The sequence below is a fragment of the Ruminococcus sp. 210702-SL.1.03 genome (assembly GCF_020559915.1).
In the GTDB taxonomy this organism is placed as follows: Bacteria; Bacillota; Clostridia; order Oscillospirales; family Ruminococcaceae; genus YE71.
Genome location: NZ_JAJCLZ010000007.1, coordinates 1 through 57671 on the forward strand (window position 1 = coordinate 1; position 57671 = coordinate 57671).

The 57671-nt window shown below is 49.4% G+C and carries 55 protein-coding genes (1 of these 55 running past the window's edge); 39 read left to right on the top strand and 16 right to left on the bottom strand.

The annotated features are described in order from the left end of the window. Positions 1–69 precede the first annotated feature (69 nt). The 4 genes from LI114_RS05265 to LI114_RS05280 are packed head-to-tail and all read left to right on the top strand — an operon-like array spanning position 70 to position 2358. Positions 70–1164: an amidoligase family protein gene (locus LI114_RS05265; protein ID WP_117958162.1), complete on the top strand. Its 1095-nt coding sequence runs from the start codon at positions 70–72 to the stop codon at positions 1162–1164. 13 nt (positions 1165–1177) lie between these two features. Then, on the top strand, positions 1178–1681 hold the full coding sequence (locus tag LI114_RS05270) for a gamma-glutamylcyclotransferase family protein (protein ID WP_227219765.1): 504 nt from the start codon (positions 1178–1180) through the stop codon (positions 1679–1681). Positions 1682–1694: 13 nt separating this feature from the next. Continuing rightward, positions 1695–1964, top strand: coding sequence for a hypothetical protein (locus LI114_RS05275; RefSeq protein WP_177443210.1), 270 nt, complete (start codon positions 1695–1697; stop codon positions 1962–1964). Positions 1965–1980: 16 nt separating this feature from the next. Continuing rightward, positions 1981–2358 carry a hypothetical protein gene (locus LI114_RS05280; protein WP_117905761.1) on the top strand — a complete coding sequence of 126 codons (378 nt, stop codon included), beginning with the start codon at positions 1981–1983 and terminating at the stop codon, positions 2356–2358. Positions 2359–2798: 440 nt separating this feature from the next. On the opposite strand, the gene LI114_RS05285 is transcribed toward LI114_RS05280, so the two are convergent. Next, positions 2799–3860 carry a glycoside hydrolase family 5 protein gene (locus LI114_RS05285; protein ID WP_227219766.1) on the bottom strand — a complete coding sequence of 354 codons (1062 nt, stop codon included), beginning with the start codon at positions 3858–3860 and terminating at the stop codon, positions 2799–2801. Positions 3861–4035: 175 nt separating this feature from the next. Here LI114_RS05285 and LI114_RS05290 point away from each other — a divergent pair, with 175 nt between their 5' ends. The 3 genes from LI114_RS05290 to LI114_RS05300 all read left to right on the top strand — a co-directional run bounded on the left by LI114_RS05290 (position 4036) and on the right by LI114_RS05300 (position 5174). Beyond that, positions 4036–4440 (top strand): DUF3237 family protein, encoded by a 405-nt coding sequence (locus LI114_RS05290; protein WP_227219767.1) that lies wholly within the window; start codon positions 4036–4038, stop codon positions 4438–4440. Between the two features lie 131 nt (positions 4441–4571). Further along, complete coding sequence (locus tag LI114_RS05295; RefSeq protein WP_227219768.1) at positions 4572–4769, top strand: helix-turn-helix transcriptional regulator; 198 nt, start codon at positions 4572–4574, stop codon at positions 4767–4769. 3 nt (positions 4770–4772) lie between these two features. Beyond that, positions 4773–5174 (top strand): hypothetical protein, encoded by a 402-nt coding sequence (locus tag LI114_RS05300; protein ID WP_227219769.1) that lies wholly within the window; start codon positions 4773–4775, stop codon positions 5172–5174. A gap of 2 nt (positions 5175–5176) precedes the next feature. Here LI114_RS05300 and LI114_RS05305 read toward each other — a convergent pair whose 3' ends face one another. Next, positions 5177–5920 (bottom strand): helix-turn-helix domain-containing protein, encoded by a 744-nt coding sequence (locus LI114_RS05305; protein WP_227219770.1) that lies wholly within the window; start codon positions 5918–5920, stop codon positions 5177–5179. A gap of 171 nt (positions 5921–6091) precedes the next feature. On the opposite strand from LI114_RS05305, the gene LI114_RS05310 reads away from it, so the two are divergent. Next, on the top strand, positions 6092–7468 hold the full coding sequence (locus tag LI114_RS05310) for an MATE family efflux transporter (RefSeq protein ID WP_227219771.1): 1377 nt from the start codon (positions 6092–6094) through the stop codon (positions 7466–7468). A gap of 35 nt (positions 7469–7503) precedes the next feature. Here LI114_RS05310 and LI114_RS05315 read toward each other — a convergent pair whose 3' ends face one another. Then, on the bottom strand, positions 7504–9411 hold the full coding sequence (locus LI114_RS05315) for a ComEC/Rec2 family competence protein (RefSeq protein ID WP_227219772.1): 1908 nt from the start codon (positions 9409–9411) through the stop codon (positions 7504–7506). A 185-nt stretch (positions 9412–9596) separates the two neighbouring features. Between LI114_RS05315 and guaA the strand changes: the two genes are divergently transcribed. Continuing rightward, positions 9597–11144, top strand: coding sequence for a glutamine-hydrolyzing GMP synthase (gene guaA, locus LI114_RS05320; RefSeq protein WP_022127995.1), 1548 nt, complete (start codon positions 9597–9599; stop codon positions 11142–11144). 165 nt (positions 11145–11309) lie between these two features. Here the strand turns inward: guaA and LI114_RS05325 are convergent, their stop codons facing one another. Beyond that, a complete protein-coding gene (locus LI114_RS05325) occupies positions 11310–12056 on the bottom strand; it encodes a phospholipase D-like domain-containing protein (RefSeq protein WP_227219773.1) in 747 nt (248 codons plus the stop codon). 28 nt (positions 12057–12084) lie between these two features. Continuing rightward, positions 12085–12570, bottom strand: a complete 486-nt coding sequence (locus LI114_RS05330) for a helix-turn-helix domain-containing protein (protein WP_227219774.1) — start codon at positions 12568–12570, stop codon at positions 12085–12087. A gap of 212 nt (positions 12571–12782) precedes the next feature. On the opposite strand from LI114_RS05330, the gene LI114_RS05335 reads away from it, so the two are divergent. The 4 genes from LI114_RS05335 to LI114_RS05350 are packed head-to-tail and all read left to right on the top strand — an operon-like array spanning position 12783 to position 15510. Beyond that, positions 12783–12986 carry a MarR family transcriptional regulator gene (locus tag LI114_RS05335; protein ID WP_178183713.1) on the top strand — a complete coding sequence of 68 codons (204 nt, stop codon included), beginning with the start codon at positions 12783–12785 and terminating at the stop codon, positions 12984–12986. A 4-nt stretch (positions 12987–12990) separates the two neighbouring features. Then, positions 12991–14085: a site-specific integrase gene (locus tag LI114_RS05340; protein WP_227219775.1), complete on the top strand. Its 1095-nt coding sequence runs from the start codon at positions 12991–12993 to the stop codon at positions 14083–14085. Further along, positions 14066–14386, top strand: a complete 321-nt coding sequence (locus LI114_RS05345) for a plasmid mobilization protein (protein ID WP_227219776.1) — start codon at positions 14066–14068, stop codon at positions 14384–14386. The genes LI114_RS05340 and LI114_RS05345 overlap by 20 nt, the downstream gene beginning before the upstream one ends. Then, positions 14386–15510, top strand: coding sequence for an AAA family ATPase (locus tag LI114_RS05350; protein ID WP_227219777.1), 1125 nt, complete (start codon positions 14386–14388; stop codon positions 15508–15510). The genes LI114_RS05345 and LI114_RS05350 overlap by 1 nt, the downstream gene beginning before the upstream one ends. Before the next feature lie 102 nt (positions 15511–15612). Here the strand turns inward: LI114_RS05350 and LI114_RS05355 are convergent, their stop codons facing one another. Next, the gene (locus LI114_RS05355; RefSeq protein WP_227219778.1) at positions 15613–15774 is read right to left on the bottom strand and encodes a hypothetical protein; all 162 of its coding nucleotides are present in this window, start codon (positions 15772–15774) and stop codon (positions 15613–15615) included. 51 nt (positions 15775–15825) lie between these two features. On the opposite strand from LI114_RS05355, the gene LI114_RS05360 reads away from it, so the two are divergent. Beyond that, complete coding sequence (locus tag LI114_RS05360; RefSeq protein ID WP_227219779.1) at positions 15826–17025, top strand: plasmid recombination protein; 1200 nt, start codon at positions 15826–15828, stop codon at positions 17023–17025. Between the two features lie 13 nt (positions 17026–17038). Beyond that, the gene (locus LI114_RS05365) at positions 17039–17443 is read left to right on the top strand and encodes a hypothetical protein (RefSeq protein WP_227219780.1); all 405 of its coding nucleotides are present in this window, start codon (positions 17039–17041) and stop codon (positions 17441–17443) included. 37 nt (positions 17444–17480) lie between these two features. On the opposite strand, the gene LI114_RS05370 is transcribed toward LI114_RS05365, so the two are convergent. Beyond that, a complete protein-coding gene (locus LI114_RS05370) occupies positions 17481–20213 on the bottom strand; it encodes a hypothetical protein (protein ID WP_227219781.1) in 2733 nt (910 codons plus the stop codon). Positions 20214–20310: 97 nt separating this feature from the next. Beyond that, on the bottom strand, positions 20311–20679 hold the full coding sequence (locus LI114_RS05375) for a helix-turn-helix domain-containing protein (protein ID WP_227219782.1): 369 nt from the start codon (positions 20677–20679) through the stop codon (positions 20311–20313). Between the two features lie 143 nt (positions 20680–20822). Between LI114_RS05375 and LI114_RS05380 the strand changes: the two genes are divergently transcribed. The 9 genes from LI114_RS05380 (at position 20823) to LI114_RS05420 (ending at position 30499) form a co-directional block, all read left to right on the top strand. Then, positions 20823–21887, top strand: coding sequence for an adenine-specific methyltransferase EcoRI family protein (locus LI114_RS05380; protein ID WP_227219783.1), 1065 nt, complete (start codon positions 20823–20825; stop codon positions 21885–21887). Beyond that, complete coding sequence (locus LI114_RS05385) at positions 21887–22981, top strand: HNH endonuclease family protein (RefSeq protein ID WP_227219784.1); 1095 nt, start codon at positions 21887–21889, stop codon at positions 22979–22981. Before LI114_RS05380 ends, LI114_RS05385 begins: the two co-directional genes overlap by 1 nt. Before the next feature lie 137 nt (positions 22982–23118). Next, positions 23119–24105: a hypothetical protein gene (locus LI114_RS05390; RefSeq protein WP_227219785.1), complete on the top strand. Its 987-nt coding sequence runs from the start codon at positions 23119–23121 to the stop codon at positions 24103–24105. 441 nt (positions 24106–24546) lie between these two features. Further along, a complete protein-coding gene (locus tag LI114_RS05395; RefSeq protein ID WP_022127994.1) occupies positions 24547–25758 on the top strand; it encodes a cofactor-independent phosphoglycerate mutase in 1212 nt (403 codons plus the stop codon). Between the two features lie 106 nt (positions 25759–25864). After that, complete coding sequence (locus tag LI114_RS05400; RefSeq protein WP_227219786.1) at positions 25865–26068, top strand: hypothetical protein; 204 nt, start codon at positions 25865–25867, stop codon at positions 26066–26068. Positions 26069–26133: 65 nt separating this feature from the next. Next, positions 26134–26829 carry an RNA polymerase sporulation sigma factor SigK gene (sigK, locus tag LI114_RS05405; protein WP_227219787.1) on the top strand — a complete coding sequence of 232 codons (696 nt, stop codon included), beginning with the start codon at positions 26134–26136 and terminating at the stop codon, positions 26827–26829. Between the two features lie 158 nt (positions 26830–26987). Continuing rightward, positions 26988–28424: an adenylosuccinate lyase gene (gene purB, locus LI114_RS05410; RefSeq protein ID WP_227219788.1), complete on the top strand. Its 1437-nt coding sequence runs from the start codon at positions 26988–26990 to the stop codon at positions 28422–28424. A gap of 84 nt (positions 28425–28508) precedes the next feature. Then, complete coding sequence (locus LI114_RS05415; protein WP_227219789.1) at positions 28509–29681, top strand: cation diffusion facilitator family transporter; 1173 nt, start codon at positions 28509–28511, stop codon at positions 29679–29681. A gap of 32 nt (positions 29682–29713) precedes the next feature. Continuing rightward, positions 29714–30499, top strand: coding sequence for a hypothetical protein (locus tag LI114_RS05420; protein ID WP_227219790.1), 786 nt, complete (start codon positions 29714–29716; stop codon positions 30497–30499). 65 nt (positions 30500–30564) lie between these two features. On the opposite strand, the gene LI114_RS05425 is transcribed toward LI114_RS05420, so the two are convergent. Together LI114_RS05425 and LI114_RS05430 are read right to left on the bottom strand one after the other, a co-directional pair. Then, positions 30565–30864: a Dabb family protein gene (locus LI114_RS05425; protein ID WP_227219791.1), complete on the bottom strand. Its 300-nt coding sequence runs from the start codon at positions 30862–30864 to the stop codon at positions 30565–30567. Positions 30865–31122: 258 nt separating this feature from the next. Then, entirely contained in the window at positions 31123–31422 is a 300-nt protein-coding gene (locus LI114_RS05430) for a hypothetical protein (protein ID WP_022127987.1), read from the bottom strand. 223 nt (positions 31423–31645) lie between these two features. On the opposite strand from LI114_RS05430, the gene galT reads away from it, so the two are divergent. The 10 genes from galT (at position 31646) to LI114_RS05480 (ending at position 45635) form a co-directional block, all read left to right on the top strand. Next, a complete protein-coding gene (gene galT / locus LI114_RS05435) occupies positions 31646–33139 on the top strand; it encodes a UDP-glucose--hexose-1-phosphate uridylyltransferase (protein WP_227219792.1) in 1494 nt (497 codons plus the stop codon). A 289-nt stretch (positions 33140–33428) separates the two neighbouring features. Then, positions 33429–34883 (top strand): C40 family peptidase, encoded by a 1455-nt coding sequence (locus LI114_RS05440; RefSeq protein WP_227219793.1) that lies wholly within the window; start codon positions 33429–33431, stop codon positions 34881–34883. 166 nt (positions 34884–35049) lie between these two features. Beyond that, on the top strand, positions 35050–35415 hold the full coding sequence (locus LI114_RS05445) for a metal-sensing transcriptional repressor (protein ID WP_227219794.1): 366 nt from the start codon (positions 35050–35052) through the stop codon (positions 35413–35415). 33 nt (positions 35416–35448) lie between these two features. Next, positions 35449–37989 carry a heavy metal translocating P-type ATPase gene (locus LI114_RS05450; protein ID WP_227219795.1) on the top strand — a complete coding sequence of 847 codons (2541 nt, stop codon included), beginning with the start codon at positions 35449–35451 and terminating at the stop codon, positions 37987–37989. A 379-nt stretch (positions 37990–38368) separates the two neighbouring features. Continuing rightward, positions 38369–41014, top strand: coding sequence for an alanine--tRNA ligase (gene alaS, locus LI114_RS05455; RefSeq protein WP_227219796.1), 2646 nt, complete (start codon positions 38369–38371; stop codon positions 41012–41014). Between the two features lie 13 nt (positions 41015–41027). Continuing rightward, positions 41028–41372, top strand: a complete 345-nt coding sequence (locus LI114_RS05460) for a histidine triad nucleotide-binding protein (protein ID WP_022127980.1) — start codon at positions 41028–41030, stop codon at positions 41370–41372. Positions 41373–41458: 86 nt separating this feature from the next. After that, entirely contained in the window at positions 41459–42508 is a 1050-nt protein-coding gene (gene holA / locus LI114_RS05465; protein WP_227219797.1) for a DNA polymerase III subunit delta, read from the top strand. 20 nt (positions 42509–42528) lie between these two features. Then, entirely contained in the window at positions 42529–43161 is a 633-nt protein-coding gene (locus LI114_RS05470) for a toprim domain-containing protein (protein WP_227219798.1), read from the top strand. Then, positions 43148–44497: an MBOAT family O-acyltransferase gene (locus LI114_RS05475; protein ID WP_227219799.1), complete on the top strand. Its 1350-nt coding sequence runs from the start codon at positions 43148–43150 to the stop codon at positions 44495–44497. Before LI114_RS05470 ends, LI114_RS05475 begins: the two co-directional genes overlap by 14 nt. A gap of 28 nt (positions 44498–44525) precedes the next feature. Then, entirely contained in the window at positions 44526–45635 is a 1110-nt protein-coding gene (locus LI114_RS05480) for a DHHW family protein (RefSeq protein WP_227219800.1), read from the top strand. A gap of 133 nt (positions 45636–45768) precedes the next feature. Here the strand turns inward: LI114_RS05480 and fucO are convergent, their stop codons facing one another. Next, positions 45769–46917, bottom strand: a complete 1149-nt coding sequence (fucO, locus tag LI114_RS05485) for a lactaldehyde reductase (RefSeq protein WP_227219801.1) — start codon at positions 46915–46917, stop codon at positions 45769–45771. A gap of 246 nt (positions 46918–47163) precedes the next feature. Here fucO and bsh point away from each other — a divergent pair, with 246 nt between their 5' ends. The 4 genes from bsh to LI114_RS14285 all read left to right on the top strand — a co-directional run bounded on the left by bsh (position 47164) and on the right by LI114_RS14285 (position 49979). After that, entirely contained in the window at positions 47164–48138 is a 975-nt protein-coding gene (bsh, locus tag LI114_RS05490) for a choloylglycine hydrolase (RefSeq protein ID WP_227219802.1), read from the top strand. Positions 48139–48265: 127 nt separating this feature from the next. After that, entirely contained in the window at positions 48266–48892 is a 627-nt protein-coding gene (locus tag LI114_RS05495) for a formate/nitrite transporter family protein (protein ID WP_227219803.1), read from the top strand. 60 nt (positions 48893–48952) lie between these two features. Then, positions 48953–49867 carry a hypothetical protein gene (locus LI114_RS05500; RefSeq protein ID WP_227219804.1) on the top strand — a complete coding sequence of 305 codons (915 nt, stop codon included), beginning with the start codon at positions 48953–48955 and terminating at the stop codon, positions 49865–49867. Between the two features lie 16 nt (positions 49868–49883). Further along, entirely contained in the window at positions 49884–49979 is a 96-nt protein-coding gene (locus LI114_RS14285) for a rubredoxin-like domain-containing protein (protein ID WP_413770899.1), read from the top strand. 58 nt (positions 49980–50037) lie between these two features. Here LI114_RS14285 and LI114_RS05505 read toward each other — a convergent pair whose 3' ends face one another. From LI114_RS05505 to LI114_RS05525, 5 genes are all read right to left on the bottom strand, one after another. Further along, complete coding sequence (locus LI114_RS05505) at positions 50038–52995, bottom strand: L-fucokinase (RefSeq protein WP_227219805.1); 2958 nt, start codon at positions 52993–52995, stop codon at positions 50038–50040. A 15-nt stretch (positions 52996–53010) separates the two neighbouring features. Beyond that, a complete protein-coding gene (locus LI114_RS05510; RefSeq protein WP_227219806.1) occupies positions 53011–54321 on the bottom strand; it encodes a sugar phosphate nucleotidyltransferase in 1311 nt (436 codons plus the stop codon). Between the two features lie 69 nt (positions 54322–54390). Further along, the gene (locus LI114_RS05515) at positions 54391–55335 is read right to left on the bottom strand and encodes a GDP-L-fucose synthase family protein (RefSeq protein WP_227219807.1); all 945 of its coding nucleotides are present in this window, start codon (positions 55333–55335) and stop codon (positions 54391–54393) included. Between the two features lie 17 nt (positions 55336–55352). Next, complete coding sequence (gene gmd, locus LI114_RS05520; protein ID WP_227219808.1) at positions 55353–56399, bottom strand: GDP-mannose 4,6-dehydratase; 1047 nt, start codon at positions 56397–56399, stop codon at positions 55353–55355. A 152-nt stretch (positions 56400–56551) separates the two neighbouring features. Beyond that, entirely contained in the window at positions 56552–57454 is a 903-nt protein-coding gene (locus tag LI114_RS05525; protein ID WP_227219809.1) for an AraC family transcriptional regulator, read from the bottom strand. A gap of 123 nt (positions 57455–57577) precedes the next feature. Between LI114_RS05525 and LI114_RS05530 the strand changes: the two genes are divergently transcribed. Next, positions 57578–57671, top strand: the 5' portion of a protein-coding gene (locus LI114_RS05530) for a hypothetical protein (protein ID WP_227219810.1). Its footprint extends 47 nt past the window's final position; 94 of the gene's 141 nt are visible here — the first part of the coding sequence; the start codon lies at positions 57578–57580; its stop codon lies off the right edge, out of view.

Below are 57671 nucleotides of genomic sequence, written 5' to 3' on the forward strand. Positions count from 1 at the left end.
TAACGATTAAAATTTACGGCTTGCGGAGAAATCTGCAAGCTGTTTTTGTTGGGAGCGAGGTGAGATAAAATGTCAAAGAATTTTGACGGTATCAAAACGCAAAAGTTCGGTGTGGAAATAGAGTGTACAGGCTTAACAAGATCGGCAGCGGCAAAGGCGGTCGCAAAGGTCATAGGCGGTTCACCGGAGCATTTCGGTGGCAGTTACGACAGATACGACGTTTATGACAGTCAGGGAAGGCGTTGGAAAATTATGTCCGACGCAAGTATCAGATGTACGAATAAGAACGGAAATCCGGCTTCTAAACTTCACTCTGTCGAACTTGTAACTCCGATTCTGGAATATGAGGATATGGCGACGCTTCAGGAAGTGGTTCGTTCTATTCGGCGAAGCGGAGGCATTTGCAACGAGTCAACGGGAATCCATATTCACATTGATTTTGAGCCATATGATGCACGAACGCTTCGTAATCTTGTAAATATTTTTGCAAGCAAAGAAGATATGCTCTATCAGGCTTTACAGGTAAAGTCAGAGCGTGAGCAGCATTATTGCAGAAAGGTTGACAAGCGTTTTCTTGAAGAACTCAACCGAAGAAAGCCGACGGATTTGCAGACTATAAAAAGACTGTGGTACGGCGATGACCGTGAATACCACCCACATTATGATTCGTCACGGTATCGATGCCTAAACTTACACCCTGTGTTTACCGACAACAATATCGAGGTGAGAGCCTTCAATAGTTGTCTGAACGCAGGCGTACTCAGGGCATATATTTCTCTTGTTCTTGCAGTCAGCAATCAGGCTCTGACTCAGAAATCTGCAAGTCCTCGTGTGACTCAGAGTGAGAATCCTCGCTACACTTTCAGAACGTGGCTTATTCGAATAGGTCTGAATGGGCAAGAATTCAAAAACTGTAGAAAGCACTTGCTTTCTCATCTTGAGGGCAATATAGCGTGGCTTCATCAAGAGGACGCCATTACTCAGCGAGAACGATTAAAACAAGAGCGTATCGCCGCCCGTGAGCAGCGTGTCGAGCCTGTAAGCGAGGTTCAGGAGTTAAACGAAAATGTACCCGATGAAAATTCAGAGCCGACAGAAAGCGAATGCGGCGATTTTGTGGAGTACGAGGAAGATGAAGAAATGGGCATGGAAATGTCAATGTGATTGGAGGTAGAGAATGAAAAATAAACAGTTATATATTGCTTACGGCAGTAACATAAATTTGGAGCAGATGAAATATCGGTGTCCCCATTCAAAGGTTGTCGGGATATCGGAGATCAAAGATTATGAATTGGAGTTCAGAGGCGTTGCAACGATCGTTCCGAATAAGGGGGCAAGCGTTCCAGTTCTGATATGGGAGCTTGACAACAGAGATTTGCCAACTTTAAACCGCTATGAGGGCTATCCGAGACTTTACAGGCAGGAAAAAATGTCCTTCGAACTGGATGGAAAAGCTTGTACGGGTATGGCTTATCTGATGAATTATGGGGAGCTTTCTCCTCCAAGTCAGATGTATTACAATACGATTTTGCAAGGGTACAGAGAAAACGGTCTGGACGAGAAATATCTTCAAACTGCTCTTGAAAATTCTCAGCAGCTTGAGTATTACGTGAATGATGAATTCGATGAGGATTTTGATGAAGATTACGATCTTGACGACGATATGCAGATGAAATTTTAGGAGGTTCAGCGTAATGAGATACAAAGGATTTTATGTGAAAATAACCCCCGATACTGATTTGCATCGGGAGGATAAGGACGGAAATGATATTTGCTGTAACGGCTTTACTATAGAAGTTTTTGCAGATGAGGCCGAAAAGCTTGAAATTGATGTTTTTTCGGCGGCGGTAGATTTTGAGATTTTTGAAAACAGCTTATCTGAGGCTGAACAGTTCGCAAAAGACTATATTGACAGCGAAGAAAAAGAATACCGTAGAATGATAAATGAGTTCAATGAATATTGATCGGGAGGAATAATTTGTGATTTCTAAAAATACTTTTGTTACAATGATAGACACTATCAGCGAGGTAATTGAAGAAAGCAAGGCGATGTGCAGATGTCCGATATCGGGCATCTTTTTTGATGAAAATTCAAAATCAGAATTGCTTGCAGGCTGTGATTATCAGCAGGATTTAATAAAAATGTTGGAGGTCGTTATGCTCGACCGTTACAGCATTATTCGTGATTTTCTTTACAAGCGTGATGAGAACGGAGAACTTTTCTTTGGAATTCCACGGGCTGACGGTGTAATCGAGTTTTTTCTTATTTCAACCACTGAAGAATTATATGATTATCTGTTGGAACAAACGGTTGATATATTATTGAATTTTGTGTCAGCTTTATATGATGACTTTTAAGATGTTGGCTGTACAACTGAGTACAGCCTTTTACATATTTATTTTTCATAATTTCTCTATGTGATAAAATGAACTTGAAAAGAGACCAATATATATATGAAACTGATATGGCAAAGAGCTTAAAATAATACTTTTGAAGTATGCATCCATTTGGTCTCAGCAAGACATATCGATCCAAACTCGTACTCTAAAATGGGTGCGAGTTTTTTGTTTTACTATTGAAAACTTGGCTTTTTATGATATAATAAATGCGATAGATCGGGGTGGCTGGGTCATAGGTGACAAGCAGCGGTCATAAAAATTTCCCGTTGTTAAAACCAAACAAAATAAGCCGTTCCCCCATGCGAATAACCCGCACCAAGGAACGGCTGTCTTTTTGTTATAGAATTTTTATGTGCGGGTAAGCCTGTAACTCAACTTGTCCTCCACACAACGCATTTTTACCCAAACACACTGCACTTCTTAGCGGTCTTTTTAATGCCGTTCTCGCCGTTCACCAGCACCTCGCCCCAGTCGGGAGAGAGCACCGAGCCGTCCCATTCGTTCGCTATGTCGAGGTACTCTACCCCGCCGCTGTTGCCTTTCCAGCTCCAACCCATGTAGCCGATGCCGTTTTTCTCGCAGTATTCCATTATGTACGCTTCGTCAACGTCGCCGTCCGTGTGCGTGTAGCCAAATTCTCCCACGCATACGCATAGCCCCTGATCGGTCGCGTTCGTCAGATTTTTCTCGATGGTCTCCGCGTTCTTGCCCGCCGTGCCGTACATATGCACCGAAAACATCGTGTTGCCTTCGGGGTCTGAGTCGAAAACGGCTTTTCCGCTCTGCGCTATGCAGTCGCCAAACTGTCCCCAGCCCGCCGAATCGACCATTATTGTGTTCTTGATACCCGCTTCCCTCAGCTTCGGTATCACCGTGGTGTAGCCCTCTTCCCATACGTCCGCGTTCCAGCTTCCTACCCACTCGTTCGCGATGTTTAGGATAACGTACTGCTCGTTGCCGATGAGCGCGTCCTTCATCTCAACCCAGTAGTCCGCCGCCGCGCTGATGTCGCTAACGTTGTCGCTGCCCGTCGCGTCGTGTACTTCCAGCACCGCGATCATGTCGTTGTCGATGCTGAGCTGTATCAGCTTTTCCAGCGTTTCAAGGCTGTCTTTGCTGTACTGTCCGCCGTCGGAGCACACTATTCTTATGCAGTTCGCGCCCGTGCCTGCTATCGCGGGGAATGCCGTTCCATCAAGGTCGGCGTACCACGAGTGCGGGTGGTTTATTCCGCGCATGATAAATTCGTTGCCGTTCGCGTCAAGCAGCTTTGTGCCGTCTACCTTAAATTCGCCGCTGCTCGTGGCTTCCGAAGCACTTTCCGTATCCTGCGACGTGCTCTCAGCCGCCGATGATGTCTTTTCCGCAGAGCTGTCATCGCTAGATGTGCAGCCCGCAGCCGTCAGCATTGCGCCCGCCGTCAGCAGCAGCGCGATCTTCTTGATCTGTATTGTTCTCATAATTTTCCTCCAATTATATATTTATCAACTTTCGGTCGATTTATGAAATTTTTCATTTCGGTCTGATATGCCTTGCAATTTGCAGTGTTTTCATATATAATTATACTATACGCACCGCTGTTTTGTCAAGAGTCAAATGACTTGATCGGCGGTGCTTGTGGGGAGTGGGATAATTATGGAATTTTCAAAAAGATCGCTCATCATGACGATCAAGATCGTTTGCGGCGCACCGTATAATGTCATGGGCGGTAAGTGCGCTGTAGTGATGGTGCCTTTCGGCGGCAAGGCTTTTGGCCCGTATTTCAGCGGCGATATTATCGGCACAGGTGTAGACAGCCAGCGGATAACCCGCGGCGGCGCGCAGCTTTCGGCGCGCTATATGCTTGAGGGCGAGGACTGCGAGGGCGAAAAGTGCCGCATTTTCATAGAAAACAGCGGTACGGCAGCGGATAACTGCATGCCGTTTATCGTTACCGACAGCCGCACGCTTGCTTTTCTCGAGCAAGTTCCTCTGCGCTCAATGATCGAAACTACCGATAACGGTTTGACAGTCACCATCTATCGTACAGATGTGCAATAATATTATCTTTTGTAAACATTCTCATTCACGAATACTTTACATCTAAAAATGTAAAGTAAGCTTGACATTTTTTCGGACAGGTGCTATAATGATATTGTAAAGCAAGCTTTACATTTCGGGAGGTGCATGGCTTGAAAAACAGAATAGCTGACCTGCGCAGGGAGAACAAAATGACTCAGCAGGCGCTTGCCGAGCGGCTCGGCGTTACCCGCCAGACGATAATCTCGCTCGAAAACGGCAGGTACAACCCCTCTATCATGCTGGCTCACAATATTGCTCAGGCTTTTGGGCTGAGGATCGAGGACGTATTTATTTTTGAGGAGGAATGAGATATGTATAGCAAAAGAAAGATGATATGGTACACATTTATATTAGCGGCAGGAATAGTATTGATAGTGCTCAGCTGTATCGGCACACTTGATTCGTTCTGGTCGGGTTTCGGCGGCGGCATCGCGGCGGTCGGATTGGTGCGGCTTATCAACGGTGTAAAGTACCGCAGAGATCCCAGCCTTGCGAAGCAGATGGACGTCAGCCAAAAGGACGAGCGAGTTTCTTTCATCGCGATCCGCGCCCGCGCATGGGCGTTCCACATCTCGGCGCTCGGTTCGGCGGCCGCCGTGCTGGTGCTGAAATTCATGGGACGTGAAGAGCTTGCGATGTGCGTATCCCTCGTTTTTTGCGGAATGTTGGTCGTCTACTCGGCGGTTTTCGCGGTGCTGCAAAGAAAATATTGACGCTACTTCATGCCGTTTGCGCGGAAATGCTCGCTGCGGTACTGCTTCGGGCTTTCGCCGTAGTATTTTCGGAACGTGCGTGCAAAATGGCTGTAGCTGGAAAAGCATAAAATGTCGGAAATGTCCGTCAGCGTGTAGTCGGAGTATAGCAGCATATTTTCCGCCGCTTCCATGCGCTTTGAAATGACATATTCAGTAACGCTCATGCCGACCTCGCGCTTGAAAAGCGTCGAAAAGTACGAAACGTTCAGCCCCGCGGTTTTCGCAAGCGCGGCGGCGGTTATCCGCTCGTGCAGGTGCGTGCCGATGTACTCCACCGCGCCGACTATCTGCCGCGAGCAGATGCGCCCTTTTTTCGCGGCGGCGACGGCTTTCACGAAGTAGGCGATCATCTCGCGGTGCAGGGCGTAAAGCTCGGCGGTGGTGCGCGCGCCGTCAAATTTTCTGATGTAGAGGTCGCTGGCGTTGTAGGCTTTTTCCGCCTCCATGCCGCCGCTTATCGCAAAGCGCGTTACCAGCGTGATGTTGCATATCAGCAGATACAGAAGATTTTTCAGCGGGTCGTCTGAGAGATGCCCCATTTCGGCGGAGTGTATCATGCGCTCCGCCTCTTCTTCTGCGCGCGGGTCGCCGTCGCGGATAAGCTCGTATTGCAGCATTTCATCGCTGTAACGGTGGTGGCGAAAACTGTTTTCCCTGTTTGCAAATTCCAGATATGCAAGCTGTCTTTCAATATTTTCTTTCATAAAATCACCCAAAAATATTATAACAAATTTCAGAAATATCGTCAATAGATGTGACGAAAAAACAATAAAAGTGCTTTACTTTTCGTGTCGATTTTGCTATCATAAATACCGCAAAAAGATGGTTTTTAAAATGACAACTAAAGCGCAGGGCGCAGGAGGAAAGTGAAAGGTATGAAAAGTAAAACAGCTTCGCTCAACATGACCGAGGGCAGCATTCTGCGAAATCTGATATGGTTCGCAGTGCCTGTACTCATCGGCAATATATTTCAGCAATTATATAATGTGGCTGACACAGCGATAATAGGTAACATTCTCGGCGACACCGCGCTTGCGGCAGTCGGTGCGGCAGCCCCCGTCTACGGACTGATGATCGGCTTCGCGGGCGGATTGACGAACGGTTTCGCGGTAGTTATCGCGCGCTTTTTCGGTGCGGGCGACGAGCGCGGCATGAAAAGATCGGTTGCGCTGACCTACCTGCTTTCGGCAGGCATAGCGTTCGTGCTGACCGTCGCGAGCCTGATCGCCCTGCAACCGCTGATGGCTTCGCTCAAGACCCCGCCCGAGATAATCGGCGACACGGAAAAATATATGCGCGTTATAATGCTCTTCTCGGCGGTCACCATCGCGTACAATATGTTCGCGGGCATGATGCGCGCTCTCGGCAACAGCAAAACGCCGCTCTACTTCCTTATAGTTTCCACATTTGTAAACATCGGGCTTGATTTTCTCTTTGTCGGCGCGTTCAAGATGGGCGTTGCGGGCGCGGCTTACGCCACAGTCATTTCGCAGGGCGTTTCCGTGGCGCTTTGCATTTGGTACGTCGTGAAAAAGTGCCGCGTGCTGCTTTTCAGCCGCCGCGAACTCACCCTCGATAAGCCGCTTCTTTCAGACCTCGCCACTACGGGTATGTCGATGGGGCTGATGTACGCGATAGTTTCTGTCGGCTCGGTAATTTTGCAGGGCGCGGTCAACTCGTTCGGCACGAGCACCATCACCGCGCACACCGCCGCGCGAAAGATCGACGACATTTTCATGCTGCCGCTCGGCACGATAGCGCTGGCGTCGTCCACTTTCGCGAGCCAGAATTTCGGTGCGGGTAAGATGGATCGCGTAAAAAAAGGCATAAAATACAGCATTTTCATAGCATTGGGCTGGAGCGCTTTCTCGGTTATCGTCGCGGTGCTGTTCCGTCGCCCGATGATCCGCGCGCTAACGGGCACTTCCGACCCCGCCGTCATCGCGACCGCCTCGAAATACATCGTTTGGAACATCTCGTTCTTCTTCGTGCTCAGCTTCCTGCTCGTGCTTCGCAGCAGCCTTCAGGGCGTTGGCAGAAAGCTCGTTCCCGTGACGGGCAGCGCGGTGGAATTTGCGCTGAAGATAGTCGCCGCCGCGGTCTTTGCACCGAAACTGGGATATTTCGGCATCTGCATCTCCGAACCCGTGATCTGGATAGCCTGCGCCGCAATCGTCATCGCGGACTACATGCTCTTCACGCGCCGTATCAAGCGCCGCGAGCTTCCGCACCTAGAGCGCGCCGCAGTCTGATAAAAAATATCGCTCCCGACCGTGGGAGCGATTTTTTATGCCATGAATTGTGAGATCTTGCTGAACCCGCTTGGGTCAAATCTTTCGCTGCCGATCGTTATCTGCTCGTCTGAAAAGAATATCTCCCTCCCGCTAAACTGCATTGTCACGCTGCTGTTCAGCACATCGAATGAAAAAATATTAACGTCAAATTCACCCTCGCCCGCAACGTATTGCGCGTTATCGTAAAGACGTTTTTCGTAGCTGATCTTGTTGAAGATCGGTTCATCGTGCAAGTATATGTAAATATCTGAAACATGGTGTTCGGTCAGCACTGAGTTGACGGAATAAGCCGCCCGACCGCGCGTACTCATGTCAAATACCATACCGCAATTGCCGCTGATAAGCACTGCCGCGTAGCCTTTGTCGATGGGTATTATAACGATTTTATCCTTATCGCCGATCTTAGAGAGCGCCGCGGACGTAATGCAAAACGTCAGATAGAGAGCGCTTGTCAGCAGTGCGAAAAAGCGTTTGCGCCGTTTCGAGATAGCGGCAAAGATAAGTATACTGAGCATGAAAACGCCTGCGATCACAAGCAGTTTATGCTTGGATGTGCCGATATAGCAGACGCTTTTTGCGGAGAACACGCGGCACATTTTTATGACTATCTGCACGATCACATCTGCCGCACGGATAACGAAGTGCAGTTTACAGCCTGTTATGATATAAATAAATGAAATTACAAGAGCGATGCTGCACATCGGGAGAAGAATTATGTTCGCAATGATCCCGATTGTCGAGAACTCGGAGAAAAAGATCGCACAGAGCGGCAGAGTTGTGACGTTTATGCAAATATATGAAATCACGGTTCTGAGCTTCGGGTCTTTGACATTATCCCTGCAGACGGCTGGCGAGATCACGCCGACGGCGAACGCTGCGGCAAATGACAGAAGAAATGAAACCGATGTCAGCGCATATGGGCAGTTGAGAGTCAGCAGCATTGCCGCCAGCCCGAGCGAGGTCACGGTGTGGGAACGTCGGCGAAAAAGCGGCGCGGTAAGCGAAACGCTGGTCATGATGCAGGCACGCGTGACGGACGGTGAAAAGCCCGCGAAGAGCGCAAAACTCCAGATAAAGGCGATTTGCAGGGCGGCGCGAGCACGGACTAGCGGCAGGGGGCGCAGCAGCAGGCTAACAAACATCGCGAGAATGACAACGTGCAGGCCCGAAACGGCGAAAATGTGCCCTAATCCGCTGCGGTAAACGGCTGCTTTTTCGGCGGCGGGCAGGGCGGAGCGGTCGGCGCAGAGCATGGCGCGCAGAAATCCGCCCGCAGATGGCGAACACGCGGCGGCGAGCTTGCCCGAGAGGTCGCTGCGAAGAGATTTTGTGTAAAATGTGGCAGGACTGCGGCGCTTTTCCGTGATCCGCCAGCTCTCAACTTGTCCGCCGGTGAGGTAGATGCCGAGCGAGCGGCTGTAATTTTCGCCGTCAAAAGTGGCGGTGGAGGTCGGCTTTTTCATGCGCGCAGTCACGCTCACGCCGTCGCCCGGTGCGAGGTCATGGCGGTCGCCCGCGTAGTCGGGAAGCAGAAAAGTGAACCGCCCACGCGTGCCCTCGAGTCTGCCGCGTACGGTGACATTCGTGCCGTATTCGCTGTACGAAAGGTCGGTGACAACGCCGCTGACCTGCGCGGTCTTGCCGTCGAAAGCGGTAAGTCTGCTGTAAATATTTGTCTGATAATGCATCGCGTACAGCCCGCCGACGATCGCGAAAATGCCGATCATCACAGCTGCGCGCAGCTTGTCCGAGCGGCGGAGAAGCGTGATCGTTACGGCGAAAACAGCTGTCAACATGAGCAAGGAAACTTTGCCCAGCACGAGGAAACTTGCCAATCCAACAAGCCAGCCGAGCGCCGCCAGCGCGCCTTTAGCCGCCACAGGTCTGCATTTTCGCACCATTTCGCCGCCCCCTTTTGATGAAAAAATTATAGCATGATGGGGTGGAAAAGTCAATAGCAGGGGGTTGCAGGATTCCTCAAAATTTTTCCCCCAAATCACTTGCTTTATCGCCATTTCTGTGTTATAATAAATTATGTATTTTTATCAGCCCGCTTTTGGCGGTTTTGAAAGGATTGGTTGTTAAAATGAGGCAAAAGGGTCACGAATATGTGCTTATAATCGACTTCGGCGGTCAGTATAACCAGCTTATCGCTCGCCGCGTGCGCGAATGTAATGTTTACTGCGAGGTAAAATCATACAAAAATGTAACCATCGACGAGATAAAAGAGCTTTCTCCCGAGGGCATAATCTTTACAGGCGGCCCGCAGAGCGTTTACGGCGAGGGCGCGCCCGCTATTGATAAGGAACTCTTTGAGTTGGGTATCCCCGTGCTGGGTATCTGCTACGGCTCGCAGCTTATGGCGCATACCTTAGGCGGTGAGGTTAAGACCTGCATAACTTCCGAATACGGCAAAACTGAAACTATATATGATAAGGACTGCGTGCTTTTCGGTGCGGATATGCCAGAAAAGGCGATCTCGTGGATGAGCCATACCGACTACATCGCGAAAATTCCCGAGGGCTTCAAGATCACTGCTCACACTGCCAACTGCCCATGCGCAGCTATGGCGAACGCTGAGAAAAAGCTTTACGCGGTGCAGTTCCACCCCGAGGTGAACCACACCGAGAATGGTCTTGCGATGCTCGACAGCTTCCTTAAAAACGTCTGCGGCTGCAAGGGCGACTGGACAATGGCGAATTACGCTGAAACTGCTATCAAGGAGATACGCGAGAAGGTCGGCGACGGCAAGGTGTTACTGGCGCTTTCGGGCGGTGTGGACAGCTCGGTGCTCGCGGCGCTGCTCTCAAAAGCTGTCGGCAGCCAGCTCACCTGCATATTTGTTGACCACGGCTTCATGCGCAAGAACGAGGGCGACGAGGTAGAAGCGGCGTTTGCCGACTGGGACGTAAACTTTGTCCGCGTGAACGCAAAGGACAGATTTATGGCGAAGCTGAACGGCGTATCCGACCCCGAGACCAAGCGCAAGCTGATCGGCGAGGAGTTTATCCGCGTATTTGAGGCGGAAGCGAAGAAGATCGGCGCGGTAGATTTCTTAGCGCAGGGCACGATATACCCCGACGTTATCGAGTCCGGTTCGGGCGACGCGGCGACAATCAAATCGCACCACAACGTAGGCGGACTGCCCGACTATGTAGATTTCAAGGACATAATCGAGCCGCTGAGAATGTTATTCAAGGACGAAACGAGAAAGCTGGGCGAAGAGCTGGGGCTTTCCGACACGCTGGTATGGCGTCAGCCGTTCCCCGGCCCGGGACTTGCGATAAGGATCATGGGCGAGATAACTGACGAAAAGCTGACGATATTGCAGGACGCAGACTGGATATTCCGCGAGGAGATCGCGAAAGCGGGTCTGGACAGAAGCATAGGTCAGTATTTCGCGGTGCTGACGAACAACCGCTCGGTAGGCGTAATGGGCGATTTCCGCACCTACGACTACACGCTTGCGCTGAGGGCGGTAACGACGACCGACTTCATGACAGCAGATTTCGCGCGCATACCGTACGAAGTGTTGGAAGTATGCTCGGCGAGGATAGTAAACGAGGTAAAGAACATCAACAGGGTTGTGTATGATGTTACCACAAAGCCGCCGGCTACTATCGAGTGGGAATAATGCAAACGTTTCCTGAAAAGGCTTAATACCGTACTTTTTAAGATGCGGATAAGCTGAATGGCAACGATTTGGCAACATTTCTCTATTATCGGCAACAGTTATAAATATTCTGTCTGAAAAGATAAGAGCTATCTGATTCGTATTTGAATCGGATAGCTCTTTTTGTTATTTGTATTCATTATACAGGCTGATGAATTGGTCTAAAAATTTCCTAACAAAATCTCTGTCAATTGCTGTTGATAATGTTTCTTCATTGTTTTGAGCGTTCTTACTCCAATTATATGAACCATGCATTACATATTCAAAGTCTATGATGCAGAATTTATCGTGCAATCTATTTCGATTGTTATTACCCCAACATGGAACTCGAATAGTATCAAATTCTTTTTCAAGTTCATCAATCAGCCATTTATTTGATTCTTCATCGGATGTAATGATTCTAATATTTACTCCTGCTTCCTTTTTGGCAACTAACTCATTAAATATCTCTCTATCTGTTATCCATGCAACAGCAGCCCAGATAATATATTTTGCATCTCTTATACCCTGAATAATGGTTTCTTTTATTTCATCAAAAACTACATCATGTTCAACTGTATCATTTTCGATGTTATCAATTACTTTAGGTTTGATAAAAAAGGAATGTAAGTCATATTCCTCACTCTCAACATAAATACTCCTTGCAATTTCTTCAAGTTGATCTTTGTATTTTCTAGCATCTTTTAGCATAGGAATAGGCACTCGAAGGTTAATATTTTCCCAGAATTGATAGCTTTTTGTTGCAAAAGATCTGGTTTTATCAAATAACAACATTGAACATCTTAAAATGGTTAATAATTCATTTTTATTTTCTATGTCTTCCTCATACTTTATATACTCTATCATTGTTTTAGCTAATGCATTTGCATCCATTTTTCCACCTCATATCACTATATCCAAGTTATTCGTTTGCATTACACAAAGTTTTTTCATTTCTTTCTGCCTCCGACCTCGGATACCTATATCTCCACTGGTCGTACTCCTCACGGCTGATCTCCCCATTACGGTATTTCTGAGCCATTTCCTCCCATGGTTCGAGCAGACCTGTTATTTTTGCAAAGGTCGAGCCGTTCAGCCTGTTGATGCGGATACAGATTTCTCCGTCCAGACGGTCGATCTTGAAGCCGTATAAATCCTCTAACGCAAACAGCGTGTGCATAAGACCTGTGTAGCTGTCGATGTTCGGGACGTTCAGAGCTTCGGTCGATACATCAAGTGCGTCGGCAAGCTGCTCTACAAGGTCAGCCTTGGGTGTTCTCGACCCCGATTCATACTGAGCCATACGAATATCGGCAGTCCGTTCCGAGAAGCCGACCTGCAAGCCTAAGAACTTCTGTGTCATACCTCTGAGGTTTCTGATAAACCTGATTCTTTCACCAATCGCCATATTGTCTCCTCCATTTTCAAAAAGCATAGCACAGGATATGCCTGCGCCGCCATATTTCACAAATTAATTATAACATATATGCTTAGTGTTTGTCAAGATAGTAGAAATAAAAATGTTTAGTAATTTTATACTTGACATAACGGTATACGTTTAGTATAATAAAATCAAAACTTAACGATTTAGAGTTAAGTTAGAGAAAGGAGATACTCTAAATGACAGATAAAAATTTTATGAGAGTAGAAGATGTTGCCAGGGAACTTGATGTATCTAAATCCTATGCTTATAAGATAGTACAGAAGCTCAACAAGGAGCTTGAAGCCAAGGGATATATCACGATCTCAGGCAGAGTGAACAAACAATACTTCCTCGAAAGGACTTGCTACGGCGGTTCTGCCGAGGACAGCGAAAGGAAGTGATACGATGTCAGTCTATAAGGACGGCAGCAAGTGGCGTGTGATCTACCGCTACACCAACAGCCGTGGAGAACGCAAACAGACACAAAAGCGTGGTTTCTCCACAAAGAAAGAAGCTCAGGCGTGGGAGCGTGAGCGGATGAACAAGACGGAATCCAGCCTTGATATGACCTTTGAGAGCTTTTCGGAGATATACTTCGAGGACATGAAGAAGCGTCTGAAGGACAACACATGGCACACAAAAGAACATATTCTTCGTACTAAACTGATTCCATTCTTTGGGAAAAGAAAGATGTGCGATATTCAGCCGAAAGACGTGATAGCGTGGCAGAACGAAATGCTTGAAGGTTCTACAAAAACAGGTAAGTCTTATTCGCCCGTATATCTGAAAACACTTCATAACCAACTCAGTGCCATATTCAATTATGCAGTGAAGTTCTACGGACTGGCAAGCAATCCAGCTGCTAAAGTAGGAAATATGGGCAAGGCAAAAAGTCGTGAGATGCTGTTCTGGACGCAGGAGGAATACAAGCAGTTCGCAGAAGTGATGATGGACAAGCCTGTTTTTTTCTATGCCTTTGAAATGCTGTACTGGTGCGGTATCCGTGAGGGTGAACTTCTCGCCCTCACGCCTGCCGATTTCGACTTTGAGAAGCAGACGGTCTCGATCACAAAGTCCTATCAGCGTATCAAGGGGCAGGATATTATCACCGATCCGAAAACCGCCAGGAGCAACCGTGTTGTGAAGATGCCTGATTTTCTTTCTCAGGAGATGCAAGACTTCATCGGTCAGCTCTACGGTATCGGAGAACATGACCGTATGTTCATGATAACCAAGAGCTACCTGCATCATGAGATGGACAGAGGGGTAAAAGAAACGGGTTTGAAGCGTATCCGTATCCATGATCTGCGTCACAGCCATGTTTCGCTTCTGATCGAACTTGGGTTTTCGGCTGTTGCTATTGCAGATCGTGTGGGACATGAGAGCATTGAGATCACATACCGCTATGCACATCTGTTTCCGTCGAAACAGGCGGAAATGGCGAATAAACTCAGTGAGTTGAAGAAAGGAGATAACGCAAATGTCAGCGAAAAACCTTGACAGCAAAGGCAGATTTCGTTCCAGAACCATCGGATTTCGGGTATCTCCCGAAGAAGAAAAGCTGATAAATTCAGCAGCGGCACTTTCAGGACTGACCAAACAGGACTACATCGTAAAAAGGCTTCTCTGCCGTGATGTGGTAGTGCAGGGCAATCCGAGAGTATACAAAGCTCTGAAAAATCAGCTTGCGGAAGTGCTTTCAGAATTGCAGAGAATAGAAAATAGTTCTGTAAGTGATGAACTTCTTGAAACGATACGACTCATCAACACCACATTAAATGGAATGAAAGGAGAATCCTGATGTCAGAAGAAAAAGAAATGACCGCTCCGAACGTATCTATTGGCGTAGATACGGAGCAGTCATCCATAAAACAAACTACTAATAGTATATCAAATCGTGATGTAAATTTCAACCCCTTTGACGAATTTTTCAAGAAAATTGATCCGTCATACATGAAAACAGTCACGATGCAGGAACTGTATCAGGATATTTACAGCAAGAAACCGCCTGTTATTGAGGGCTTGCTCTATCAAGGTACTTATCTGTTTGTCGGTTCACCTAAGATCGGCAAAAGCTTCTTTATGGCACAGCTTGCCTATCATGTCAGCACAGGTACTCCGCTTTGGGACTATCCTGTGAAAAAGGGTACGGTTCTCTACCTTGCACTGGAAGATGATTACAGACGATTGCAGGAACGAATGTACCGAATGTTCGGAACGGACAGTACGGAAAACTTGTACTTTTCCGTATCGTCCAAACCGCTTGGAAATGGTCTGACCGATCAGCTGAGCGGTTTTATCCGAGAACACCCTGACACAACGCTTGTGATTATTGATACACTTCAAAAAGTCCGTGAGGTGGACAGTGATTCTTACAGCTATGCCAAAGATTACGAGATCATCAATCAGCTGAAACAGTTCTCTGACAGTTGGGGAATATGTCTGCTGTTAGTTCATCATACGAGAAAGCAAAAGTCATCTGATAACTTCGACATGATCTCAGGAACAAATGGGTTACTTGGCTGTGCAGACGGAGCATTTATGCTTTACAAGGAAAACAGGACTTCCAATAAGGCAACACTTGAAATTTCAGGCCGTGATCAGCAAGATCAGAAAATCCATCTTATTCGTGATGAAGAAAAACTCTGCTGGAATTTTGAAAAAGCAGAAACAGAGCTTTGGAAAGAACCTCCCGAACCGTTGCTGGAATGTATTGCCAATCATGTAACAGAAGAAAATCCGACCTGGCAGGGTACAGCGACTGAATTGATAGAAAAGCTTGGACTTGATATGAAGCCGAATGTGGTTTCGCTGAAACTCAATGTCAATGCAGGCAGATTGATGAATGATTATAGCATTCGATACACGAATAAGCGTAACCACAGCGGACGCATGATTTTCTTCTCTTTGTTATCAAAAGAGTAAATTTCAAGTGGTTGGCGTGTCAGTCCGTGACGGTCGTGACGATGTTTTGTGAGCGGTGTAATCATCGTCACCATCGTCACACATCGTCACGGCGTTGGCGGTTTATCCGCCGTTCAAGCCTCGCAGAGCCCCGATAGCATTTTTGATAGTCCGATCAGGCTGTCGAAAGTGCTTTGGGGTTACCGGCGGCATTCCGCAGGTAACTCGGCTCTCCGAGCCGTTCGGTTTGCCGATCTCCGTATCGTTGCAAACCGTTTCGCCCATAGGGCATTCCCTCGTCAGAGGGTCAATTTAAAAAGGAAGGGGGGTGTTTCTATGTGTCAAAAGACGATCTCAATGTGTCAGGGCAAGGGCAGCTTGTCCCACAACAACCGTGCATTTGCTGCCAAAAATATCGACAGTTCCCGAACAGCGGACAACATTACATTTGTGCATCAGAATTTGCGTGAAGCTTATGATATTCTTTTCAGCGATGCAGTAGAAAGATACAATGCCCGTCAGAAACGAAATGACCGCCGTATCCCCGACTACTTTCATCACCTGTTCAGCCGTGAACCGAGTGCATGTGTTATCACTGGGACAAATAAGCAAAAGAGTTTCTATGAAGACTTAGTCCAGATCGGGACAAAAGATGATACAGGTGTCGGTACTCCCGATTCGGAGATTGCTGTTGCCTGTTTACGGGAGTACATGGAGGGCTTTTCAGAAAGAAATCCGAATTTCTATGTGTTCAATGCTGTGATGCACCTTGATGAAGCAACTCCTCATCTGCACATCGACTATATTCCAGTGGGGCATTTCAGCAATGGTTTAGATACCCGAAATGCTATGGCGAAAGCTCTCGAAGAAATGGGACACGGCAAAGGTGCAAATGCAATCAACCGTTGGCGGTTAGCGGAATGGAAAGTCCTGCATCAGATATGTACTGCTCATGGTATCGAGATCTCAGAGCCGAAGAAGTCCAGAGGGTACAGCTACACCACCGAGGAATACGGCAAGCATCAGGATAGAATCCGGCAGCTTGAAGAAGAAAAAGCTCAGATCATTACTGAAAAAGAAGAAATCAACGCAGCACTTGAAAAGGCAGCCAAAAAGCACGTCAAGCTGAAAGAAATCGACAGCGTTGTAACAGGCAAAACGGTTTTCGGTGGAAAAATCACAGTTTCCAAGGAAGATTGGGAAAATGTAACTGCACTTGCCAAAAAAGAAGTGATTTCACAAAAACAGACGAAAAAGCTTTGCAGAGAACGAGATGAAGCCATACAGGAGCGTAATGCGTTGAAAGCAAGGCTTGATGCGGTATCTTCGGAACTGGCTGATTACAAAAAGAAAGAAGAAGATAGGCGTCATTTTTCCCGTGATAAATTAAAAGCGGAATCAAAGCGTATTAGCCGTGAGGAAGAACTTTCCCGTGAACTGAAAAAAGTCAAGGCTTTTATCTCTGCTTGTGGATTGAGTTCCGACTATCAGCAGTTCAGATACAACAGCACAATAAAAAGCAAGAATTTGGAATGAGGAGAAAAATTTTATGATTATTAGAAGCAAAGACAAAGTTCAGGTGATCGGCAAAAACAAGTCGGTCTGGGTGTTGGATACCAATGCACTTACCGTTACACACAATACAGTTGATACTGAGCCAACAGTAACAGCATTCCGTTCCGAGCAGATCAAGTATCACCTGCATTATTCTGCGGAGTACCGCAAGGACAGACTGAGAAAACTTGTAAATAACGGCGAAATTCTGAGTTATCTGACTGAACTTGATAAGGCAGTGGAAAATGCTATGGAAAGACAGGTTGAAAAGTGGAAAGCTGACGATAAGGAATATCAGCAGTCACTTGCTGTTGGTGATCTCTGCAAAGCTCAAGGTTTGGAGAATATGTTTAGGTTGTGTGCGAGAGAGGCGGTGTATGCGGATATGGTGTATGTGTGATTTAATTATGCTTCATAGGGAACAAGAGGAATAATATTTACATTTTAAGATTGGTTTCAAGTATATCCTTTGCTTGCTTTCTAATCACATAGTTTGCATCATTCACTAATTGTAGTGTAATTCTATTAATCAACTCTTTATGAATCGTATTATTCTCCTTGAAAATGTATAGAAGCTTACTTCGTATAGCTGGAGTTGGGTCAATCGACATTTCATAAATTTTTTCTTCTGCTTGTCCAGCGTATTGTGAATCAAGAATAAACCATAGACATTCACAAGCCATTGTCCTAATGAAAACATCTTGATCTTCACAACATTGAAATATGATAGATATGATTAATGCATCTACATCTGAACTAACATCGACCGAATATTGAAGATATGTCTTTATGCATTGTACTAAGGCACGTCGTTCTTTGGCATCTTTTTTACTATATGAGAAACACCATTGAATCAAAACTTGTTTTTCCAGAACTCCGACAAGTATTTTCAGTATAATAAGTCTACACCATAAACCTTCGTTACTTCTATGTGTCACTATGAAGTCAGATGAATCTTCTAAGGAGACGTTTTGAATGCAACCAATCAATGCAGAAGGAATATCAATGCCGTTTTTATGATAGTAACCAAGAGCGGTACATAAACATTCTGCACATTGATCTTTTGTATCAAAAGAACAGTTACTATTAAGCACATCTATACACAATGGGAAAAATTCTTCTGTTACGCATTTAATGATATCGTATGAAGGATTATTTTCAAACACACATGATACTATGTAGTATGGATTTACACCAAATTCGTGATAAATACCTTTTTGATTATTGGCCTCAAATTGCTGTCTGGCACTTTCTATTTCCGATTGTAACACAGCATACCAATCGCCTTTATTTGTGTTGAGAGCATAAATCAGCGCTTGTTCTCCAGAAAGTCCATTATTAGGTAGTGTTTCCAATTCAGAAAAGACATCAGGATTACCATTTACTAATGCAGCTATACATTGTGGATCACCATTTCTACTCACCATGTCAGGCAGTTTTTCCTTCAAGACTTCGCAAAGTGATTTTAATGTTTTGTTTGATACAGATTCTAGATCAAGATAACTTATTAGACGAGTTATGTGATTTGCTGTTGCGTATTTATCCTTACCTATAATAGTAATAAGAATCTTTACAACATTCTCGTTGCTTAGACGTTCACAATTATTTATAATGCAATCCGTATAATTATCTGAAATGTTCCATGGTAGATGCTCAGATAATTCTAACAAGTAACGTTCTGCTTCTGTAAACGAATTATCACTGAGATAAAGTCCTATCCTGTATAATACACCTATGCAGACCGCCTCTTTCGATCTTTCTTGTAAATTATGTGCTTGATGCCATAATCCATCAGCGTTCAAAATAAAAATATTACTGATATTATTCCATTCAAGATTGCTAAGGCGTATAAAATCTTTATATTTCCCGTCAAAAAGATACATTTTTATTGCAGTATATAGGAGTTCGGAGCTATTATATAATTTGCCAGTACGATAGAAAATAGTTGCAAATATCTTCCGAGTAATAGCCAAATGTGTATATGAACCGTATAAGAGAGATGAGAAAAGATAGTTTTCTACACCAGAAATGATATTATCAAGATTACTTCCAAAAAAGGTTGTTCCAAAAGAAGCTGTATTTCGTTTTATTTCTTCGTTTAAAAGTGCTTCATATGTGTCTTCCAAATATCGGTCAAGCACAGGAACGTGAACAATAGTATTAAGTGAATTAAGTCTATTTTGGTAAATCTCATCTTCCAGTCCAATTTTATTCTTTGGACAAAGCATTTGAAGATTACGTAAATCTATTAGAATATTTGTTACAATCCAAGCTGCAGCCTTGGTTTCTTCGGCTAACTTGAGTGCTTCTTTCTCTGAATAATAAGCTTTAACTATATCGCCTTGAATAAAGAAATCGATTGCATCCAGACGTTTTGAATACCATTCTACATTAGGGTAGATTGTAGCAACTGAACTTACAAGTTTTGATTTGACATCAGATGATAAAAATCTCTCACCGTTAAGCACCCATTTTATTGCTTGTTCACCTACAGTGTGCAAATTAGACAAAGGAATATCGGATTGTTTTTGCGATAAATTTGACATTCCAATATAGCTGTATATAGATTTATAGCTTGTCTTAAACTGAGACAAAACAGTTTTAGTCGGTATATATGAATCGTAGTCGGATTCAGTTTCAATTGGAGTACCATCTATATCTATAGGTTGCAAAAATGGTGTATAATGATGATTATAATGATAATAAAAAATGACATCCTGGATTACTGCGTTAGTTATAATCTTTTCTGCATTTGTAAAATCATTCATTTTACGATACGTGCAATAATCTCTCTTTTCTAGATCCTTACGCAAGCTTATGACCTCATCTTTTGCAGTATCGTCTCCAAAGAAAAAAACTAACATTGGCTTATTAGTTTCTCGACAACGAGTATATTCAACTTCAGTTCCTTTCCTAAATTCATTTTTAATCAACAGAACAACAATATCTGACGAATCAACATTGGCTACCATAAAATCACTGGATCTCATGGTACTTGTTCGATTCTCAATGGTAAAAGCTTGAATATAAGGACATTTATTAAGTTCATTTTGTACTGTTTCTCTAAAATCAAGCCACTTAAATGTTTCTTCTGAATCTGTATGTACTTCATCACCCATTGCAGAGCTTATGAACACTTTCAACTTTTCTTCAATATTAGGACAATTCATGAAATCCCTCCGTTTATATGTTTATTATACCATAAATAAACATATAATTCAAGATAAAAGCAAACAAGCCGAAGAATCCTATACGAGTTCTTCGGCTTTATTTTGATAACTCTACCGCAATCTTTCCTATAATCTGGTAATGTTCTGCACTCATTTTTTGGAACGTTGATATGTTCTTCTTTCTGAAAGCTTCAATAAGATTTTTAGTAATAGCGATCTGTTCTGGGTTCATACCAAAAGTGGAAATATTTGAATGCTTTTCCATTCCTGCAAGATAATCCATTGAAACGTTAAAAATAGCGGCGAATTCTTTTACCGTTTCAAAGGTTGGATTTTGCAACCCTTTTTCATATCGGCTTATGATTGAACTTTCTTTATGAATCAGACGGGCAAGCTGCTCTTGCGTAAACCCTTTTTCTTTTCGTAATTTTTGAAGAATTACTCCGAAATCGTACACTTCATCCATTTTGCACCTCAAGAATTTGTAGTATACTCAAATTATACCCCAAACCACTTGATAAATATGCGATTTTATGGTATACTACTTGATATATAATCAAGCTTGAAATAAAAAACATGATATATAATCAAATCGAAAGGCATAGTAAAATGGCAAACAAAAATGAAAATCTTTCTGCTGCGAAAAATGCAAAGAAAGATGAGTTTTATACTCAGTTAGTCGATATAGAGAACGAATTAAGGCATTATAAGGAACATTTCAAGGATAAGATTGTTTTCTGCAATTGTGATGACCCTTATGAGAGCAATTTCGTGAAGTATTTTGCAATGAATTTTAATGCTCTCGGATTGAAAAAGCTTATTGCAACTTGTTATACGACTTCTCCCGTGATGTATACGCAGCTTACATTTTTTGGCGAGGAAGAAGTAATTTCCGTTGCTTACAGCGGAAAGAAACCATATGTCATTGAAATTTCTGAAGTTACAGATGAAAATGGCGATGGTGCAGTTGATCTGACTGATTTTGAGTTGATTTTAAAGAAGAATAAGCCGAAAATATTAAAGGGGGACGGCGATTTTCGTTCTGCTGAATGTGTTGAATATTTGAAAGAAGCTGATATTGTTGTGACAAATCCCCCATTTTCCCTTTTCAGAGAATACGTTGCACAGCTTATGGAGTATGATAAAAAATTTATTATTATTGGAAATCAGAACGCAATTACATATAAGGAGGTTTTCCCACTAATCAAAGAAAATAGGTTGTGGTTAGGCTTTAAGTGCGGAGATATGGCATTTACAGTTCCGGAGTCATATGAAGCGAGAGAAACACGGTTTTGGGTTGATGAGAGTGGGCAAAAATGGAGAAGTTTTGGAAATATTTGTTGGTATACAAATCTTGACCACAGCAAAAGACATGAGGATTTAATCCTTTATAAAAGCTATTCAGAAGAGGAATATCCTTCTTATGATAATTATAATGCTATAAATGTCAATAAAACAGCAGAAATACCTTACAACTATGACGGTGCAATGGGAGTTCCTATTACTTTTCTTGATAAGTATAATCCTGAACAGTTTGAAATTTTAGATGCAAGAGAATATGCATTGTTCGATAAGCAAAAAAATAAAAATACATACTTAATAAAAGATGCAGATAGTGCAATTAATGGCAAGCCCAAATATGCAAGAATTTTGATTAGAAAGAAGGAAAAATAATGGAAATCAGACTTGAAGAACATACGATCAGAGAAATATTCGATGGGTACAAAGATAGTGCAGATAACGGAGTTATTGCATTTGGTGGAAAACTTAACGTCAGACCAGCCTTTCAGCGAGAGTTTGTTTATAAGGAAAAAGAACGCAATGCCGTCATCGATACTGTGACAAAAGGTTTTCCTTTGAATGTAATGTATTGGTGCGAAGATGATAATGGAAACTATGAACTGCTTGACGGACAGCAAAGAACGATCAGCATTTGTCAGTATTGCAGCGGAGATTTTTCAATCAATAACAGAACTTTTCATAACCTCACCAATACTGAAAGAGGACGTATTCTGGATTACAAGCTTATGATCTACATATGCAAAGGAAATGATCTTGAAAAGCTGGAGTGGTTCAAGACGATAAATATTGCAGGTGTAAAACTTGCTGATCAGGAACTGAGAAATGCGATTTATACTGGTCCATGGCTGACAGATGTCAAAAAATATTTTTCCAAGAATGGTTGTCCTGCATATAAGATCGGAAATAAATATCTCAGCGGTGAAATGATCCGTCAGGATTATCTTGAAAAGGCAATCAAGTGGATCGCTTCAAAAGAAAATAAGAGCATTGAAGAATATATGTCAGAACATCAGCATGATTCAGACGGCACTGCATTATGGCTTTATTTCCAGAACGTTATTTCATGGGTGAATACACTCTTCCCGGAATATCGAAAGGAAATGAAAGGGCTTGAATGGGGATTGTTTTATAATGTGTTTGGAAATAATTCCTATAACCCAGATATGTTAGAGAAAAGAATAACCGAACTTATGGCAGATGATGATGTAACCTCTAAAAAAGGGATTTATGAGTATCTTTTAAGCGGAAAAGAAAAAGTTCTCAGCATCAGAGCATTTACCGATAATCAGAAAGCTACTGCTTATGCCAAACAAAATGGAATCTGTCCGATTTGTCAGAAACATTTTGAACTCGACAGAATGCATGCCGATCACATCACGCCCTGGCACGCAGGCGGGAAAACGGTTCCGGAAAACTTGCAGATGCTTTGCAGGGATTGTAATTTGAAGAAGTCGGGGCAGATTTAAACATGTTTTTTGTAAGCTCTTGAAACTAAGCGAAAAATATGGTATAATGTAATTGAGGCGTTTATTTCGGTGATTTTAATTAATGTGGTATTAGAATTTCTGTGCTGACTTCAATGAAAATGTGGGGAGTAAAATTTATGAAAAATGGATTGATAAAAAAAGAAGATTATACTATTTCTGAATTAAGTACAACAAATATTAGTGCACTTTTATCTTTGCTTCATGGAAAAAATGATAGCATATGCAAATTATTTAACAAAGAGATAAAAGTAGATATTGTCAATCTTAAACAACTCAATAAAATGATGTGTGATAAACTTGAAACACATAATGTTGATGCTATAACAATTACTGTAGATATTGCCTTTCTTAACAAACAAATCCTACATTTCAAATCATGGCAAGAGTTTGAGGGCTATGATTTCCAGGCAGTTAATTCCTCTACAAAATCTGTTTTTATACAATGGGATTTTTTTATCAGAGTAGATGGTTACGAAATTCCGCAACGACATACCGTAAATATAAGAATTGCTTCCTCTCCACAACCCAGTGATATGTTCAAAGTATTATTAAGTGGAGGCTTTGATGAATCACACGACATTGATATACAAGGAAGTACGATGATTTGCAAAGTTGATTTTATTAACAATACTTTAGCGGAAGAACTAGTAAATATTGCTGCCAAATGGAATGATTTATGCGAAAGTGCAGTTCATGAAAAGGGGAGATTTCTTCAATTCTTATATCTAAACAAGTCAAAGATAGCTAATATTGCCGAAATAAGCACGATATTGCTGATCTGTTCAACGATTGCTCTTCTTACTAAATTAACTGGCGTATTCTCATTTTCAGCTAATAATATAACAGCATTTTGGCTTTTAATGTTATTTTCATTACCACTTTTTTGTGCAATTAAATATGTAAGTCGATTGTTTGGAAAACACATCTTTAACCGTCTTGGAGAGGTCATGCAAATACATATTTTTAATATATCTCATGGCGACGTAAAGTCTAACGAAAGAATAAAGAAAGATAGCAACTGCAAAAAAGAATGCATCTTATTTGTAATTGATTTACTACTTTCTATTATTATATCTGTAGTCTTTTTTGCCCTAGAAAAATGAAATGAAACCCCTTGACAACCTCCCCAACCTGCGCTATAATACCAAATAAGGAGCAAGCCACCAGGCACACATCGTCTCCATAAGTCGCACGGTGTGTTATCAAGGCGATAACAAATTGATAACGGAGCATCAGCAGTCAAGTACAATACAGAACAAAATGTATAATTGAGATACCACAGTTCAAATCCTCTAAGCAAAAATGTTTAGCTAAGAGGGCGACTTGAGGAGTGGGAGTGATCTTCCAACTCATACCGATAAAATAAATGAAGAGCTGACTGATCGTTCTGAAATCAGTCAGCTCTTTTATATGCTCTTCTCCTCTCCTTGTACTTTCCTACATACCCCAATCGTCAAAATTCTTTAACAGGTATTGAAATCTTGTCGAAATTGTGTTATAATGTTTATGAAGTTTTTTATAATGCTTTTGAAAGGAAGATACTTATGACAAAATATGTTGTAATGCTCTGCGACGGTATGGCTGATTACCCCGTTGAAGAGCTGGGCGGAAAAAGCCCTATGGAGGCCGCTTATAAGCCTACTATGGATAAGCTGGCTAAAAAAGCTACCGTTGGTCTGGTAAAGAGCGTTGCTGATGGGCTGAAACCCGGCTCGGACGTCGCTAACCTCTCGATACTCGGCTACGACCCCGCTATCTACTACTCAGGCCGCTCTCCGCTGGAGGCAGGGTCTATCGGCATTGATATGAAGCCGACCGATGTTTCTTTCCGCTGCAATCTCGTTACCCTCTCCGATGAGGAAAATTACGAGGACAAGACCATTCTGGATTACTGCGCCGACGATATTTCCACCGAGGAAGCGCGCATACTGATAGAGTTTTTGGCTCAGCATTTCAATTCCGAAGAGTTCCAGCTTTACGCCGGCGTAAGCTACCGCCATTGCCTTATTTGGAATCAGGGCACGCTCGACGTCGGCACACTTACCCCGCCGCACGACATCACTGGCAAGCCGATAAAGGAATATATCCCCAGCCACCCCAACGCCGCCAAGCTTTACGATATGATGGTAAAAAGCTACGATCTGCTGAAAGACCACCCTGTAAACAAGGCGCGCGAGGCTAAAGGCAAGCGTCCTGCAAACTCTATGTGGTTCTGGGGCGAGGGTGTGCGCAAGTCGCTCATGCCGTTCACCGAAAAGTATGGACTGAAAGGCTCGATAATCTCGGCGGTAGACCTGCTGAAGGGCATCGGCAAATTCAGCGGAATGAACGTTGTTGAGGTAGAGGGCGCTACGGGCTACATCGACACGAATTTCGAGGGCAAGGCGCAGGCGTGCATCGACGAGCTTGCCAACGGTCAGGATTTTGTATATATCCACGTTGAAGCTCCCGACGAGTGCGGTCACCGCCACGAGATCGAGAACAAGAAGCGCGCGATAGAGCTTATCGACGAGAAGATACTCACCCCCGTAGTTGCGGCGCTGGAGCAGTACGATGATTACAAGGTTCTTGTATGCCCCGACCACCCGACCCCGCTTTCGCTGAGAACGCACACCAACGACCCCATACCCTTCCTGATCTACCACAAGCAGGGCGAAGTAGAGGGCGTAGACGGCTGGAGCGAAAAGACCGCGGCAGAAACGGGACTTTTCATCAGCGAAGGACACACGCTTATGGAGAAGTTTTTGGGGGAGTGAGTCTTTAAAACTCCTGCAAAATCTGAATTAGTTTATGACGACGGTATAGTGACGCATCACCATGCCGTCGTTATTGATTTGCAAATATCACAAAGGCGGTGATAACATGACCTACATAATAAAAGAAATAACTGAAGAGGACTACGGCTGCGAGGGCGTTCCTGAGGGCGGCGAACTCATGTGCAGCGTGCTTGTGGACGGCGCAGACGGAAAAAAATGGCTGCGTATTGCCGATAGACTGCTGCGCGAGAATTCGCTCGATGTCGGCAGCGAGGTGGACGAGGCAGCTTTACGCGAATTGATGTCATGATGGCATAAATTCCTGCACTGCGGCATATGCTTCCTTTATAATGGTATTAAGAGAGGTGTATCGTCATGATCAAGCTGCTGATACAGCTTTTTTCGCAGAGATTTTTGCTCTTCGCACTGCATTTCGAGGGCGGCGGCAAGTTTCCGAAACCGCTTTCGGCTAAGGAGGAGCGCGAATGTTTTGAAAAAATGTCGCAGGGTGACCCCGCCGCGCGCGAAAAACTCATCAGCCATAACCTGCGGCTGGTCGCGCATATCGTCAAAAAATACGGCTGCCCGCCCGGCGAGAGCGACGACCTTATCTCCATCGGTACTATCGGACTGATAAAGGCGGTCGGCACTTTCGACCATACTAAAGGCTGTCGGTTCGCGACGTATGGTTCTCGATGTGTGGAAAACGAAATTCTGATGCACTTCCGCTCGGCAAAAAAACTCTCCGCTGAGGTGCATTTCGACGAGCCTGTCGATACCGATAAAAACGGCAACTGCCTTACGCTGATGGATATTATCGCGGACGACGAGATGCCGGTGGAGGATAAATGCGGGCTGAGGAGCGACCTTGCGCGGCTTGAAAACTGCCTGCGCACCGAACTTGAACAGCGCGAACGCGAGATAGTTGTGATGCGCTACGGACTGGGCAAAAGTCCGCCGCTCACTCAGCGCGAAACGGCGAAACTGCTCGGTATCTCGCGCTCTTACGTTTCGCGGATAGAGAAAAAAGCTCTGCAAAAGCTTCGCGCCGCTATGGAAACGCCATGCTGAAAAGCGCGTGAACGCTGAGTGAAATTGGGGCGGGGGTATTGCAATGCGCAGCAAAATGTGTTATAATGTAATCTGACGGCGCGGGAAATGCGCTGTATCTATAAAAATTGACAAGAGAATATCAAAATAACAGAATATGTAAAGGATGGTTTTTCATTATGACAAATTCTTACGAAAGCCCTTTCTGCACCCGCTACGCCAGCAAGGAAATGCAGTATATTTTCTCGGCGGATAAGAAATTCACTACCTGGAGAAAGCTTTGGGTGGCGCTTGCAAGAGCTGAGATGCAGCTTGGCCTGCCAGTAACTCAGGAGCAGGTAGATGAGCTTGAGGCTAATGTTGATAATATCGACTACGAGGTAGCCGCCGCGCGCGAAAAGGTAGTTCGCCACGACGTTATGGCGCACGTTTACACCTACGGCAAGGTTTGCCCTAAGGCGGCGGGAATAATCCACCTCGGCGCTACTTCCTGCTACGTTGGCGACAATACCGACGTTATCATCATGCGCGACGCTATGCAGGTGGTAAAGAGAAAGCTGGTAAAGGTGATCTCGCAGCTCGCTGAATTTGCCGATAAGTACAAGGCTATGCCCTGCCTCGCTTACACCCACCTCCAGCCCGCACAGCTTACCACAGTAGGCAAGCGCGCTACACTTTGGTGCAACGAACTGCTCACCGACCTTGAGAACCTCGATTTCCAGATCTCGAAGCTGAAACTGCTCGGCTCTAAGGGCACTACCGGCACGCAGGCTTCCTTCATGGAGCTTTTTGAGGGCGATACCGATAAGGTGAAGAAGCTGGAAAAGCTGATAGCTGATGAGATGGGCTTTGACGCAGTAGTACCCGTTTCGGGTCAGACCTACTCGCGCAAGGTGGATTACAACGTTTGCTCGGTACTCGCGGGCATAGCTCAGTCGGCTATGAAATTTGCCAACGATATAAGAATACTCCAGTCCTTCAAGGAGATTGAAGAGCCTTTTGAAAAGAACCAGATCGGTTCTTCCGCTATGGCTTACAAGCGCAATCCTATGCGCGACGAGCGTATCTGCGCGCTGGCGAGATACGTTATGTGCGATGTGCTCAACCCCGCATTCACCGCAGGTACTCAGTGGTTCGAGCGCACCCTCGATGACTCTGCAAACAAGCGTATCTCCGTAGCTGAGGCGTTCCTCGGCGTTGACTCTATACTGAATATCATGCTCAACGTCACCGACCCCGAAAACGGTCTGGTAGTATACGATAAGATAATCCGCCGCAGAGTAATGGCAGAGCTGCCCTTTATGGCTACCGAAAATATCATGATGGACGCTGTAAAGAAGGGCGGAAACCGTCAGGAGCTTCACGAGAAGATACGCGAATACTCTATGGTAGCGGGCGCGAACGTAAAGCGCGAGGGTCTTGACAACAACCTCTGCGACCTTATTCTCGCCGACCCGATGTTCATGATAACCAAGAAAGAAATGGACGCTATAATGAAGCCCGAAAACTTCATCGGCAGATGCCCTCAGCAGGTAGAAGAGTTCATAGCTGAGTGCGTAAAGCCGGTGCTCGACGAAAACGGCGTTTCCGATGATACCGCAGAGATCAACGTGTAAGTTAACGCTTGACAATTCAATAACAATCACCTCGTGCCGTGCAGGAAGCTTGAACCTGCGCGGCACGGGTTTAAGGTGAACATAATGACAGATTTTTTAGTAAAGCGCTTTGTGAAAAACAGCGGCGACGTTACCGACGCTAAAGTCCGCGAGCGCTACGGCACGCTTTCGGGCGGGGTGGGCATCGCCTGCAATATCGCTCTTTTTGTGCTGAAATACATTATCGGCACGTTTTCACATTCAATATCGGTCATCTCAGACGCTTTCAACAATCTTTCCGACTGCGCCAGCTGCGTTATGACGCTTTTCGGCTACAAAATGGCGGCGAAGCCTGCCGATAAAGACCACCCGTTCGGTCACGGCAGAATGGAGTACCTGACCTCGCTGACGATAGCCGTTGTGATACTCGCGGTGGGACTGGAGCTTATGAAAAGCTCGGTGATGAAGATCATCCACCCCGCCGATACGGTGTTTAGCCTGCCGATACTCATTTCATTGGCGATCTCGATAGGCGTGAAACTTTGGATGAGCGTTTTTAATACAAAACTGGGCAGGCGGATAAACAGCTCGGTGATGCTGGCGACGGCTAAGGACAGCCGCAGCGACGTGCTCGCGACCTCGGCAGCGGCGGCGGGCTTGATACTTTCCGCAGTAACGCCGCTGCCGATGGACGGTATAATGGGCGCGGCGGTGTCGCTCTTCGTGCTCGCTTCGGGCTTCGAGATAGTTCGCGGCACGGTAGACCTGCTTATCGGCAAGCCCGCCGACCCCGAGCTTTGCGAGAAAATACGCGCGCTGGTGCTTGAGGACGAGCGGATAATCGGCCTGCACGATATGGTGATACATGATTACGGCCCCGGCAACAAGCTCGGCTCGCTGCACGCCGAGGTGCGCAGCGACGAAGATTTTTCGCAGATACACGACCTTGTAGACTGTATCGAGCGGCGGATCTTTAGCGAGCTGAACGTGCGCATGACGATACACATGGACCCGATAGACGTTGACAACGAGCAGGTAAACGCCTGTAAAGATATGGTGCGCGGGGTGATAAAGCAGCTTGACGAGCGTCTGCATATCCACGATTTCAGGCTCGTGAGCGGCGAAACGCATACTAACGTCATCTTTGATCTGGTAGTACCTTTCGATTGCCGCTATACCGACGAGCAACTGAAGTTCTACATAGATACAGAGTTGGAAAAAGAAGATAAGAATTACTACACGGTGATAACATTCGACAGGGATTTTCAGCAAACCTAAAGGAGAAAACTGCTAAGACGAAAGGAGAAAAAATGAGAAAGGATACTATTAAAAAGATAGCCGCATTGTGCGCGGCGCTTGCGATGATGACGGCGGCGGGCTGCGGATATATCGAAGATCTGCCCGCGGATGAAGGTTCGGGCGCGGGATCTTCGCTGGCTGAAATAGTAGACAACGCCGAGGAAAGCGCGGCGGACGATACCGAAGAAAGCGCCGCTGAGGAGAATATGGAAAGCGTTGAAGATACCGAAAGCGCGGCAGATGAGAGCACGGAAAGCGCCGACGAAGCGGAAGATTCTCAGGCGGAGGAAGATGCGCAGGCGGGCAATGTTTATACCAATGAGGAGTTTGGCTTCAGCCTGCCGCTGCCCGATGGCGCGGAGTATAACGAGTACGAAGCCGAGCTTCAGCCCTCTTTCGATGACGACGCGGTGCAGTTCCGACCGCTGATGGAAACTATAATTTCGGACAACACGAACATGGCGGTACAGCTTTGGAACACGCAGAAAACGCTTGACGACCTCGTTCAGGCGCGCCGCGACTACGTTGACAGCACAAATTCGCAGGCGGAAGAGCTGAAAGCCGAGGGCACGCCGTACGATACGGCGGAGCTGCTTGAGGTTTCAGACGCGGCGGTCGGCGGAGCGGAAGCGCGCATCGTAACCGAAAGGCTCGACGGCTCAAACGGCACGTTTTACACCCTGCGCGCTTACTATTCACTTGGCGGCGGGAATTACATCTACATTCAGGGCAACTGCTGCGATGAAGCTGCGCTGGCTCAGCTAAAGACCTGCGCCGAAGGTTTTGTGATAAACTAAATTGCATAAAAAAACCGCTGTTCGGTTTGGTACGGACAGCGGTTTTTGTTTTGCGGTTGGGTGGTCTAGTCGGCAGCAACGTCGCCGCAAAGCCTGTCGGTAACGATGTCGGCGCAGCGCTCGCGGTGGGCGACGTGCAGTGGGTGATCTCTAAACGCGGCAAGCGCCTGCGCGTCGGTGAACTCCGAGTAGAAAACGAGGTCGTAGCCGCCCGCAGTGTTTGCCCCGATCTCGGCGTGGATAAGCCCCTCGATATGCCCGTTCATCGTCGCGACCGAGCGCTGTAAAAACTCGAGCGACTGCTTCTCGCTGTGCTCGGTTTTGACCTTTTCTGTAAAATTCCAGAATAAAATATGCCTTATCATAAAAAATTCTCCTAACATACGTTTTTATAAATTATACCACAAAACGAGGCATGAGTCAAATCTGAACAAATCGCGTTGCGGAACTGTTGGCACAATTGTGTATTGTGTGGTGTGACCGGCTTAAAAAGATACACAACGGCTAAAATTTGAACATAAAAAATCACCCCGCACCGCGCATTTTGCCGCACGATACGGGGTGATTTTGGGCTTTAGCCCGCTGTATTTAAAAAGGGATTATGTGGAAGGCTTATTGAATGGTTAGAAGATGTCGCCGAAAATATCGTCGAAAACGTCCTCTTCGTCGCGCTTTTCGCAGCCGAAAAATCTGCTGTGGATAAGCTCGTCCGCCGCGACTATGAGCGCTACCCCCGCGCCTGTGCAGGCAAGCGCTGCGCCCTCGCTGCCGCTGCCCATCTGCCGAAAAGCCGCCAGCCCGAAAACGATAGCCGCCGCGAACAGCGCTATCAGCACCGCCGCCGCTGCGCCGTTTACCCCGCCCGCGGTCTTTTTCGCAGGCTCGCTCGATGCGTCCGATTTGTACGAATTGTAAATTTTCATGACATTTCCTCCCTTATACGCCGCACTGTTTTGCGCGGCTCGCGTTGTTTTCTCTTTGCTATGTCTATATTATATCATGTTTGATGTATCAAAATCGGGACAATTAAAAATGCGAGCGAAATTTGTCCGAATGGTTGAAAAACGTTAAAAAATATGGTATAATATTAAAGTTAATACCGTGCACTACAATGCAAATACGGCTATCCGTTACAGGAGGGATACCATGATATATCAAAGCATAAAAAAACTGGTTACATACGCTCTGGAAAAAGGGCTGATCTCGCCGCTCGATAAGGTCTACGCGACCAACCGCCTGCTCGAGGCGCTGGCGCTGGATTCTTATGAAGAGCCTCAAGAGGAGTACGCCGAAGTTGACCTAGAGGAAACTCTTCGCGAGCTGCTTGACTACGCCTGCGAAAAGGGTCTTTGCGAAAACAGCGTGGTTTACCGCGACCTTTTTGATACAAAGCTGATGGGTCTGCTAACGCCGCGCCCGTCTTACGTCAATGAAAAATTCCGCGCTGATTACGCCGAGTCGCCCGAAAAGGCTACTGATAATTTCTACCGTTTCAGCTGCGATACCGACTATATCCGCCGCTACCGCATAGCCCGCGATATGCGCTGGAAGACCGCTACCGATTACGGCGAACTGGATATAACGATAAATCTTTCCAAGCCTGAGAAAGACCCGAAAGCCATCGCCGCCGCAAAAAACGCTCCGCAGGCAGGCTACCCTAAGTGTCAGCTTTGCCGCGAGTGCGAGGGCTACGCGGGCAGAGTCAATTATCCCGCACGCCAGAACCACCGCATAACTGCGATAGATATTCTCGGCGAACCGTGGGGCTTTCAGTATTCGCCATACGTTTACTACAACGAACACTGCATAGTTTTCAATAAAAAGCACACGCCGATGGTGATCGACAAGCAGGCTTTCCGTAAGCTTTTCGACTTTATCCGCCAGTTCCCGCATTACTTCGTAGGCTCAAACGCCGACCTGCCGATAGTTGGCGGGTCTATCCTCGCGCACGAGCATTTTCAGGGCGGCAGATACAGATTCGCGATGGAGAAAGCACCCGTTGAAACGCCCATTAGCTTCAAGGGCTTCGACGACGTGAAGGCAGGCATAGTTAAGTGGCCGATGTCCGTTATCCGTATCAGCGGCGGCGACCCCGAGCGCTTAGCCGACCTTGCCGACAAGATACTTACAGCGTGGCGCGGCTACACCGACGAGAGCGCGTTCATCTTCGCGCAGACCGACGGCGAACCGCACAACACGATAACCCCGATAGCGCGTATGCGCGACGGCAGCTACGAGCTTGATCTGGTGCTGCGCAACAACATCACCACCCCCGAGCACCCGCTGGGCGTTTACCACCCACACGCCGAGCTGCACCATATTAAAAAGGAGAACATCGGTCTGATAGAGGTAATGGGTCTTGCGGTGCTGCCCAGCCGTCTGAAAGGCGAGATGCAGCAGCTTGCCGAAGCGATAAAGGCGGGCGCTGACCTGCGCGCAGACCCCGTACTGGAAAAGCACGCCGACTGGGCGGAGGATTTCCTCAGCCGCCGCGAAGTGACCGCGGAGAATGTCGAAGCCGTTATACAGGACGAAGTGGGCGCGGTATTCGCAAAGGTGCTGGAGCACGCGGGCGTTTACAAGCGCGATGAAAACGGCAGAGCGGCTTTCCTGCGTTTTGTGGAATACGTCAATTCTTAACTAAAATATGGATAATTACAGAGAGCGGCGCAGTACCGCTCTCTTTTTTGCGCTAAAATGCCGCGTTTCGGCAATATGTGACCGTTAATGTGCACAAAAAAACGTACAGCAAATTATAAAAACCGTAAATCTTGGGTGTACAAAGTGCACAAATGAGCGGGCAAAGTATTGACAAATTGGAAAAAAGGAATTATAATGTATTACAAATCAGTAACACCATACAGGAGAAAATAATAAGTTATAGTTGGCAGAATTTGGGGATTATTGATATTAAAACGGAGCAATTAAAATGTACATAAAGTCACTAATGAAAAGATTTGCGGCAGTAGCCGCAGCAGCTGTTATCTCGCTGACGATATTCGGCGGGGTAGGTATAAATGAACAGCCGCTGAAGAATTCGGCGGTGATAAGCGGCTCGGCGGACGATGGCGAGGACTACGATAAGCAGCTCTCAGACCTCGAAAGCAAAAAGGCTGAGCTGGATAAAAAAATCGCCGACGCGGGCAGCGACATCAGCGGACAGAAGAAAAAGCTGGAGGCTGTAAACGAAAAGGCAAAGACCATCGAAAAAAAGATCACTAAGCTGAACGACCGCACGGCTAAGCTGGAGGACGAAATGGCGCAGCTCGACTCAGATATGCGCGATACCCAGTATCAGCTAGAGCAGGCGGAGGACGATATAGCGGTAGGTATAGATGAATTTAAGGAGCGTCTGCGCGCAATGTATATCGCGGGCAACGACTCTTACTCGGAAGTGCTGATAAACGCTGATAATTTCTACGATGTGCTTATGCGCGTAGAGCTTGTGAAGCGCGTTGCGGCGCACGATAACGAAGTGATAGACGATCTGCTTGAGCAGAAAGCGAAGATAGAAAAGTATAAGGCTGAACTTGACGAGCAGAGCGCTGCGCTGAAAGAAAAGAGCGCAGATTACGCCAGCAAGCAGGCTGACCTTGCAAAACAGCAGAAAGAGCTGCTGGATATGCAGAAGGAATACGGCGATTCTATCGAGGCGCTGAGCGGCGACCTTTCGGCTTACCGGTCGCAGGCTGACCAGCTCTCGGCAGAGTATAATAAGGTATCTGAGGCGGCTAAGACCACCACTACTACCACCGCCGCCGCTCCTGAAGATAATAAAGACTCTAAGGACGATTCGAGCAAGGGTGAGAGCACAAAGAAGGATCCCTCTAAGCCCGATAAGACTACTAAGGACGACGACAGCAAGCCCGATACTACAAAGGCTACTGAAGAACCGAAAAAGACCGAGCCTACTCAGACAGAAGCGCCTAAAACCACTACGCCAAAGACTACTACTCCCGCGCCCGAGCCTGAACCAGAGCCGGAGCCTGACCCGACTCCCAGCAACCGCGATCAGCAGATAAGCACCGTGGTAAATTACGCTAAGAGCATGGTGGGCGGCAGATATGTATGGGGCGGCAGCCAGTTCGGCGCTACCGATTGCTCGGGACTTGTGATGCTTTCCTACGCGCAGATAGGCATTTCGCTGCCGCATCTCGCTTCCGCGCAGGCAGGCTACGGCACAAGCGTTTCGTACAGCAATATACAGCCCGGCGACCTCGTATTCTACGGCGGCTCGAGCTACTCCTCGATATACCATGTGGCGATGTACATCGGCGATGGCAAGATAGTTCACGCTGAGTCCTCGGCTACGGGCATAGTTATCTCCTACTACGATTCGGTAGCGAGGTACAATAACGTCACCTGCATAAAGCGGCTGATATAGCTCATAACAGAAATTTTTCGATGCAGACTTCGCAATTGCGCGGGGTCTGTATTTTTTTATGCGAAAATGAAAACAATATGTTAAAATGAGCGAAAGCTTGTTGACAAATACCCTACTGGGGTATATAATAAATATACCCATAGGGGGTATATTGGAGGTGCATTATTTGGAAGATATAAAAGATATAAAGACGGATAACGCTGAGAGCGCTTGCTGCGCAGAAGAAGCCCCGCAGAACTGCTGCGAGTGCTGCCGACATAAGCACACGCCGCGCGGCGAGCAGGAGATGAAGCAGCTTCGCAACCGCATAAACCGCATCATCGGGCAGATGAACGGCATACAGAAAATGCTGGACGAAAACCGCTACTGCGGAGATGTTCTGACGCAGATAGCTGCGGCGGAGAGCGCTTTGCAGGGGCTGGGCTACCTCGTTTTGCAGGAGCATTTAAAGACCTGCGTATGCGAAGAGGTCGCGAACGGAAACGTCGGCATCATGGACGAAGCGGTAGAGCTTATCAAAAAGCTGAAATGACGTTTTTAGTGATCGGAAAGCTGGTGGACATTTATGGAAAAGAAAAAATTTGACGTTACGGGAATGAGCTGCGCCGCCTGCCAAGGGCACGTTGAAAAAGCGGTGAAAAAGCTGGAGGGCGTTAAAAGCGTGAACGTGAACCTGCTGCAAAATTCGATGCAGGTAGAGTACGACGAAAGCTGCGTTTCGCCCGCGGATATGATAGCGGCTGTTGAAAAGGCGGGCTACGGCGCTTCGGAAAAAGCGGCAGGCGGCGCGCAGACGGGCGGCGAAAGCGGCGCGTCAAAATCTAACGCCGCGGAAAAGGCGCTGAAAAATATGAAGCGGCGGCTGATAAGCTCGGTGGTGTTCCTAGTGCCGCTGTTTTACATCTGCATGGGTCACATGGCGGGATTCCCGCTGCCTGCGATACTCAAAGGCCACGAGAACATGATGATCTTTGCGCTGACTCAGCTTCTGCTGACCGTGCCGATAATCGCGCTGAATTTTCACTATTTCAGCAACGGCTTTAAAAATCTGATACACCGCACGCCTAATATGGACAGCCTTATCGCGCTGGGCGCTGCCGCGGCGTTTGTTTACAGCCTTTACGGCACATATGCCGCCGCTTACTACATGGGCAGGGGCGACCTTTCCGCCGCGCACGGCCACGTTATGGATCTCTACTACGAGTCCTGCGGAATGATACTCACGCTGATAACCGTCGGCAAATATCTCGAGGCGCGCAGCAAGCGCAGGACTTCTGACGCAATATCCAAACTGGTAGACCTCGCGCCGAAAACGGCGGTAGTTGTCCGCGACGGCAAAGAGCAGGAGATACCCGCTTCGCAGGTGGCGGTGGGCGATATTTTCCTGCTGCGCGCGGGCAAGAGCGTGCCCTGCGACGGCGTAGTCATAGAGGGAAGCTGCACGGCAGACCAGTCGGCGCTGACGGGCGAGAGCATACCCGTAGAGAAAAACGTAGGCGACAGAGTCATGAGCGCGAGCATCTCTGCGGGCGGATTTGTAAAGTGCCGCGCCGAAAAGACCGAGCAGGACTCCACCCTTTCGCAGATAATCGCGCTTGTCGAGGACGCTTCGGCATCAAAAGCGCCGATAGCGCGCCTTGCGGATAAAATAAGCGGCGTTTTCGTGCCCGTGGTGATATGCATAGCGATAGTTGCGGGCGCGGCGTGGCTGTTGGCGGGCAAGGACGTTTCCTTCGCCCTGAACATGGCTATCTCGGTACTCGTGATCTCCTGCCCCTGCGCGCTGGGTCTTGCAACGCCTACCGCTATAATGGTCGGCACGGGCAAGGGCGCACAGAACGGCATACTGATAAAATCAGCGGAAAGCCTTGAGACCGCCCACCTTGTAGATACCGTGGTGCTCGACAAAACGGGCACTTGCACCGAGGGCAGACCCGAAGTGCAGGCGGTGTACGCTGACGATCTCGATAAAGCCGAGCTGCTGAGATTGGCAAATTCGCTGGAGGTAAAATCCTCTCACCCGCTGGCGGGCGCTGTTACACGCTACTGCGACGACCAGTCTGCCGCGCCTTACGATTGCGAAGATTACGCGGAAACTGCGGGCGGAGGAATTTCGGGCAAGGCGGCGGGCAGGCGCGTGCTCATCGGCAACAGCAGACTTATGGAGCAGAGCGGCGCGGATATTTCGGCGTACTCTGACCGCGCGAACAAAGCGGCGGCGGGCGGCGCGATACCTCTCTACATCGCGGCGGACGGCAAGGTAGTAGGAATGTTCACCCTCGCCGACCCCGTAAAGCCGACCTCGCGCGAAGCGATAGAGCAGCTGCACGGCATGAAGATAAAGACGGTAATGCTCACCGGCGACAACGCCGCTACCGCGGAAGCTATCCGCGCGCAGCTTGGCGTTGACGAGGTGCAGGCAGAGCTTATGCCCGCCGACAAGGCGCGCATAGTAGGCGAGATGATGGCGCAGGGCAGAAAGGTAGCAATGATAGGCGACGGCATAAATGACGCACCCGCCCTCGCCGCGGCAGACGTAGGGATAGCCATCGGCGCGGGACAGGACATAGCGGTAGAGTCGGCGGATATAGTGCTTATGAAGAGCGACCTGCGCGACGCGGCGTCAGCAATAAGCCTCAGCCGCGCGGTTATCCGCAATATCCGTGAGAACCTTTTCTGGGCACTGATATACAATTCGCTCGGCATACCGCTGGCGGCGGGCGTGTTCTTCCCGCTGCTGGGCTGGAAGCTAAACCCGATGTTCGGCGCGGCGGCAATGAGCCTAAGCTCATTCTGCGTAGTAATGAACGCACTGCGGCTAAACCTTTTCGGACGCGGCAAAAACAAATCGGACAATTCTAAAAATCCAAGATCGGAGGATAAGACTATGGATAACTCAAACAAGAAAGTAATGAAGATAGACGGCATGATGTGCGGACACTGCACCGCGACCGTCACCCGTGTGCTCAATGAGATAGAAGGCGTGAACGCCGAGGTATCGCTTGAGGACAAGTGCGCGTACATCACGCTGACGAAAGACGTTCCCGACGAGGTGCTGAAAAACGCAGTCACCGCGCAGGGATATAAGGTCAAGGGGATAAAATAATAGGATAAAATAAGACCAAAAACTCCTTGACAACCCCGCCGAAATCTGATATAATATAGTTTGGACAATATTTAAAAGCTGTGATGGAATTAACCGAGATCATGGGCGGCGTACAGAGAAAGAAGCGTGCTTGCTGAGAGCTTCTGCCGCAGTGTTCGGGGGCTGCTCCGGAGCATCGCCGCAAACGGCTTCTGCCGAAAAGCGGCGGCGTTCGGCCGCGTTAAGGCTAAACGAGTGACGGCGCGCTTTGCGCTGTAATTTGGGTGGTAACACGGAACGTTTTTTGCGCTTCGTCCCATTTCGCCTGCGGGCGGCTGGGCGAAGCGTTTTTTGTTTGCGGCGGCACAGCGCAATTTTATTTATACGGAGGAAGATAAAAATGGAATGGACCAGTTTGAACGACCTCAGAGAGGCGTATCTGAAATTTTTTGAGAGCAAGGGCTGCCTTAGAAAAAAGAGCTACTCGCTCGTACCGCAGAACGATAATTCGCTGCTGCTGATAGTAGCGGGCATGGCTCCCCTAAAGCCTTACTTTACAGGTCAGGAAGTGCCCCCGCGCACCAGAATGACTACCTGCCAGAAGTGTATACGCACAGGCGACATCGAAAACGTCGGCAAGACCGCCCGCCACGGCACTTATTTTGAGATGCTGGGCAACTTCTCTTTCGGCGATTATTTTAAGAAAGAGGCTATCTCTTGGGCTTGGGAATTTTGCGTTGACGTGCTAAAGCTGCCTACCGAGCGCCTTTACGTTTCCGTTTACGAGGACGACGACGAGGCTGAAAAGATATGGCATGAAAAGATCGGCGTGCCGATGGACCATATCTTCCGCATGGGCAAAGAAGATAACTTCTGGGAAGCCGGTACTGACGGCCCCTGCGGCCCATGTTCCGAGATATATTTCGACCGCGGCGAAGAGTACGGCTGCGGCAAGCCCGGCTGTACAGTAGGCTGCGACTGCGACAGATATATGGAATTCTGGAATCTGGTATTCACCCAGTTCGAGCGCCACGAGGACGGCACATACACCCCCCTCGCGCAGAAGAATATAGATACAGGTATGGGTCTTGAGCGTCTTGCTGCTATGATGCAGGGCGTTGACTCGATATTCGACGTTGATACCGTAAAGGCTATCCGCGACCACATTTGCAGGATAGCGGGCTGCACCTACGGCGAGGACTACAAGAAGGACGTTTCCGTCCGCGTTATCACTGACCATATCCGCGCGGTAACTTTCCTCGCCTCCGACGGCGTTTTGCCTTCTAACGAGGGCGCGGGCTACGTTATGCGCCGCCTTGTTCGCCGCGCTGTACGCCACGGCAAGCTGCTCGGCATAAACGGCCTTTTCCTCAAAGACATCGTAAAGACGGTAGTAGACTGCAACAAGTGCGAATACAACGAGCTGGAAGAAAAGTACGATTATATAGTTAAGGTTCTCACTAATGAGGAAATGAACTTCAACCGCACCATCGACCGCGGTATGAAGCTGCTGGAGGACTACATCGCCGACCTTACCGAAAAGGGCGAAAATGTGCTTTCGGGCGAGGACTGCTTCAAGCTTTCCGACACTCACGGCTTCCCTATCGACCTTACCCGCGAGATACTGGAAGAAAAGGGTATGACGGTAGACGAAGAGGGCTACTACAAGTGCATGGAAGTACAGCGCACTACCGCGAGAGAAGCGCGCGGCGGCTCGAAATACATGGGCGCTGACGAAACGGTATTCCACCGTATAGATAAAGAATTTACAAGCGAATTTTTGGGCTACGATACTACCGAGGCTGACTCTACGGTAGATTTCGTCGCTAATGACGAAGAGCTGATAATGCGCGCCGAGGCGGGTCAGACAGCATACATCGTTTCCAAGGCCACGCCTTTCTACGCTGAGAGCGGCGGACAGGTAGGCGATACGGGCACGATAGTTACCCTGACCGGTAAGGCGGAAGTTACCGATACGCAGAAAGTCGTAGGCGGCAAGATAGCCCACACCGTAAAGATAACCGAGGGCTATATCGAGGCGGGACAGACCGCGCATTTCTCGGTAGACGCCGAGCGTCGCATGGCCATCGCCCGCAACCACACAGCCGCACATCTGCTTCAGGCGGCTCTGCGTCAGGTACTGGGCGAGCACGTTCACCAGAAAGGTCAGCTCGTAAACGCTGACAGAGTACGTTTCGACTTCTCGCACTTCGAGGCTATCTCGCCCGAAGAACTGGCTGAGATCGAAGCGCTGGTAAACGACAAGATACTCTCTTGCATGGATATTAAGACTCAGGTACTGCCGATAGAAGAAGCGCAGAAGCTGGGAGCTATGGCGCTTTTCGGCGAAAAGTACGGCGAAACTGTACGAGTAGTCAGCATTGGCGATTTCTCGATGGAATTCTGCGGCGGTACTCACCTCAAAAACACCTCGCAGGCGGGCCTTTTCAAGATAATCTCCGAAGGCTCGGTAGCTTCGGGCGTTCGCCGTATCGAGGCTGTAACGGGCACGGGCGTTCTCGCGCTGCTCAACGAGATAAACGCGCGCGTGGTGCAGGCGGCTAAGCTGCTCAAGCTCAACGATCCCGCACTGCTGGCTGAAAGAATAGTAGCCGTGCTCGACGAAAACAAGGAGCTGGGCAAGGTATCCGAACAGCTCAAAAAGCGCATCGCCGACGCTATATTCAGCAACATGACCAAGAACTGCCGCGAGATCAACGGAGTAAAGATAATGGCGAACATGATGACCAATGTCGGCTCGGATATGTACGAGAAATTCTCCGACGCGGTAAAGAACCTCAGCGAGCCTTTCGTACTCGTGATGGCGGGCACTGCCGATGAAAAGCCGAAGTTCCTCTGCGCTTGCTCTAAGGCGGCTATCGCTAAGGGCGCGCACGCGGGCAAGATAGTAAAGGAAGTAGCCGCAGTTACAGGCGGTAAGGGCGGCGGCCGCCCAGAGAGCGCTATGGCGGGTATAGGCGATAAGAACAAGATCGACGAAGCACTTAACGCACTTGACGGCATACTGGCAAACTTTATAAAGTAAAGGAGCGCTAACAATGAACGATTGCTTATTCTGCAAAATAATCGCGGGCGAGATCCCCTCAAACAAGATCTACGAGGACGAGAGCGTTTACGTTTTCGCCGACATCGCTCCCACAGCCCCCGTGCACTGGCTGGTGATACCTAAGGAGCACATAGCGAAGCTTTCCGACATAAACGATAAGAACAGCGGCGTGGTTTCGCACATCTACGAGGTCATCTCGAAGCTGGCGGCGGAGCACGAGGAGTTCAAGAACGGCTTCCGCGTAGTTTCAAACTGCGGCGAGTCGGCGGGACAAACGGTGTTCCACATACACTTCCACGTTCTGGCGGGAAGAGATTTCGCATGGCCCGCGGGCTAAACTTTGTAAACTGATATTTTCTGCAATGCCGCACGCGATGTGCGGTGTTGCTGTATAATGGCGAAAAAGCGTAAGGAGGGTAAAAAATGGCGGTGCAGACCCCTGCGGAGTGCGCGGCGAACGTGCGCGCTGCTAAGTATGAAAATCTGTATCTGTTTTACGGCAGAGATACGGGCGCGCTCGAGCCTTTTGCCAAAAAGCTGGCGGCGAAACTTTGCCCGCCCGAAGCGCAGATGATGAACCTGCACATTTTCGACGCGCAGGAGCTGGATATGGAGGCGCTTGCGGACGCAGTACAGGTGCTGCCGATGTTTGCCGAGCGGGTAGTTGTAACGCTGAACGGGCTTAATATGGAAAATATGCTCAAAAATCAGGCCGACCTGCTGCGCGGTATAGTTTCCGACATTCCCGAAACTACCGTTATGATAATTTCGGCAGGCGGCGAAGAGCTGTATAAAAACCGCCGCTCGCTCACCGATAAAAACCGCCGTTTCGCCGACCTTTGCGCAAAGCACGGCGCGGTGTGCGAATTTGCGTACAAAAGCCCCGCCGACTCGGCTAAGGCGATAGCTGCGGCTGTGTCCCGCGCGGGCGCGGCTATCTCAAAGCGCGACGCGGAATATCTGGCGCAGCTCTGCCTTTGCGAAACGGCGCATATCAATATGGAGATAGAAAAGCTGACGGCGTACGCCGCGGGGCGCGAGATAACGCGGGCGGATATTGACGCGCTTTGCGTGCGCAAGATAGAGTCTGACGGCTACGCCCTAGCGCTGAATATCCTGCGGTCGAACGCGCTGTTTGTCTTTAAGCGGCTCGACGAGCTGAAAACGCAGAATTACGAGCCTACGCAGGTGCTTTCGATAATAAATCTCTCGTTGGCGGATATTTACCGCGCTAAGCTTGCACGCGCGGCGGGCATGGGCTGGGAGCAGTGCGCACGGGATTTCAAGTACCCGAAAAACCGCGAATTTGCGATAAAAAACGCCTTTTCTGAGTGTGCGAACATACCGCTGGAGCGCATACGCCGCGTGCAGACGCTTCTTTCGGAGTGCGACTACCGTCTGAAAAGCGTATCCATGAACGCTGAGATGTCGGCGCTGGCGGTAGAGCAGTTCGCCGCTTCGGCAATGGCGTAAAGGGGGTCGGCAGAGCTAAGATGTCTGAAAAAATAAAGCTGAAACAAGCGCTGGTGGTAGAGGGCAAGTACGATAAGATAAAGCTTGCCTCGCTGGTAGACGGCGTTATCATCACTACTCACGGCTTCGGCATTTATAAGGATAAAGAGCTTTGCGCGCTGCTGCGTTTTTACGCCGAGAAAACGGGGCTGATCGTAATGACCGATTCCGACGCGGCGGGCAGGCAAATACGCGCGTACATAAAGCAGATCTTGCCAAAAGAGCTGCAAAGCCGCGTGCTGAACCTGCATATACCGCAGATAAAGGGCAAGGAGCGGCGAAAAGCTGCCCCCTCGAAAGAGGGCACGCTCGGCGTAGAGGGCATCAGCGCCGAAACGCTGCGGGGTCTGCTGGAAAACGCGGGCGCGCAGCTCGACGGCGAAAGCGCGGAGCACGGCGGCATTACGGGCGGCGATATGTATATGCTGGGGCTTTCGGGCACGGGCAGCGCGGCGGAAAAGCGTGCGCAGCTGGCGGCGGAGCTGGGTCTGCCCGATGGGCTTTCGGCGCATGCCCTGCTCGACGTGCTTAATTCCATGTACACGCCCGATAGTTTGGCGGAGGTGTGCGGCGGGATATTTGCTGAAAGGGAGGACGAAAATGGAGCTGTATAACGTACTTTTTCCATACTTTTTTCTGCCCGTTTTCATGCTTATCTACGCGCTTATCCCCGCGAAACGCCGTCCGCTGCTGATATTTGCGGGCAACCTGCTCTTCATATCCGCGGCGGATTGGCGCGGAGCGGCGGTGTATTTCGCACTGCTGCTGACAGCGTATTTCTCGGGCATCGCGATATACAACGGCCGCGCGAAAAAGGACGGCGAAAAGCCGAAGCTCGCGCGGCGGCGGCTGGTGCTTGCGGGCAACGCTCTGCTTTGCGGGGCGGCGTTTTTAATATTCGCGCACGGCGGGGCGCTCGCGCCGAACTTGCCTTACGGGCTGAAACTTTTTGGCGCGGGGGTGATAGCGGCGCACATCATCTCCTACCTCACCGACGTTTATCGCGGCGACTGCGAGGCGCAGACGAAATTCAGCGCGCTGGCGGCGTACACGGGCTTTTTCCCGTCGCTGGGGTTCGGGCCTATACTGAAATATAAAAATTTCCGCAAAACCTTTGCCGAGCCGGAGGTGACGCTTGAGAAAACGGCTGAAGGCGTGCGCTGTTACATCACGGGTCTGGCGGAGTATCTGATGATCGCCGAGCCGCTCAGCCGCGCGCTTGAGGACGTGAAAAAGACCGACTTTGAGAGCGTTCGCGGTGCGCCCGCGTGGCTGGCGGTGATAATTTTCTGCGCCTGCTTCTGCACCACGCTGAACGGTATGCTGAATATGGGCAGGGGCGCGGCGCTGATGCTGGGCTTCCCCGTAAAGCCCGCTTTTCGCCGCAGGATATTCAAAGACGGCGTAAAAAACTCGGTGCGCGAGATGAACATACCGCTTTACGAGTGGTCGCGCGACTATATCGCCACGCCGCTTCGCAGACTTGGCGGCAGGGGCGGCAAGGCGGCTGCCTGCTGCGGCGTGCTGGTATCGGTAACGGCGGCGGTGATGTGGTACGGCTTTACTGCGGGCTGGCTGGTCTGCGGGCTGATACTTTCGGCGGCGATGATCGCCGAGACAGCGGGCGCGGGCAGAAAAATGCCGAAGACTTTGCGAAAAACGCTTTCCGCCGCGATAATGTTCATATGCGGGGCGGCGGCGTATATTCCGCAGGCGGCGCAGGGCAGAGGTCTGCTGAAAATGCTCAACGCCCCTGCCGCAGGCACGCAGAACGGCTATATAGAGTATCTGGCGGGGATAAGCGTGCCGCTGATAATCATGGCAATATTCACCACAAACAGTATTATCCCCACTATATTCAAGCGCGCGGGGACGGGCTGGTACAGGGTAGCTTTCCCCGTTATCGAGCTGGTGCTGATGATGATATGCACGGCTTACATGATATACTGACTAAGAAAGGCGGGTGCGGGATAACGAGATGAAAAAGGTGCTGAACTGCATAAGCATAATCATGTTTTTCGCGGTAACTGCTATGATAGGCGTGAGCACGGTGTTTTTTCAACACGGCAAGCCTTTTAAAAAAGCGCTGGAGCAGCATGGCAATGTGCGGCAGGCGGCTGAGGACTACGCCGTGAGCAATTTTCCGTTCAAGGCGAACTGGGAGTCGCTCTGCGCGCGCTCAGCTGAGCTTACGGGCATGCGGCAGTTTCGCAGCGTTTATCACGATAAAGAGCGCGATATGCTGGTGGACGTTTTTTCAGATTACGATAAGTCGCGGCGGGATAAAAACGTCGCGGATATAAACGCTTTTTACAAGAAGTACAAGGGCGCTTCGATGTACATAATGCTCGCGCCTACCGCTTCGGGCATATACCGCAGCGAGCTTCCCGATTCGGCGGGGGCGATAGACCAGCAAAAGCTGATCGACGATATTTATTTCGACATCGACGAGGCGGTAAACCCGCTGGACGTTTTCAGCGCTCTATACTCCGCGCGCGACAGCTACATCTACTTCCGCACCGACCCCTACTGGACGCAGGCGGGCGCTTACGAGGCGTACTCGGCGGCTATCGGCAAGATGGGCAGCGCGCCGTATACCCTTGCAAATTACGATATGGACTATTCGCACATTTACTACCGCGGCGAGCTTTCAGCGAAAAGCGGCGTGCGGCGGGTAAGGGAGGACACCATTACCGCCTACCGCTGCAAATACGGCAGCTATGTAAAGTCGGTAAAAATGCTGCGCGACAAGCAGACTTACAGCAAGACCTCGCTCTACAATTCCGCGGGGCTGAACAGCGCCGACAAATACTCCTACTACCTCGGCGCGAGCAATTTCAAGTGCACGCGGGTGGTCACTACGGGCAAAGATCTGCCGAAGCTGCTGATAATCAAGTCGGATTACGCCAACAGTATGATACCTTTTTTAGCGCCGCACTACTCTGAGATAACGCTGGTAGACCCCGGTATGCTGGAGGAGGGCGAGAAGCTGGAGGATTTTGCCGACCCCGCCGACTACGATCAGGTGCTTTTTCTTTACGACGTGCAGACATTCTGCGAAACGGACGAATTTGACAATTTGGATTAACGCAAAAAAGAGCGGGCAGCCTTGTAAGAAAGCTGCGCCGCTCTTTTATATTCGACTTATTTCATTTATCCGAGTTATCTGTTTATCTGTTTATCTGTTTATCTGTTTATCTGTTTATCTGTTTATCTGTTTATCAGAACGCTGTCTTGTAGATACCGAGGATAGATTCTACTGTGCAGGGTCTGGGGTTGCCGCCAGTGCAAACGTCGTCGAATGCCGACTGCGAAAGCGCGGGGAGGTCTTCTTCCTTAACGCCTATCTCATGCAGCTTTTCGGGGATACCAACGTCCTTTGAGAGCTGCTTTACAGCGTCTACGGCTGCCTTTCTGTAAGCTTCCTGATCCATGCCCGTAGTGTCAACGCCCATCGCTTCAGCTATGTACTTGAACTTCTCACCGGTGTAAGGAGCGTTGTATTCCATAACGTAGGGCAGCAGTACAGCGTTCGCGATGCCGTGAGGAGTGTCGTAGAAAGCGCCGAGGGGGTGAGCCATGCCGTGTACAACGCCAAGACCTACGTTAGAGAAGCCCATGCCCGCGATGTACTGGCCAAGCGCCATATCTTCTCTGCCCTTAGGGTCGTTTTGGCAGGCTGCGCGCAGCGAGCGGGAGATCACCTCGATAGCCTTGAGGTGCATCATGTCAGTAAGCTCCCATGCGCCGAGAGTGGTGTAGCCCTCGATGGCGTGGGTAAGAGCGTCCATACCTGTCGAAGCGGTGAGCCCCTTAGGCATAGAGGACATCATCTGCGCGTCGATAACGGCTACTACGGGTATATCGTGGGGGTCTACGCATACGAACTTGCGCTTCTTTTCCTCGTCGGTGATAACGTAGTTGATGGTAACTTCGGCAGCCGTGCCCGCGGTGGTGGGAACGGCGATTATGGGAACGCAGGGGTTCTTTGTGTCAACTGCGCCCTCCAGCGAGGTAACGTCGGCGTACTCGGGGTTCGCGATTATGATGCCGATAGCCTTTGCTGTATCCATAGAAGAGCCGCCGCCTATCGCGATAAGGTAGTCAGCCTCAGCCTTCTTGAAAGCCTCGATTCCCGCCTTTACTACCGCTACCGTGGGGTTCGCCTTTACCTGCGAGAATATCTCGTAAGCCAGACCCGCTTCTTCAAGCAGCTTAGTAACGTTCTGCGCTACGTTGAATTTGATAAGGTCGGGGTCGGTAACTACCAGCGCCTTTTTAAAAGCGCGCTTTTTAGCCTCGGTAACTATCTCGCTGATAGCGCCCGCGCCGAAGTACGAGGTTTCGTTAAGTATCATTCTGTTAGCCATATCAAAAACATTTCCTTTCGTCAAGACAGCGGCTGTAAAGCGCGGCTGTCATATATTTCATGTATTTATTATACAACTATTCCTAACAAAATGCAACAGGTTTTGTTGAAAATTGAGCGAAATTTGTGTGAAGTTCCTGTTATGTAGTTAAATGTGTTATATTAGGATACAGCTCAGCACTTGATTTTTAGCGGCGGGGTGTGGTATAATATATGCAAGAATTTTTTTTATGGAGGGTAATGCTTTATGTGTACGGCAGCAGTTTATAAAACAGACAATATGTATTTCGGCAGAACGCTCGATTACGAAAGCTCATACGGCGAGGAGATAGCGGTAATGCCGCGCCGCTTTGAGCTGCGTTTTTCCGACGGCAGCGCTTCGGCTGAGCATTTCGCGATGATAGGTACGGCGCACATCGCGGGCGGCTACCCGCTTTATTACGACGCGGTGAACGAAAAGGGCTTAGGCATGGCGGGGCTGAATTTCGTCGGCAACGCCAAGTACGCAAAGCCTGCGGCGGGCGCGAAAAACGTGGCGCAGTACGAGTTCATACCATTTATACTCAGCAGCTGCGAAAGCGTCGAGCAGGCGCGGCGGGTGATAGCGCAGATAGATCTTACCGATACGCCTTTCAGCCCGCAGATGCCCGCGGCGCAGCTTCACTGGATCATCGCCGATAAGCAGCAGACTATAGTCGTGGAATCTACCGCGGAGGGCGTGCAGGTCTACGATGACCCCGCGGGCGTGCTGACGAACAATCCGCCATTCCCCGCGCAGATGTTCCGCCTGAACGATTTTATGCACCTCTCGCCGAAGCAGCCGCGAAACTGCTTTTCCGATAAGCTGAAGCTTTCGCATTACAGCCGCGGGATGGGCGCGCTGGGTCTGCCGGGCGACCTTTCCTCGCAGTCGCGGTTCGTGCGGGCGGCGTATGTGCTGGCAAACTCGGTATCGGGCGGCGGCGAGGCGGAAAACGTCAGCCAGTTTTTCCACATACTCGGCGCGGTAGACCAGCAAAGGGGCTGCTGTGAGGTATCCGAAGGTGAGTACGAGATAACGATATACACCTCCTGCTGCAACGCGGACAAGGGCATCTACTACTACACCACCTACGGCAACAGCGCGGTAACGGCGGTGGATATGCACCGCGAAGATCTCGATAGCGGCGAGCTTGCGGCGTACCCCATGCTGACCGAGATGGCGGTGAATTTCCAGAACTGAAAGCGCGGATATGTTGCGGCAGGCTAACATGATAATAAACTGTAAATAAAGCCCGCGCCTATTGCAAGTCAGGCGAAAATACTATATAATTATATATGGATCTATATATAAGGAGATAAATTTTCACATGAGAAAAATTGCTGACATTCTGCTGCGCGCGGTGCTTACAGGCTTCGCCATCGCGATAGGCGGCACGGTCTACCTTTCCTGCGGCAACAAATTTCTAGGCGCTTTTCTTTTCGGCACGGGGCTTTTCGTGATACTCAGCTTCGGCTTCAACCTCTTTACGGGCAAGGTCGGCTACGCGGTAGAGCGCGAAGCGGCGTACCTCGGCGAACTGGGGCTGATATGGCTCGGCAACTTAGCGGGCGCGGTGCTGGCGGCGCTGCTGATACGGCAAACGCGCATAGCGGGCATAAGCGAAGGCGCGCGTGAGATATGCCGCGTAAAGCTCGAGGACGGCTTGCTGAGCGTTTTCATACTTGCGTTTTTCTGCGGCGTGCTGATGTTCATAGCGGCGGACGGCAGCAAGAACATAAAAAACACGCTGGGGCAGATACTCGCGATATTCCTGCCCGTAGTCGTCTTTATAATCAGCGGCTTCGAGCACTGCGTGGCGAATATGTACTACTTCACGCTTGCGGGCGTATGGAGTATGCGCACCTTGCTGTACCTGCTTGTGATGTCGCTCGGCAACGCGGCTGGCGCGATGATGATACCGCTTTTCAGAAAAGGGTTTATCAAAACTGAATAAAACACACGGCGCTTCCGCGGGTGCGGGGGCGCTTTTAATATGGGGAGTGCAAAATATTTGATGGATAAAAAAACATGGCTGCCCGCCGTGATCTCGGTGCTGCTGGCGGCGGGAATGGTCGCGGCGGCGGAGATAACGGGCGAGCGGGAGATAATTTTCCCCGAGATAACGGCTATCGCGATAGGCGCGCTGGCTGCGCCGAAGCAGGTCTGGAACACCTCAAAGCTGCGGCTTTTCGCGGCGGTGGCGCTCTCGGCAGGCACGGGCGCTGCGATAGTACGTCTGCTGCCGCTGCCCGTTTGGGTGCAAGCGCCGCTCGGGATATTCTGCGCGGCGGGGTATATAACTCTGCTCGGCTGCGGATTTGTGCCCGCAATATCCGCCTGCGTTCTGCCGATACTTATGCAGACGGGCGGAGCGGCGTACCTCATCTCCGCTCTGGGCATGACGGCGCTGATACTGGGCGTTCAGGCGATACTTGAGCGGTTTGGTCTGCGCGAAAAGTACGGATTTGTACCCGAAGCGCGCATGCGCGGGCTGATAAAACTGCGTGCAAAACAATCGCTGACCGCCGCGGCGATATGCCTTCTGCCCGCATATTTCGGCGAGATATTCATTACCGCGCCGCCGCTCATCGTTGCGTTTTTTGAGCTTAGCAAGCCGAACTCAAAGCCGCGCGGCAGGATTTGGCAGACGGTATTGCTGATAGGCGGTGCGGCTTTCATAGGTACGATAATGCGCGCGGCGCTGAGCGTAGGCGCGGGTCTGCCGATGGCGTTTTCGGCGGCGGTCGCCTGCGGGGCGGTGCTTTGGCTGGTAGATAGGCTGGGGCTGTACTTTCCGCCTTGCGGCGCGATAGCTACTTTGCCTTTTCTGATAGACCAAAGCGCGCTCTGGAAATTCCCGCTCGAGGTTCTGGGCGGATACTTGATATTCTGCGCGGCGGCGGTTCTGCTTTTTCGTGAAAAAACTTGACGAAGGAGAAATACAGATGGCTAATAGATATTCAGGCAAAAAAGCCCCCGAAGTATGTCCCGTATGCGCCCACCCGAAGAGCTATTTCGAGGTGCACGCTGAAAATTATTGATATTAGACATGAGAAAAGACCTCTCCCAATCGGTGGAAGAGGTCTTTTTTGCGTATTTTTAGCCCATGTAAAACTCGGTTTTCCAAACGCCTACGCCCGATTCGGAGAACACTTCGTCGAGCCGCTCCTGCATCTGCTCAAGCGTCACGCCTTTTTTCATGATGACCTGTATGAATCCGCCGCCGCCTGCGCCGCATATCATCTTGCCGTCTATCAGGTCTTCTATCGAAAGGAATATTTGGTCGATACAGGTGTTGGTACAGCCCTTGTCCAGCCGCTTTGAAAGCTCCCAGTGCTCGTTCATCAGCTTCGCCAAGCCGTCGATCCTGCCTTTTTCAAGCTCAAGCCGCATGAGCACGGCCATCTGCTGTACGCGGTAGAGCACCTCGTTTACATCGGGGTCACCGCCGACGTATTTGCCCACGATGTCGCGCAGCAGGTTTCTCGCCAGCCTGCGCTGACCCGTGTATATCAGCGCGAAACGCTCGTTCAGCTCGCGCAGAGTGCCGTTGTCGATGCGCAGCGGCGTGCAGATTATCTTCTGCTTCAGCGCCTTGTCTGCCGAGACCATCTTTATGCCCGCCGAAGCGCCGCCTACCTGATCCTGCCAGCCGCCGCCGGTAGACATTATCTGCTCCATGCAAAGCACGGTGTTGTAAAGCTCGTCTTCAGTGTACTTCACGCCCATGAAGCTGAAAATACCCTTTACGCAAGCCGCCGCCAGTATCGAGCTTGTGCCCAGACCGCTGCCTTTAGGTATGTCGATAACGCGGGTATTCATGTAAAGTCCGCCGCCCAGATGCGCGCATATCTCCTCTACCGATACGTTTTCCTCGTATGGGATAACGCCGCAGGCGATGAGCGCCGCCTTGTGCAGTGCGAAAGCGTCCATCGGGTCGCTGCAGTTTTGCAGTTTCTTTATGTCGGTAAATTCCTCGTAGCTGCCTACGTCGGTGCTCGCGAGAACCATCTTGCTTTCGGGCAGCTTCTTTATCGTCACCTCTATCGGCAGCTCGCCGCCCAGCTTTATCGCCGCGTTCAGCACCGTACCGCCGTGCTCCATGCAGTATGGCGGTGTGTCAGACCAGCCGCCGCCCCAGTTCACGCGTACCGGCAGCTTCGTAACTACTTCGTCTTTCGCGATAACGTAATCCGCGCGGTAATCGGTGTCTTTCAGCGCCGTGCGCAGTATCGTGTCGCGTATGGTTTCAAAGCAGCGGTCGCAGTTTTTCTCTTCGTCCGTCAGCTTCGAGAGATAGTAGTAAATGCGTATCTTTCTGCTGAAAGAACCGAGGTCGGCGCAGTCGAGCTTTTCCGCCATTTTCAAAAGCTTGTTCTTCACGCGCTCGGAAATGCCCGTCTTGAATATCTCCGCCGCCTGCTCGGCGGGCAGGTTCGCGTCTATGGCTTCCAGCAGGCTCTCTATCTTTATCTTGTCGTTCAGCTTTTCCTGCCAGGGCAGTATCGCGGTAACGTCCGCGCCGTTGAAGCTGTCTTTAAGGCTGAAAAGGTCGCCCTTTGCTTCGCCCGAAAGGCTCGCGTTCAGCGCTTCCGCAAAGGTGCGCTCGGCGGGGTAGAGGGGCTTTGTCCAAAGCGGTTCGTCTATCTCTTTGCCGAAAAGCTTCGCTTCTTTAGGGTTATCGTTCACGCCGTAAACGCGCACTACAAATCTGCCGTCGGCGAGTTTCAGACCGTGCACCACCGTGCCGTCGGGTATAACTATCGGCTTTTCATTCTTGCCGCTGCGAGCTTTGCCTATAGTGCAGCCCGAGATAACGCAGCCCTTGCCGATAACGGCGTTGTGGTGGATGTAGCTGTCCTCTATGTAGCTGCCCGCGCCTACCTTAGCCCGCGTGCTGATGTATGAATTTGAAGCCGCAAAGCCCTCGCCGTGGTAATTGCTGTTGACAACGCCGCGCCAGCCCAGCTCGCCGTAGCTGCCTATGTCCTCGGCGTTGAGCTTCAGCAGCTCGCGCGTAGTGCCGAAGTGCAGGAATGAGGAGGGCGAGAAGCGTATCAGCTTCATGCGGTATCCGCTGAGCTTTTCCCATATCTTTTCGCGTGCCGCGTCAAGCTCGGGGCAGAGATCGCCCTCGGGCTGCTCTTTGTAAAACTGCTCCAGAGTGCTGTCCTCAGCCAATGGGTAGAGAAAGTCGGCATAGAATGAAAGGCGCACCTTTTCGTTCACCATAGCCGCGAATTTCTCGGGCGTGTCTGCCAGCGAGTAGAGCGTTTTTACCAAACCGCCGCTGAATATCACCGCGCCGGTGTCGATATTTATCATTCCGCGCTGGTCGGCAGCGCCAACTTTTTTAAGGTTCTCTACCGACTGCTTGTGCAGGAAACGGCGCACATATCCATCGCTGCTGCCTAAGAATACGCCGTGGTTCTTGCCGACTTCGGCGCTTTCCTTTATCGAAAGCGCAGCCGCGCCCTCTTCGTAAAAGTCGAGCTGAAGGGAGTTGAAGAGCAGCAGCACATCGCCAGAGCAGACCAGCATACCGCTCGAGATGCGCGCGGGTATGCCGCACATCGAGATCATAAATTCGTCAAACAGCGTGCTGCGCCTGCCGTTCGGCAGCATACGCGGCACGGGCGAGAATATCTTTCCGCAGGCGCTGTACTGCGGCGTTCTCTTAGCGTCGCCTCCGCTGTGGAGCACCATTATCCTTAGCTGCGAAAGCTCGCGCTCGTCGTGCTCGGTTATGTATTTCAAAACGTTCAGCGTAGCGCCGCCCGAGCCTACCCGCTTGCCTTCAGGGTCGGGGATAACGGCGTACTTCGTCGCGGCGGGCAGCGCGCAGTTTTTCAGCCGCCAGCTTATCTGCTGCTCGTAAGCCATAGCCTGCGCTTCGTTTGAGGCCGAAAGTATAACGTAATCCCATACAGGCAGCTTGTGCGCGTCGTCTGTGCGCTCGCGCCGCAGTATCTCGCTGTAAAGGTCGGTATTGTCGAAATAAGACTGCTGTAAAAATAAGTTTTTGTATCTGTTTCCCATATTCAGAGTTTTGCTCATGCTGTTACCTCGTTTTTAAAGTTCGTATTTTATCTTATCGTGCACCGAAATATCTCTGCCAAGCTGTACCTCGACTATCTCGAGCGTGGTGGTTGCGGTCACGGTGTGCTTTGTGCCCGCGGGCATTTCAAGCACGTCGCCCGCTTTCACGCTGCACTCCGCGCCGTCTATCACGGCTTTGCCCTCGCCGCGGATAACTGTCCATACCTCGTTTCGGTACTCGTGCGCATGATAGTTCATGCCGTGCCCCGCGTTCAGCGTTACTTTTATGGTAAGGCTTTCTTTCTCGATGTCCAGCACGCGGAAGCTGCCCCATGATTTTTCGGCGAACATGACCTTGTGGTCTAGGGTGTTTACAAAGGGCTTTATGTAGCTCGACTGCTCTTTGTCAGAAACCAGTATGCCCTCGGGGCTTGCCGAAACTACCACGTCTTTCAGCCCCATGCAGAGTATAGGCACGTTCAGCTCGTTTACAACGTGCACGTTGCTGCATTCGTCGTTAAAGAGCGCTTCGCCTACGCTGCGGCTGTCCATCGCCTCGGTGAGGGTGTTCCATGTGCCGAGGTCGCGCCACATTCCCGAAAAGCGCATGACCTCTATCAGCGGCTCGTGCTCTACCACCGCGTAATCGAAGCTTATCTTCTCAAGCGTATCGTAACGCTTGAAAAGGTCGTTGTAGTCCTTAAAATCTATCAGCTCGTGCGCGCGATCGAGCACATACCCCAAACGGAATGCAAAAACGCCGCCGTTCCAAAGCGCCCCCTGCGATATGTATTCCGCCGCCGTGGCGCGGTCGGGCTTTTCCTTGAATTTGTTCACGCGGCTTATCTTGCCGCCGTCCGCAGGGATAATGTAGCCGTACTTTTCGCTGGGGTAGGTAGGCTCTATGCCCATCAGCACAAGGTTCGCTTCGCTCTCGCGCGCGTAGTCGCCCAGTTTTCCGAGCGCTTCAAAGTAGTCAGGCTCTACATAGGGGTCTACGGGGCATACGACTACCGCTTCGTCTGCGGGTATTTTTTTTACATCGTGCAGATACGCCGCCGCCAGCGCTATCGCGGGGAAAGTGTCGCGGCGGCAAGGCTCTATGCTTATGCCCACTTCGTCGCCGAGCTGGTTGTGTATAGCGCTCACCTGCGATTTCGAGGTGGCTATGGTCACGCTCGCGTTCACGTCGGCGGTCTTTATCTGCCTGTAAACGCGCTGTACCATCGACTCCAGCCCGCCGTCCTCAGTGTGAAAAAGCTTTATAAACTGCTTTGAGCGAATATCGTTTGAAAGCGGCCACAATCTCTGCCCCGAGCCGCCTGATAACAGTACAATGTTCATTTTTTAGTTCTCCTATAATATGGCAATGCCGCACAAGCAGTTCACGCCAGTGCGGTGTTGCGTTAAAATTTATCTTTCAGCTCTCATCGGGTTGTTAAGAAAGTCCTCGTAAGCCAGCTTTATGCCGTCTTTCAGCTCGGTCTTGTATGTCCAGCCGAGGTCAGCCGCCTTGCTCACGTCGAGCAGCTTGCGGGGAGTGCCGTTCGGCTTCGAGGTATCCCAGCGAATCTCGCCCTTGTAGCCGATCACCTCTGCGGTAAGCTCGGTAAGTTCTTTTATCGTAAGCTCCTTGCCGGTGCCCGCGTTCACCGTTTCGTTTCCGCTGTAATTGTTCATCAGGAAAACGCAGAGGTTCGCGAGGTCGTCAACGTATAGAAATTCTCTCAGCGGCGAGCCGTCGCCCCAGCAGGTAACGTAGGGCAGCCCCTGCTCTTTAGCTTCGTGGAAACGTCTTATCAGCGCGGGGAGAACGTGGCTGTGGGTAGGGTGGTAGTTGTCGTTAGGGCCGTAAAGATTTGTAGGCATTACGGATATGTAGTCGGTGCCGTACTGGCGGTTCAGAAATTCGCAGTATTTCAGCCCCGAGATCTTCGCGAGAGCGTAAGCTTCGTTGGTCTTTTCCAGCTCAGAGGTCAGCAGGCAGCTTTCTTTCATAGGCTGCGGCGCCATTCTGGGGTATATGCAGGAAGAGCCGAGAAACTCCAGCTTCTTGCAGCCGTTTTTCCAAGCCGAGTTGATAACGTTCATCTCTAGTATCATGTTTTCGTACATGAAGTCGGCGAGGGCGTTTTCGTTGGCAACTATTCCGCCTACCTTAGCCGCCGCGAGAAAAACGTACTCCGGCTTTTCCTCAGCAAAAAATTTCTCAACCGCGTCCTGTCTGCAAAGGTCAAGCTCTTTGTGGCTGCGGGTGATGATGTTGGTGTAGCCCTGTTTTTCCAGTTCGCGTACTATCGCCGAGCCTACCATGCCCTTGTGTCCTGCAACGTATATCTTAGCGTTCTTTTCCATCATTTTGAACTGCCCCCGTTTCAAACATTCGCGGCTTTAAGAGCTTTTTCGCGCTTCGCAAGCTCTCTGTCGTGCTTTGCCATTATGTCTATAAGCTGCTCGTAGCTTGTGGTCTGCGGATCCCAGCCCAGCACTGTCTTTGCCTTGGTGGGGTCGCCCCAGAGGTTGTCAACGTCGGTAGGTCTGAACCACGCGGGGTTTACGCAAACGAGCATCTTGCCCGTTTCGGCGTCGCAGCCTTTTTCGTCGAGGCCCTTGCCCTCCCAGCGGATAGTTATGCCGTTTGCCGCGAAAGCCTTTTCTGTGAAGTCGCGGACAGTGTGCTGAACGCCCGTCGCGATAACGAAATCGTCAGGCTGCTCCTGCTGCATGATGAGCCACATACACTCAACGTAGTCCTTAGCGTAGCCCCAGTCGCGCAGAGAGTCCATATTGCCCAGCTCGAGGTGGTCTTGCAGACCCTCGGCTATCCTGCCTGCCGCGAGTGTGATCTTGCGGGTGACGAAATTCTCGCCGCGGCGCTCAGACTCGTGGTTGAAGAGTATGCCGTTTACCGCGAACATACCGTAAGCCTCGCGGTACTCCTTTATCATCCAGAAGCCGTACTGCTTAGCGATGGCGTAGGGGCTGTACGGGTGGAAAGGCGTAGTTTCGCGCTGGGGAACTTCCTCTACCTTGCCGTAAAGCTCAGAGGTCGAAGCCTGATATATCTTGGCCTTTTTCTCCATGCCGAGCATTCTTACAGCCTCGAGTATCCTCAGCACGCCTATAGCGTCAACGTCGCCCGAGTATTCGGGAACGTCGAATGATACCTGAACGTGCGACTGCGCCGCGAGATTGTATATCTCGTCGGGCTGTACTTCTTTTATAATGCGTATCAGCGAGGTCGAGTCGGTAAGGTCGCCGTCGTGCAGCTTTATTTTGTCGATGATGTGGTCTATCCTCGCGGTGTTTGAGATGGAGGCGCGGCGGGTTATGCCGTGTACCGCGTAGCCTTTTTCCAGCAGAAATTCCGCGAGGTAAGAGCCGTCCTGACCGGTGATGCCTGTAATGAGTGCAGTTTTCATGATATTATCCCTCTTTCATAACTTTCGGTTTTTGAGAAGCTTACAAATCACAACATGATTATACAACTTTTTTGCTGCCCGTTCAACCGCTTATCGGGATATTTATTAGCACAATATTGGCTTTATTACGAAACTTTGAATTCTATCTAATATCACCACAGCCGCCGATACTGCGAGGGGGTCATGCCCTCTACTTTTTTAAACAAACGGCTGAAATAATTGGCGTCTTTCAGTCCTACTCGGTATGCTATCTCGTCTACCGTCATATCTGAAAATCTTAATAAATTTTTCGCTTTTGTGATACGAAGCTGCTCGAGATAGGCTATTATTGTTGTTCCGTAAGTTTCGCGAAATATCTTCGACATATAGAATTTATTGATGTAAAACTTCGCCGCCAGCTCGTCCAGCGTCATTTTTTCGGCGTAGTGCTCGTCGAGATAGTTTTTCACTCGGCTAAGCTCTACCTTTTTCTTGGCGGTGAATGTGTTTTCGGGGTTCCACGAGCTTTCCATCAGCTTTGTCAGCAGGGCGCTTAGCTCTTCGTTTATGCGCATATCGCGAATGTAGTCGGCTGAGTCGGCTATGGCGCGCAGGCGCGAGAGGTTGTCTTTCAGCGCCGCGCAGTTTTGCGGGCGGAAAACGGGTCTGCCGCCGCGCGAGATATATTTTTCGTAAATCGTCTGCATCTGCACGCCGAAAAAGTGGCACCATTGCAGGCTCCAGAGGTCATCGGAGGTCGAGTGCTCGTAGTTTTTGCGGCAGTCGATGAATACCGCGTCGCCCGCTTGCAGGCGGTAGACCTCGCCCTCGTAATCCAGCGTGCCCGACCCCGAAAGCACTACGAAGCAGAGGAAAGAGCGCAGACCGCTGCGCGAGGAGGAGTGCGGCTTTACGGCGGTAAGCGTGCCCGCCTCCTGCAAGTAGAGCAGTGTGCTGCGGGCGAAAGCCGAGGGGGTGTATATCACGCGCTGCGACTGCACACAGGGGGATTCGTCGGCAAAAAGTTCAGGCTCGGCAAGGCTCATTCTTTCAGCGCTCCTTTCGTTATTTATCATAATAAAGTATAGCTCATTTTATGGAAAATGTCAATAGCCGCGCGCCGTATTGACAAGCAGTTTGGCAAGTGATATAATAGATAAAAAGCAATGCAATATGCAATTCTCGGGAGGAGTATAAACATGAAAAGTTTCATAGAGTGGCTCAGTAAGCCTAGCCATATAAAAATAGCCGCAGGCGCGCTGTTTTTCGCGCTGATCTCTTATCTTTCGTTCT

Coding starts and splice junctions, on each gene's coding strand:
- LI114_RS14285 (WP_413770899.1), top strand. CDS start 49,884: ATGGCTAATAGATATTCAGGCAAAAAAGCCCCCGAAGTATGTCCCGTA.
- bsh (WP_227219802.1), top strand. CDS start 47,164: ATGTGTACGGCAGCAGTTTATAAAACAGACAATATGTATTTCGGCAGA.
- LI114_RS05330 (WP_227219774.1), bottom strand. CDS start 12,570: ATGGCGATTGGTGAAAGAATCAGGTTTATCAGAAACCTCAGAGGTATG.
- LI114_RS05360 (WP_227219779.1), top strand. CDS start 15,826: ATGTGTCAAAAGACGATCTCAATGTGTCAGGGCAAGGGCAGCTTGTCC.
- LI114_RS05470 (WP_227219798.1), top strand. CDS start 42,529: ATGTCTGAAAAAATAAAGCTGAAACAAGCGCTGGTGGTAGAGGGCAAG.
- LI114_RS05460 (WP_022127980.1), top strand. CDS start 41,028: ATGAACGATTGCTTATTCTGCAAAATAATCGCGGGCGAGATCCCCTCA.
- LI114_RS05390 (WP_227219785.1), top strand. CDS start 23,119: ATGAAAAATGGATTGATAAAAAAAGAAGATTATACTATTTCTGAATTA.
- LI114_RS05370 (WP_227219781.1), bottom strand. CDS start 20,213: ATGAATTGTCCTAATATTGAAGAAAAGTTGAAAGTGTTCATAAGCTCT.
- LI114_RS05365 (WP_227219780.1), top strand. CDS start 17,039: ATGATTATTAGAAGCAAAGACAAAGTTCAGGTGATCGGCAAAAACAAG.
- sigK (WP_227219787.1), top strand. CDS start 26,134: ATGATCAAGCTGCTGATACAGCTTTTTTCGCAGAGATTTTTGCTCTTC.
- LI114_RS05310 (WP_227219771.1), top strand. CDS start 6,092: ATGAAAAGTAAAACAGCTTCGCTCAACATGACCGAGGGCAGCATTCTG.
- LI114_RS05270 (WP_227219765.1), top strand. CDS start 1,178: ATGAAAAATAAACAGTTATATATTGCTTACGGCAGTAACATAAATTTG.
- LI114_RS05275 (WP_177443210.1), top strand. CDS start 1,695: ATGAGATACAAAGGATTTTATGTGAAAATAACCCCCGATACTGATTTG.
- LI114_RS05505 (WP_227219805.1), bottom strand. CDS start 52,995: ATGAGCAAAACTCTGAATATGGGAAACAGATACAAAAACTTATTTTTA.
- LI114_RS05450 (WP_227219795.1), top strand. CDS start 35,449: ATGGAAAAGAAAAAATTTGACGTTACGGGAATGAGCTGCGCCGCCTGC.
- LI114_RS05515 (WP_227219807.1), bottom strand. CDS start 55,335: ATGATGGAAAAGAACGCTAAGATATACGTTGCAGGACACAAGGGCATG.
- gmd (WP_227219808.1), bottom strand. CDS start 56,399: ATGAAAACTGCACTCATTACAGGCATCACCGGTCAGGACGGCTCTTAC.
- LI114_RS05480 (WP_227219800.1), top strand. CDS start 44,526: ATGAAAAAGGTGCTGAACTGCATAAGCATAATCATGTTTTTCGCGGTA.
- LI114_RS05440 (WP_227219793.1), top strand. CDS start 33,429: ATGTACATAAAGTCACTAATGAAAAGATTTGCGGCAGTAGCCGCAGCA.
- LI114_RS05355 (WP_227219778.1), bottom strand. CDS start 15,774: ATGGGCGAAACGGTTTGCAACGATACGGAGATCGGCAAACCGAACGGC.
- LI114_RS05315 (WP_227219772.1), bottom strand. CDS start 9,411: ATGGTGCGAAAATGCAGACCTGTGGCGGCTAAAGGCGCGCTGGCGGCG.
- galT (WP_227219792.1), top strand. CDS start 31,646: ATGATATATCAAAGCATAAAAAAACTGGTTACATACGCTCTGGAAAAA.
- LI114_RS05380 (WP_227219783.1), top strand. CDS start 20,823: ATGGCAAACAAAAATGAAAATCTTTCTGCTGCGAAAAATGCAAAGAAA.
- LI114_RS05350 (WP_227219777.1), top strand. CDS start 14,386: ATGTCAGAAGAAAAAGAAATGACCGCTCCGAACGTATCTATTGGCGTA.
- fucO (WP_227219801.1), bottom strand. CDS start 46,917: ATGGCTAACAGAATGATACTTAACGAAACCTCGTACTTCGGCGCGGGC.
- LI114_RS05430 (WP_022127987.1), bottom strand. CDS start 31,422: ATGAAAATTTACAATTCGTACAAATCGGACGCATCGAGCGAGCCTGCG.
- LI114_RS05525 (WP_227219809.1), bottom strand. CDS start 57,454: ATGATAAATAACGAAAGGAGCGCTGAAAGAATGAGCCTTGCCGAGCCT.
- LI114_RS05265 (WP_117958162.1), top strand. CDS start 70: ATGTCAAAGAATTTTGACGGTATCAAAACGCAAAAGTTCGGTGTGGAA.
- LI114_RS05510 (WP_227219806.1), bottom strand. CDS start 54,321: ATGAACATTGTACTGTTATCAGGCGGCTCGGGGCAGAGATTGTGGCCG.
- LI114_RS05495 (WP_227219803.1), top strand. CDS start 48,266: ATGAGAAAAATTGCTGACATTCTGCTGCGCGCGGTGCTTACAGGCTTC.
- LI114_RS05290 (WP_227219767.1), top strand. CDS start 4,036: ATGGAATTTTCAAAAAGATCGCTCATCATGACGATCAAGATCGTTTGC.
- alaS (WP_227219796.1), top strand. CDS start 38,369: ATGGAATGGACCAGTTTGAACGACCTCAGAGAGGCGTATCTGAAATTT.
- LI114_RS05500 (WP_227219804.1), top strand. CDS start 48,953: ATGGATAAAAAAACATGGCTGCCCGCCGTGATCTCGGTGCTGCTGGCG.
- LI114_RS05415 (WP_227219789.1), top strand. CDS start 28,509: ATGACAGATTTTTTAGTAAAGCGCTTTGTGAAAAACAGCGGCGACGTT.
- guaA (WP_022127995.1), top strand. CDS start 9,597: ATGAGGCAAAAGGGTCACGAATATGTGCTTATAATCGACTTCGGCGGT.
- LI114_RS05420 (WP_227219790.1), top strand. CDS start 29,714: ATGAGAAAGGATACTATTAAAAAGATAGCCGCATTGTGCGCGGCGCTT.
- LI114_RS05375 (WP_227219782.1), bottom strand. CDS start 20,679: ATGGATGAAGTGTACGATTTCGGAGTAATTCTTCAAAAATTACGAAAA.
- purB (WP_227219788.1), top strand. CDS start 26,988: ATGACAAATTCTTACGAAAGCCCTTTCTGCACCCGCTACGCCAGCAAG.
- LI114_RS05325 (WP_227219773.1), bottom strand. CDS start 12,056: ATGGATGCAAATGCATTAGCTAAAACAATGATAGAGTATATAAAGTAT.
- LI114_RS05345 (WP_227219776.1), top strand. CDS start 14,066: ATGTCAGCGAAAAACCTTGACAGCAAAGGCAGATTTCGTTCCAGAACC.
- LI114_RS05340 (WP_227219775.1), top strand. CDS start 12,991: ATGTCAGTCTATAAGGACGGCAGCAAGTGGCGTGTGATCTACCGCTAC.
- LI114_RS05335 (WP_178183713.1), top strand. CDS start 12,783: ATGACAGATAAAAATTTTATGAGAGTAGAAGATGTTGCCAGGGAACTT.
- LI114_RS05425 (WP_227219791.1), bottom strand. CDS start 30,864: ATGATAAGGCATATTTTATTCTGGAATTTTACAGAAAAGGTCAAAACC.
- LI114_RS05395 (WP_022127994.1), top strand. CDS start 24,547: ATGACAAAATATGTTGTAATGCTCTGCGACGGTATGGCTGATTACCCC.
- LI114_RS05475 (WP_227219799.1), top strand. CDS start 43,148: ATGGAGCTGTATAACGTACTTTTTCCATACTTTTTTCTGCCCGTTTTC.
- holA (WP_227219797.1), top strand. CDS start 41,459: ATGGCGGTGCAGACCCCTGCGGAGTGCGCGGCGAACGTGCGCGCTGCT.
- LI114_RS05285 (WP_227219766.1), bottom strand. CDS start 3,860: ATGAGAACAATACAGATCAAGAAGATCGCGCTGCTGCTGACGGCGGGC.
- LI114_RS05385 (WP_227219784.1), top strand. CDS start 21,887: ATGGAAATCAGACTTGAAGAACATACGATCAGAGAAATATTCGATGGG.
- LI114_RS05300 (WP_227219769.1), top strand. CDS start 4,773: ATGTATAGCAAAAGAAAGATGATATGGTACACATTTATATTAGCGGCA.
- LI114_RS05400 (WP_227219786.1), top strand. CDS start 25,865: ATGACCTACATAATAAAAGAAATAACTGAAGAGGACTACGGCTGCGAG.
- LI114_RS05305 (WP_227219770.1), bottom strand. CDS start 5,920: ATGAAAGAAAATATTGAAAGACAGCTTGCATATCTGGAATTTGCAAAC.